The organism is Mesorhizobium sp. M1066, from assembly GCF_040318635.1.
Taxonomy (GTDB): Bacteria; Pseudomonadota; Alphaproteobacteria; order Rhizobiales; family Rhizobiaceae; genus Mesorhizobium.
The window spans coordinates 55,342-109,398 of the sequence record NZ_JAMYMR010000006.1 but is presented as its reverse complement, the minus strand read 5'-3'; the positions used below and the strand labels follow the sequence as shown (position 1 = coordinate 109,398).

The window sequence follows — 54,057 nt, the reverse complement described above, 5'->3', positions numbered from 1 at the left end:
CTCGACCTTCTACCGTGCCATCAAGGCGCTGAGCGGGGTGGCATAAGAAGCAGGAGAACAGCCATGCGCATGGTATCGGCGGCGGCATTCACCCTCATCGCGCTGTGCGCTGGACCGGCCGGGGGCGAGGATCTCAAAGCCTTCAAGCTGACCATCGACGGGGTAACGATCGATATCGATCCCGGCGAGAGCACTGATGTGACGCTACCCGGCGGTAAGCACAGCAAGGTGACGCTCGAGCGCAACGACTTCGCCACCTTTTCCGGCAGCGTTTTCTCCTTCGTTCACCCCAGCAGCATTTCGGTGACCAAGACCGATCTCGGCGATGATATCACGCAGTATCTGATGGCGTCGGCTCTCGGCACGATCGTCGTCGTGCAGGAATATGGCAAGATGAATCCGGTGTCGCTCAACCAGCTGATGCTGCAGGAGATGACCAAGGAATCGGTGCAGGCCGGCGCCAAGGTGACGCAGGAGCCGACGACGCGCAAACTCGCCGACGGCAAGGAATTGACCGGGATTCGCGCCGAGGTGAAGACACGCACCGACACCGCCGATTTCGAGATCGTCGGCTTCGGCCTGGCCGATCGGGGGCTGCTGTTCATCACCCGCGTTGCCGGCGAGGATGCAGCGACCGAAAAGCCGCTTATCGACAAGTTCTGGCAGAGCCTGAAAGTCAAGCTGCAGCGGGACTAGGCTCGTCTCTCAGTTTGGGTTTCGGGGGGGAATCCATACTTTTGCATAACGGCGGCTCAGTTTATTCTGACGATCCGGATGTTGGAGATCCTGCAGCATGGCGAAGCTCATTTTCAGAATGAACCAGTCCCTCGACGGCTATGTCGACCACCAGAAAATGCCGTCAGGCCCGACAATCTTTCGTCACTGGATAGAGCAAGTGCGCAATTTGAGCGGCAGTGTTTACGGTCGCGGCATGTACGAGGTCATGCGTTATTGGGACGAAGACAGTCCTGAATGGCGCGCGGAGGGGCACGAATTCGCGGCGGCGTGGCGGAGCCAACCGAAGTGGGTTGTGTCGCGCTCGCTGAAGTCGGTCGGCCCCAACGCCACACTTGTCGGGGACGACGTCGAGGCGGTGATAGGTGGGCTTAAGGCTGAGCTCGTCGGGGAGATTTCAGTTTCCGGACCAAACCTGGCACGAAGCCTGACCGACCTTGGTCTTATCGATGAATATCAACTCTACCTCCACCCGTTCGTGCTCGGTCATGGCAAGCCATTCTTCGCCGGCCCCCGGCCGCCGCTTCGCTTTGTGGCCAGCGATTTGATCGGCGATGACGTAATCAGGTTGACCTATGTGCCTGCCTGACCACGCGGTCGTCAAACGCCAGCAGGACTACAGCCCCTTCGGCACCAAGCCGGCCAGCCAGTTCACGGAGCGTTTCGCGGCATCGGCGGTCGCCGAGGCGGCGCGGCCGAGATCGGTCTTGACCACTGTGTAGCCGTTTTTGGTGCGATAGAGCACGCCGGTTCCGCCATCGACCACCTGTTCATAGGCGACGGGCCGGGCGGCGTCGGCTTCCATGGCCGTCGTCGGCGAACCGACCGAGACGCTCGGCCGGTGGCTCAGTTCCGGCGGCAATGGGCTTTCGGTTCTGACAACGCGGCTGGCGGGCTTCAATTCCGGGCGCGACGCGGTCGCGGCCAGCTGCGAGGAGGACGACGAACCCTTTGCGCGGCAGATGCCGGAGACGAGCGGATAGTTGAAATTGCGCTCGTGCATCATCTGGCTTTTCATCGCCGCTTCGCACTCGGCGATGGTCGACCACTTGGCCGGCGTCTCGCCGATATATTCGCAAAGCTTGGCGTCGCAGTCGCAGCCGACAATGGTCATAGCGACAAGGGCGGTCTTGATCACGGTCTTGTCCCTTCGAGATGCCCCCCGGCAACCCATCCATTTCTTCCCATTCCTTCGCGCGCGAACAAGGCGGGATTTGGCCGCGATTGTGGAATGGGCGTGGCGGAGCGCAGGAAATGCATAATCCTGGCCGGGCGTGGCCGAAAGGCCTCAGTAGTCGTAGACGTGTTCAAGCCTGGCGCCGGCCTTGATCAGCGCCGGCAGCACGAGATGTAGCCTGCGCACGGCGACGACCATGCCGGTGCGGCGCGTGGATTGATCGGCCGGGAGCGGATAGCTGAACAGGATGCGCATGCCTTCGGGAACGGCGATCGTATCGGTGGAGAGCACCGTGACCATGATCTCGTCATTGCCGCCGATCTCGACGAAGGAGACGCCCTTGTCGATCAGGCGCGGGATCATTTCGGTGAACACCTGATAGCGCCTGGTGACGAAGATGGTGCCGTCAGCGCCCATGTCGCGTTCGAGCAAGGTGTCGGGCTCGTTGCGGGTGGCTTCGCCGACCGGCCCCTTGGCCCAGACATGGATGTCGAGCAAGGCAGGGTCCATCGTGGCGGCGAGCGCCTTGGTGATCAGGTCGGCATAGCCCTGCTTGATGGTGTCGGCGAGACCGAACGCCAGCTTGCGTTCGCTGGTGCGGATCGAGCTGTCGCCCGGCGCCGGCTGCACGGCAAACAGGCCGTCTCGCTTTTCGGCATAGGGGAACTGATACCAGGGCACCTGGTCGAGAAACCCTGCATAGTCCGCCGCCACCTTGGCCTGATAGATGTCGGCGGCGGTGCGCTTGGCCGTCGTCGCCTCGGTGATGCGGCCGACCGTGTTCTCATAGGCCCACTGCAGGATATGCTCGATCGAGTGGCTGGTGCCGATGATGGCCAGCATCTGGTGGTTGGCGTAGTTGAACTTGTAGGGAGCGCTGGCGCGGATGACCATGGCGTAGTCCTGCCAGAAGCGGCCGACATAGGACCAGTAGGGGAAGCCGCTCGGCTGGTCCTTGTCGACGAAGCCGGCATATTCGCGCGCGGCGTAGACGATCGCCCATTCCGGATAGGTAAGGAAGGTCGATTCCTCCGGCCGCTGGTAGTCCGGAATCTCGGCGCGGACCTTGTCGGCCAGCGCCTTGGGCGGGGCGCCGTCGGCAATTCCGGGCAGCGGCGTCTTGTCGAGCGACGACGTCGTCAGAAAGCCGTAGCTCAGCCCGGCGATCGGGATGAGGATGACGAGGACGATCGCCCACAGGATCGTCTTGATGATGCGCTTCAGCCAGCGGAACAGGAACATGCCAGATCAGGCCGTGGCGAAGTGTTCGTGTATGCGCCTGGCCAGCCGGAAGCCGACATAGACGGCGAAGCCACCGATGACCAGGTGCGGCAGGTTGGCGAAGAAGCGGGCCGGGAATTCGATATCGTTGAGGGAGCGGAAGCCGTTGATGAAGATACCGGCATCGAGGCAGCCGGAACCGGTGACCAGACCGAGCACGCCGTCGAACAGGTAGACCGAACCGAACAGTTTGAAATAGAACACCGCCTGGCGGTGCGAGATGAAGGCGGCGGCCAGCGCCCAGACGCCGGAGAAGGCGTGCAGCAGGTCGTCATACCATTGCAGCGAAAACAGACCGAACAGATTGCCGCCAGCGTCATTGAACGCGGGTATGTAGCCAATGGCGACGACGCCGAAAAACAGGAAAGCATAGGCGACGGCAAGCTTCTGGATCAGCGTCATGAAGTATCCCCCCTCTACGAGTCCGCTTTGCAAACAGACTCTGACGACGCAGCGATACTAACCGATTTTAGCGCGCGGTGAAGCGGCGCCCGCGAGATCGCCGGCGAAGGATATCGAGGGGCAAAAAGACAGTCGGCGCCGGGATTTCTCCCAGCGCCTCCCTGTCAGATCAGGACACGGTCGCGGCAGCAACTTCCGTAAAGTCGTCGCGCCTTGCCGGCCTTGATTTTGACGGTCCTGCCAGTCCGCCGCCCGAGAGCAGCGTCCGTTCGGGACCACGCTGGTTTCCACCCTTGCGGGCTTTGCCCTGCGCACCATCGAAGGTTTTTGCCGTCCTTCATGGCAGCATCGGTCCGCCGTCGGCGTTGGCACGCTTTCCGCGGCCCCGTAGGTCTCGGCTCCATCCCTCGAAACAGGCAAGCCTGCTCTCGCTTCGGGCCGTACGGGCCTCAGGAAATCCGCCTTTCACTTCGCCTTTCGGCTTGATGATCGGTAGCCGCCTGAGATGGGTTTAACCTACGCCGGGTAAGGGTCCTGGGGAATGGCCGGAGGCCTGTGGATAACGGGATTATCGGGGATCAAGCTGGGGTAACGAAATTTTCCTGTCCGCCACGATGGGCGTCATCGGCGGACATTCGGCCTTGCTCTGCGGGCGGGTGCGGTCTTCAATGCCGGCCAAGGATTCGAGGCGCCGAGCGCCTCGATCTTTGCGGGAGGGTTGCTTGAAAGTCGGAGTGGTTCTCAACCCGATTGCCGGTGGGGGCCGGCTGAAACGGCATTGGCCTGATGTCGCCGTGTCGCTGAAAAAGCATTTTGGCGAATTCGAGCTGCGCGAAACGCAGGCGGAAGGTGACGCCGAAAGGCTGGCAATCGATCTCGCGATGATTGGCTTCGACCTGGTGATCGCGGCCGGCGGCGACGGCACTGCCAGCGAAGTGGCCGATGGACTGCTGCAGGCGTTCCAGGAAAGCGGCCGGACCACCGAGCTCGGCCTCTTGCCGTGCGGCACCGGCATCGATTTCGCGCGCGGGCTCGGCCTGCCGAAAGAGGTGGATGCCGTGCTGAAGCGGTTGGCCGAAGCCAAGGGTCGCAAGGTCGATGCCGGGCGCATCTGCTACATCGACGATCACGGCGCGCTGGCCAGCCGGCATTTCATCAACATCGCCAGCCTGGGGCTTTCCGGCGCCACTGACCGCGCCGTCAATGCCGACAAGCGCAAGGGCAGGATGTCGGCCAAGGCGCTGTTCCTGTGGCGCACCGTGGTCGAGTTGATCCGCTACCGCTTCCAGGAGGTCAGCATCACGGTCGACGACGGCGTTCCCGTCGAAGCGCGCATGGCGCTGGTGGCGGTCGCCAATGGAAAGTTCTTCGGCGGCGGTATGATGATCGCGCCGGATGCGGAACTGACCGACGGGCAGTTCGACATCGTCATCCTGCGCGCGGCCGGCAAGCTGAAGCTGATCTGGGATATCCGGCTGCTCTATGGCGGCCGGCACCGCAACCATCCGGCGATCACCATCCTGCGCGGCAGGAAAGTGGTGGTCGAACCGCTCGGTGATGTCGAAAAGAACGGTGCGCTGGTTGACATAGACGGCGAGTCGCCGGGGCGCATACCGGCGACCTTCGAGATCCTGCCGGGTGCGTTGACGCTCAGATACTGAATAAAGCAGTTGACGGATTGATTCAGATGAATCCGCCGATCCAGCCAACTCGCTGAAATCGCTTAATATCCAGCCGGCGTCAGAGTTCGAGCTTGGCCGGGAAACCAGGTGCGCGCAGGTCGGTGCCGACGGCATCTTCCAACAGTTTGACGATCTGGGTCGACCAGGCGCCGCCGCCATAGGCGGCCTTGCCTTGCTGAAAAATCGCGTTGACGCGCGATGCCAGCTCAAGCGGCACGCCTGACTGTTCGCCCATGGCGAGCGCGAAGCCGAGGTCCTTCAGCGCCAGGTCCATGGTGAAGCCGATATCGTAGGAGCCGTTGAGAATGAGCTGGCTTTCGGTCTCGTGGACGAAGCTGTTGCCGGAGGAGGCGACGACGGCGTGATAAGCTTGGGCGAGGTCCAGCCCGCCTCGCTTGGCCAGCATCAGCGCCTCGCCGGCGGCGACGAGGTGAACGAAGGCGAGCATGTTGGTGATCACCTTGATCACCGCCGCCGAGCCGACCGGACCCATCAGGAACGATTTCGCGCACATGGCTTCAATCGCCGGTCGATGACGCTCATAGAGTGCGGCGTCGCCACCGACCAGCGCGGTGATCTTTCCGGCCGCCGCCAGGTGCACGCCCCCGGTTACCGGGCATTCCAAGGTCTCGACGCCCTTGGCCGAGGCGAGTGCCGCAAGGCGAAGAATCTCGTCGCGGCCGTTAGTCGACATCTCGATCCAGGTGCCGCCTTGGGGCAGCCCCTCAAGCAATCCGTCGGGTCCGGCCAGCACCGCTTCGCTGACCTTGGGCGAGGGCAGGCACGTGATGGCATTGCCTGCCCGGGCGGCGGCCTCGGCCGCGCTGTCTGCAGCGGTGGCGCCGAGCGCCACCAGGCGCTCGACGGCGGCGGGATCACGGTCGAAGACGGTGACGGCAAAGCCGTTGCGGATCAGGCTGACGGCAAGGTTGCCGCCGAGATGGCCAAGACCGATGAAGGCGTAGCTTTCGCTCACGGCATCAACGGCGTCTGCATCATCTGCAGATGCAATTCCTTGCCCGTATAGGGATGTGCGTCGCAGACCGCTTCGTTGAGCTCGACGCCGAGGCCGGGCTCCTTCGACGGGATGATTTTGCCGTCCTGCCACTCGATCTTCTTCTTCAGCAGCGTGGCGTGGAAACCGTCCCACTGCTTCAGCGATTCGAGGATGAGGAAGTTGGGCAGCGTTACCGCCAGCTGGATGTTGGCGGCACCGACGATCGGTCCGCAATAGCAATGCGGCGCGATCTGGATGTGGTAGGCCTCGGCCATGGCGGCGATCTTCTTGGTTTCGAGAATGCCGCCGGAGCGGCCGAGGTCCGGCTGAAGGATGGTCGCGGCGCGGTTTTCGATGACACGGGCGAATTCGAACTTGGTCGTCAGCCGCTCGCCGGTGGCGATCGGGATCGAGGTCGCGCGGGCCACTTGGGCCATGACCTCAGGCATGTCCGGCGGCACCGGCTCCTCGAACCACAAGGGATCGTAGGGCTCGATGGCGCGCGCCATGCGCAGCGCGCCGGACGCCGTGAACTGGCCGTGCGTGCCGAACAGGATGTCGGCGCGGGTGCCGACCGCCTCGCGGATCGCCTTGATCATGCGGGTGGACAGGTCGATATCGACGAGGCGCGGCTGATGGCCGTCGAAGGCGGTGTAGGGGCCGGCCGGGTCGAGCTTGACGGCATTGAAACCCTGCTCGACATATTCGAGCGCACAGGCAGCGGCGAGATCTGGATCGTTGTAGACGTTCTTGCCGTGCGCGTCCTCGGAGTGGACGCTGCCGCTGTGCGGATAGAGATAGGTGTAGGAGCGCAGCGTCTCGTGCACCTGTCCGCCGAGCAGTTTGTAGACCGGCTTGTCGGCTTCCTTGCCGATAATGTCCCAGCAGGCTATTTCCAGCGCCGAGAAGCAGCCCATGCCGGACACATCGGGGCGCTGGGTGAAGCCGGAGGAATAGGCGCGGCGGAAGAAGTTCTCGATGTCGTGCGGATCGCGGCCGACGAGATAGCGCTCGGCCATGTCCTCGACCATCCGGGCGGTAACATGGGCCGAGAAGGTGGCGTTGTAGGCCTCGCCATAGCCGACCACGCCACCATCGGTGGTCAGCTTGACGAAGATGAAATACTTGCCGCCGATGCCGGGCGGCGGATTGCCGACAACCCAGGTCTTGACGTCGGTGATCTTCATTCTTGGTCCTCCAGAACCAGTTCGGCGCCTTTCCAACCGGTCATGATCGAGGCGGCGTTGGTGTTGCCGGTGATGTTGTCGGGAAAGATCGAGGCATCGATGACGCGCAAACCTTCCAGACCATGCACCTTGAGGCGGGGGTCGACGACGGCGCGCGCGGGATCCGGCCCCATGCGGCAGGTCGAGACCGGGTGATAGACGGTGCCCGAGCGCTTCCTGAAATCCTGGACCAGATCGGCGTCCGAGGTGATCGACGGGCCGGGCAACACCTCTTCCTCGATGATCTCGGCCATGGCGGGCATCGAGGCGATCTTGCGCACGAATTTCACCGCCGCCAGCATCTCCTCGACATCGGCATTGGTGGAGTAGGCATTGGCCGTTATCTTGGGGTAGTCGCGTGGGTTGGCCGAGCGGATCATGATCTCTCCACGGCTCGACGGGCGGCAGTTGGACAGGCCGATGGAAAAGCCCGGCCATGGGTCCGGCGTCAGGATCGGGCGCTCGCCGCTTTTGGGAATGACGGTCGAGAACGCCTGGAAATAGAGCTGCATGTTTGGCCGCGTCGCCGCCGGGTCGGTGCGAAAGAAGCCACCGGCATTGTTCATCGACAGCGACAGTGGGCCGGAGCGGGTGAGGATGTACTGCATGCCGACCAGCAGCTTGCCCCACCAGGGACGCAGCGTCTGGTTGAGCGTCGGCAGCCGGCCCTTGAAGGTGTAGTTGATGCCGACATGGTCCTGCAGATGCGCGCCGACATTTTCGTTGGCATGGACGACGGGAATGCCCAGGCCCTTCAGTAGCGCGGAAGGGCCGACGCCGGACAGTTGCAGCAATTGCGGCGAGTTGATCGAACCGCCCGACAGGATGATTTCGCGGCCGGCACGCGCCGTCTTCATCCCGCCGTTCTGCTGGTATTCGACGCCGACGGCACGCTTGCCCTCGAACAGGATTTTTGTCGCCAGCGCCTTCATCTCGACGCGGACATTCCCGCGCTTCATCGCCGGGCGCAGGAAAGCGCGCGCCGCCGACATGCGGCGGCCGTTGCGGGTCGAGATCTGGTAGATGCCGACGCCTTCCTGGGCGGCGCCGTTGAAATCCGGGTTGAGCGGCAGGCCAGCCTGCTGGCCGGCGGCGAGATAGCGTTTGGTCAGCGGATGGACTGCGTCCGAACAGTCGGTGACATGCAGCGGGCCGCCCGTGCCGCGCCATCGGTCGGCACCGGCCTGGTTGTCCTCGAGCGCCTTGAACGCGGGAAGCAGATCGTCATAGCCCCAGCCGGGATTGCCGGCGGCGGCCCAGGCATCGAAATCCTCGCGGGCGCCCCTGATCCAGACCATGGCGTTGATCGAGCTTGAACCGCCGAGCAGCATGCCGCGCGGCCAGTGGTCGGTATTGCCGGCGAGGCCCGGATCCGGCTCGGCCTTGTAGTTCCAGTTGACGGCAGGATCGAAGAAGGTCTTGCCGTAGCCGAGCGGCATCTGCACGTAGAAGCGGCGGTCGCTGCCGCCGGCCTCCAGCACCAGCACCGAGAAGCGTCCCGAGGCCGAGAGTTTTTCGGCCAGGACCGAGCCGGCCGAGCCGGAGCCGACGATGATGAAATCATAGGTCTGCATGATGATGCGGGCGGCTCCGGAAAATTGGCTGCAGCCTAGACGCGACGGCATTCCGAAGTCGCCGCGCCATCCGGCATCAGTTGTGAAAAAAGCGACCGTCGAACTGGCCGGGTTTGCGGGGATACCCGACAATCGCGCTTGATATCTACCTTCTCGACAGCCTATGCGATGGCATTATTTTGGCGCATGATTTTCTCCGAAAGTCTGCAACTTTTCGGAATCATGCTCTGGCCACTCTGCGGAAGGCAGGAAATCATATGCGAACCCTCCCTGACGCGTTCATCCCCGAACTGCCGGGCCACTACAGCGGCAAGGTCCGCGAGAACTACGACCTTGCGGATGCCCGGCGCATCATCATCGCCACCGACCGCCTCAGTGCCTTCGACACCATCCTGACTTCGATCCCGTACAAAGGAGAGATCCTGACGCAGACGGCGCGCTACTGGTTCGAGGAAACCGCCGACATCTGCCCGAACCATGTTCTCGAATACCCCGACCCGAACGTCGTCGTCGGCACGAGGCTCGACATCCTGCCGGTCGAGATCGTCGTGCGCGGCTATCTGGCGGGCACCACCAGCACCTCGATCCTGACGCGCTACAAGCGCGGTGACCGCGACATGTATGGCATCCACCTGCCGGACGGCCTGCGCGACAATGAAAAGCTGGCGGAGCCGATCATCACGCCGACCAGCAAGGCCGCGCATGGCGGCCATGACGAACCGCTGTCCAAAGCGGAGATCCTCGAGCAGGGTCTTCTCACGCAGGCGCAGTGGGATATCGTATCGGACTACGCCTTGCGGCTGTTCGCCCGCGGCCAGCAGCGCGCCGCGGAACGCGGCCTGATCCTGGCCGACACGAAGTACGAATTCGGCACCGACAAGGACGGGACCATCATTCTTGCCGATGAAATCCACACCCCGGACAGCAGCCGGTACTGGATCGCATCGAGCTACGGACAGGCGCTCGCCAGCGGCAGCCGGCCGGAGAGCTTCGACAAGGATTTCATCCGCTCGTGGGTCTCGGCGCGGTGCGATCCTTACAGCGACCCTATCCCTGAGATACCCGACGAGATCGTCGAACAGGCTTCGCGGGTCTATGCGCAGGCCTATGAGGCGATCACCGGCAAGGAATTTTCTCCAGACCTTTCCGGGGACAGCGTGCTCGATCGTATTCGCACGAACCTCAGGCGCTATTTCTGATCGACCTTCGCCGGGTGATGCGAACTGCCGTCTTCCACCCATCGCCATGCCAGAGCCCACCAACTCGGGTTAACGGAGCCTTGCCGGGTGTTGGCTGACGGTGCATCAAACGAAAAACCCGCCTGTGCGGCGGGTCACTGGCGCAAATCAGCACCATAGGCAAAAATGTACCATAGCTGCGGTCACTGAGTCAAGAAAAAATTCCTATCGTGAAAAGCTGCCGGCAAAAAAGCTGCCGACACCGCGACCCGGCAGTCGCAGGTCTTTTGTCAGTTCGGAGCCTGTGGCCATGTCGTGGCGCGTTGACCTTCGGGCGCCGTGACGATACGGGATCGAGGGCGGCCGGTCTCGAAGGAATTCTCCCATGGTGCACTACGCTGAAGGACGGCCGCTTGGCGATCTGACGCTGCGCACCCTGGCCATGCCTTCGGATGCCAATGCGGCCGGCGACATTTTCGGCGGCTGGGTGATGGCGCAGATGGACCTCGCCTGCGGCATCCGTGCCGCCGAGCGCGCCAAGGGCCGCGTGGTGACGGCTGCGGTGAAAGAGATGTCCTTCGCCAAGCCGATGAAGATCGGCGACACGCTGTGCATCTACACCCATGTCGAACGCGTCGGCCGCACCTCGATGACGCTCAAGGTCGAGGCCTGGGCGCAGCGCTACCTCTCCGACCTGATGGAAAAGGTCACCCATGCCGATTTCGTCATGGTGGCGCTGGATGGCGAGGGCAAGCCGAAAGCGGTTCCTGCCGAAGGCTGACGCAAGCCGTTTCTCCCACGCTTGGTCATTTGTAACAGTGCCCCTCCGGGAGACCCGTTTCGCGACATCCAACGGTTGCCTCCATGCCCGATCCTGCTGCAATCGGAGGAGAGACAATGCGTCAACATCTGCTGAACGGTTGGCTCGTGGCAGCCCTGGTCGCGACGACCTGCCTGCTCGGCGTGACCGCCTACGCGGAGGTGAAGGAAGATATCTCGCGCATTGCCTGCACGCATGAGGACAAGGCTCCCGGCGAGCGGGGCGCACGGTGTGATACCTGTGCCGCGGCGCGATGCGATGTCCGCATGTCAGGAGCCTGAGCGGCAGCCGTCAGCGGACGGCATGAGCGGCAATCCGCCAGCCAAAACGGCGCGTGCATTCGGGCAACCATCCGCGCAGCCGAGATAGAATTTCCGATCAGGCAAGCCGGATGTTGCGTGCGGGGCTGAATCCATTGCCGTGCAAGGGTTTCAGGCGTGCGTGCCGTCGAATTTTTCGCGCGCCGCCTTGACGCGCATGGTGTTCGCGCGCGCCCATTCGCTCAGTGCGCTGACGGGGATCAGCAGCTCGTGGCCGAGCTCGGTCAGCTCATAATCGACGCGCGGCGGAATGGTTGGAAACACGGTGCGGGTGACGAAGCCGTCACGCTCCAGGCCGCGCAAGGTGGTGGTCAGCATCTTCTGCGAGATGCCGCCGACGGCGGCGCGCAATTCATTGAAACGCATCGGTCCGTCGCCCAGCTTGCCGACGACCAGAACAGTCCATTTGTCGCCGACGCGCTGCAGGATTTCCGAGATGGCGCGGCAGTCCTCGGTGCGGTGTGGGTGCCTCGGTAACAAAAAAGTGCCTTCTTGTGCATCGCGTTTGCAGTATCTCATATAGCGCAGGTATCCAAATGATACCAGTACTTCGTGCAAGGAGAGCCCTTATGTCCAAACCCAAAATTGCCATCGTCGTCGGATCGACGCGCGCCGCTCGTTTCGCCGATGTGCCAACCCAGTGGATCGCCAAGATCGCCAAGTCGCACGCCGACATCGACGTCGAGATCGTCGACCTGCGCGACTTCCCGCTGCCGTTCTTCGACGAGGTCGCATCCTCCGCCTGGGCGCCGTCGCAGAACGAAGTGGCGCAGCGCTGGCAGAAGAAGGTCGCCGAATTCGACGGTTTCATCTTCACCGCCGCCGAATACAATCATGGCCCGACGGCCGTGCTGAAGAACGCCATCGACTACGCCGCCAATGAATGGAACAAGAAGCCGGCCGGCTTCGTCGGTTATGGCAGCGTCGGCGGCTCGCGTGCCGTCGAACAGCTTAGACTGTATGCCGTCGAATTGCAGATGGCGCCGGTCAAGTCGGCCGTCCATATCGCCTGGGGCGATTTCCTCGCCGTCCGCCAGGGCGAGAAGAAGCTGGAAGACCTCGAGCATCTGAACCAGGCCGCCACCGCGCTGGTCAACGATGTTGCGTGGTGGGCCAAGGTGCTCAAGGCGGCGCGTCAGGCCGACGCCATTGCCGAGGAAGTCAAGGCGGCCTGACCGCCAATTCGAATTATCCTCCCAAGGATCCGGGGGCGGCGTCTTGCGCCGCCCTTTTTCAATTATAGCGGCTCGAATTGAAAGCTGGCGCCGGATCGGACGACGCGGCCGACACCGGGCGAATCCAGATGCGCGCCGGCGACGAAACAATGATCGTCGGCTGCAAGCGCCAGCAACCGCAACCGGCTTTCGCGCGCCTGGTCCTGATCGGCGTCGAATTCCCATGTCAGCTCAGGTCGATCGAACTGAAGCGATGGGACGTGAACGGTGTCGCCCCAAATCAAAATGCGTTCGCCGCCGGCAGAAACACGAAAGCAGCTGTGTCCCGCTTCATGGCCATGAGCGCCGACAATGTCGACATGTGTCCCGATACGGTCTCCGGCTTCGAAGGGTTCCGCCATGCCGTGAAATCGTTCGAGCCGCGCTTCGGCGCGAAAAAAGCCGAGTTCTTCCCCGGGAACGAGCAAGCGCGCCAAGCGCGGGAAAGCGTCGCGGCCGTCGGCAAGCACAAGACCATGGATGTGGTCGAGATGCGTGTGGGTGAAGCAGACGGTACGGACTCGTCCTGCATCGATGCCAGCTTCGTCCAGCGCCTCGGGAAGTCGGCCCATGGAGGGATGCCAGGCGTTCGAGGCGCCGGTATCGATCAGGATGATCCCGTTTCCATCGTCAATCGCGAAGGCATTGACGGAAAGCCTGAGTTGACCACCAACCAACGCGACTTGTTGCGGCAATTCATCGCCAAATGGCTTGTCGCCGCGTTGCCGAAGCCGTCCGATCGGCATGTCGACATAGCCATCGCGCAGGGAGGTGATGCGCAAGTCACCAAGATCGTAGATCTGATAAAGGTCGCCTGAAGCTATGCGGCGCATTTTTCGATCCTTTCTGGGGACAATCGACAACCTGCGACGGGCAACCCGCGTCGCCCCGTCAATTCGATCTATGCCATTTGTGCAGGCGTCGCCTGCCTCGGCCGTATGATGCAGTCTGCGAGGCGGTTCGTCTCGTTCAACTCGTCGGCGTGGTGCTGGCCCCATTGGCAGAGCGCCAGCAGGATCGGCTCGAGGCTGAGGCCGAGGCGCGTCGCCGAATATTCGACGCGCGATGGCACTTCGGCGAAGATTTCACGGCTGACCAGGCCGTGCTCTTCCATTTCGCGCAGCTGCTGGATCAGCACTTTCTGGGTGATGCCCGGCATCAGCGTCTTGAGCGCCGACAGGCGCCGGGGACCATCGAAGAGATGGTAGAGGATAACCGCCTTCCAGCGACCGGCGATCACTTTCAGCGCCCGTTCCGCCGGCAGCATCGGCAGTCTTTTGATCGGCATTCTCTTGGGATCTGGCATGGTCACCTCCTGGTCAGCAGGGGACAAATGAGTGTGTAGTCGAGGCTCCGCAGATAGTGGCAAACCGCTGCTGATGCCAGTGCTATCGGAGTTTGCCATGAAAGCCATTCAACTCAGCCGCTTCGGCGGTCCCGAGGTGCTGGAGGTGGTCGATCTGCCGGCGCCGGTGCCGCAGGCCGGCGAGGTGCTGATCCGTGTCCATGCCGCCGGGATCAACTTCTTCGAAGTGCTGATGCGCGCGAACCGCTACGCGGCAACGCCGCAACTGCCGATGATCCCGGGCGCCGAGGCGGCGGGTGTCGTCGAGGCCGTCGGGCAAGGTGTGGATGCACAATTGCTGGGTCGCCGCGTGGCCGCGCCTTTGTTCATGTCGCAGCGTCCCCACAGGGGCTATGCGGAGCAGGTGACGATGTCAGCCGATCTCGTCGTGCCGCTGCCGGATGCGCTGCCGTTCGAGGCTGCCACGGCGCTGATGGTGCAGGGGCTGACGGCCCTTCATCTGCTTCGGCAAAGCCCGCCCGATGACAAGGCGGTGCTGGTGCCGGCCGCATCGGGCGGTGTGGGAACGCTGCTTGTCCAACTGGCCAGGCTGAAGGGCGCACGCCAGGTGATCGCAGCCGCCGGCGGCAAGGCAAAGCTGGATTTCGCCTTGTCGCTCGGCGCCGATGCCGCAGTCGACTATACCATGCCGGACTGGCCCGCTCGCGTCCGCGACCTCACCGGCGGGGAGGGCGCCAACATCATCTACGACACAGTCGGCGGTGCGCTGACCGCTGCCTTGCTTGAGGCCTTGGCGCCTGGCGGCGAACTGGTGTTTGCTGCGCTCGGGCGCTTTGGCCTCGCTGCCTCCGATCTGGAGCAGTTGATCGGCCGCAACCAGTCACTCAGGGGTTTCGCGCTGCTGCCGCTGCTGTCTGCCGATGTGCTGAAAGCCAGCCTGTCCGAACTGTTCCAAATGGCGGCAGGCGGCCAACTGCAGGTCACGATCGGCGGCAGATTCCGGCTCGACCAGGCCGGGGAAGCGCACCGGTTGCTGGATGAGCGCCGGTCGACCGGGAAGGTGGTACTGATACCCTGATATGGCGATAGCCGCGAACACGACGCCAATCGGGGTTGGACTGCTACATCGACGGGACTGCCATCTGGTCGCGCCCTGTGGCCTGATATATCCGGCTGCAATCCGTCACATGAGTGAAGCCGTGAAGACATCCAGCCTGACCGGCGCCGTTTCCCCGATGATCCCGGTGCTCGTTTGCGCGCTTGCGATCTTCCTGCTGTCCGGGATGGATGCGGCGATGAAGATCCTGGTCATCGCGGTCGGCGTCTACAACACCTTGCTGTGGCGCAGCATGGTCGCGACCGTGGTCGCGGGCGCGGCCTGGTTGGCGGGACCGCGCCTAACGCCAACCGTTCCGGTGCTGAGGCTGCATGCGCTGCGTGCCGCGATTGTCGGCATCGTCCTGATATCCTTCTTCTGGGGCTTGGCCAGGCTGCCGCTCGCGGAGGCGATCGGGCTCAGTTTCGTGGCGCCCTTGTTTGCCCTGTTTCTCGCCGCGCTGCTGCTGGGCGAACGGATCCGGCGCCAGGCTGTCTGGGCATCTTTGGCCGGCATTGCCGGTGTCGCCATCATCATGGCCGGCCAGTTCGGGAAGGCAGACTATTCGCAAGATGCCATGCTCGGCACGGCAGCGGTGCTCGTGTCGACGGTGTTCTACGGCTACAATCTGATCCTCGCCCGGCAACAGGCGCAGTTGGCCAAGCCCATCGAGATCATGCTGTTCCAGAACCTTTGCGTTGCCATCCTCCTCGGCCTCGCAGCACCCTGGCTTGCCGTCGCCCTACCGAGCAATCTTTGGCTTCCTTTGGCCGGGGTGACGGTGCTGTCGCTTGCCGGGCAGTTCCTGATGAGCTGGTCCTACGCCCGCGCCGAAGCGCAATATCTGATCCCGACGGAATACTCGGCCTTTATCTGGGCGGTCGCGCTCGGCTGGTTCTTCTTCGGCGAGGAGGCGACCTGGACCACCTTGACCGGAGCGTGCCTGATCGTCGCCGGCTGCCTGATCGCCGCGCGGGCCAATCCCAGGCTTGCCGAGCCCATCGAAGTGGCGGTTTGAGCGCCGACGTTCAGCGCCCGGCAGGTTCGCGAAATACCCCAGTCTCCACCTCGTGGATGAAGTGAGCGATGAGAGCCGCGCATTGGCGATGATGCGTTTCGAGAAGCATGTGTCCGCTCTCAAAGACATGGATTTCGACTGCGTCGAGTTCGCGGCTGTAGGCCATGATCTCGTCCAGCGCGAAGAAGGCGTCGTGCCGTCCCCACAGCACGAGGCATGCTGGCTGTTGGTCGCGGAGATAGGCCTGGATGGCCGGGAAGCGGGCGATGTGCGAGCCATAATCGGTGAAGAGTTCGAACTGAATGTCGGTGTTGCCGGGCCTCGCCAGACGCTCCGTATCGAGATACCAACCCTCGGGCGGAAACAACACCTTCAGACGCTCGGGGAGACCGCCGATATATTGGTTCCGGGTCCCCTCGAAATTCATCCAGTCCGGCAGTTTGGCGCGGTTTTCTTCAGTCGGTTCGGCGAAGAACGCCTTCGGCGCGTCCCATTCCGGTCCCAGCCCCTCGTCATGAGCGTTGCTGTCCTGCGCGATCAGGCCGAGGATGCGATCCGGCCGCCGTGTGGCGAGATGATAGCCGACGGGCGTGCCGAAGTCAGTGATGTAGAGGAAGAATCGCTGGAGGCCGAGGGCCTCGATGAAGGCTTCTATCGTGTTGGCCAGGTTCTCGAACGCGTAGTCATAAGCATCGATGGAAGGGGCGGACGAAAAGCCGAAACCGGGCAGATCCGGCGCCACCACATAGGCTGTCTCCGCCAGCGGTTCGATGACATTGCGATAGACGTGCGACGAAGTCGGATATCCGTGCAGCAGCAGGATTGCCGGTCTGCCGGGATCGCCGGCATGACGGTAGAAGATGTCGAGGCCGTCGACATTGATGGTTTCGTGGCGGGTCTTGTAACGATTGCTGCACATCCTCTCTCTCCCAGGGGTTCCGCGCCGATCTGGCGGTGTTATGGCTTTGAAACCACATATCCGTATGATAGTGGTTACATCATAACCGTATAATCCGGCTAATGAGGTTATGTTCCATGGGCGATGCACACACCGAATGGGTGCCGGATCACTTCATAGGCGGGCATCCCGCTTTGGACCTGTCGAACGCCGTGTTCGACAGGCAGGCGCCAGCAGCTGATAATGAACTGTTCAAGTCCGTCCGGGATGTAGCGAACTGGTTCAACGCCTCAGGGCTTGCCGACGATCGCCAGGCGCAGGCCGTTGCCGAGATAGCGGATGGGCGGTTCGTGGAACGGGTCCGCGAAGTGCGGGAGGCGTCATTTCAGGTTTTCGAGTCAATCGCCGCGGGCAAACCGTCCGCGGTCGAGCCGCTAGATCATTTCACCGTTTCACGGAAACGGCGAGCTGCTCTAACTCTTTGTTTTGACGCAATCCCGGACGGAAAACCGCTTCACACTTTTCCTGGAACTGCTCTAGGCGTGTTATTCTCGCGCACGGCAAGCTCGCTTGCCGCCGGCTCTATCGAGCTGGATCGCACCAGACCGAAGCTTGCCTTTGCCCGGTGGCGGGACCCGGACGCCGTCACCGCCTTGCTGGCCATGCTGTCGATCGAAGCGTTCTTCACCCTGCCGCGCGACAGGCTGCATTCCTGCCCTCGCTGTGGCTGGCTTTTCCTCGATACGTCGCGAGGCGGCAAGCGGCGCTGGTGCAGCATGCGCACCTGCGGTAACCGCGAGAAGGTCTCGCGCCACCGAGATCATGCCCATGCCTAGATCCGGGTTAGCGCACCACTTCGCCTTTGCTGTGGGCAGGCCGGATGCCGGCGCGTCACTCCGGAAGACCGGCCTTGCGAAAACCATCGACGAAATGCTCGAGCGTAGCGGCGTCGCGGAATGGCTCGGTCGTCGCCCAGTGATGGGTTGTGAAATGCGGGTTGCCGACGAGAAACAGCTCGGCCTCCGCGCGCGCCTCGTCCAGCCGGCCGAGTTGCGCCAGGCTTGCCGCCAGGAAACGGCGTGAGCTTGTGCGATAGGTCTCGTCACGGCGCAGGGTCTCGATAGCAGCTTGGTAGTCGCGCGCCGCATATTGCGCCTGGCCGAGCGTCAGATAGTACCAGCTCGCCGGAAACGGGTTCAGCCGGAACGCCTTGCGGATGTGCTCGAGGCCCTCTTCGACCCGGCCGGCCAGGACCGCGATATCGGACAATGCCGCCCAGGTGTCGGCCTCGTTCGGGTCGAGCTCGATCGCCTTGGCGAATTCCGCATCCGCTTCAGTGAAGCTGCGCTCATAGGCAAGCAGGTAGGCCAGGATCCAGCGACAGCCGGCATCGTTGGGATCGATCGCTACGGCCTTGCGCGCCAGCTCCAAGGCAACACTGCGGGCAGCTTCGGTTGGTCCGCCCCAATGCACCTGTCCCATCCAGTGGTTCATGGCAAGCCAGCGATAGGGCTCGGCGTATCCGGGATCGAGCGACACCGCGCGCGTCAGCATCAGATGCGCTTCCTGCGCCATCTGCGGCGAGTCGTCGATCAGCTTGCGCGCTCGCACGCAGAGATCGTAAGCCTCGAGATTGCTGGGCCGGTTGCGCGGCGGCAGCGTGCGCAGACGGCCAAGCAATGCCTCCACGATCTTGGCCGTCACCTCGTCCTGAACGGCAAAGATGTCGTCCAGGCCGCGATCGAAGCGTTCCGCCCACAGATGATCGCCGCTCACCGCGTCAACCAGCTGTGCGTTGATGCGCACGCGCCCCGCGGCGCGTCTTGCGCTGCCTTCCAGCAGGTAGCGCACGCCAAGGTCCCCGGCGATCTCGCGCACGTCCATCGCTTTTCCCTTGTAGGCAAAGGTCGAGTTGCGGGCGATGACGAACAGGCCGGAGATCCTGGACAGGTCGGTGATCAGGTCTTCAGTCAACCCGTCCACGAAGGAATCCTGCTCGGGATCGTTGCTGAAATTTACGAAGGGCAGCACGGCTATCGATGGTTTGTCGGGCAGCGGCAAGGGTTTTCGCTTGGCCTGGCCGAGCTGTTCGACGGCCCCCGTGAAACGGTAGCCGACGCGCGGAACGGTGGATATCCATTCGCCGTTCTCGCCGACAGGACCAAGCAGCTTGCGCAACTGCGCGATCTGGACGGTGAGGTTGCCTTCCTCCACGGCCGTGCCCGGCCATGCAGCGTCCATCAACTCGGCCTTTCCCAAGATTTCACCGGGCCGCCCGACGAGTGCTGCAAGCAGGCTCAGCCCGCGATAGCCAACGGCAACGGGGACGTCGTTCCGAAGCAGCGTTCCCGCACCCGGATCAAGCACGAACGGACCAAAGGCAAAACGCGATCCCATAGACGCATCTATAGAGCAATTCCAGGAAAAGTGTGAAGCGGTTTTCTGTTCGGAATTGCGTCAAAACAAAGGGTTAGAGTAGGTTACCGGTTCCGTGAACCGGTGAACTGCTCTAGCTCGTTTGGAAGTTTTGAGAACTATTTGGGAGGGCTTAATTACGGCGCCGTCCGTATCCTGCAGAATTCAACCTCATCGAGAGCCCTAGGCCCTCAAACCATATGGAGGTTGCCATGACCAATACACTTGCATCAGCCCAGCGTTGTGCAGCGCGACCGGGAACGCCCGTGCGGCCGGCATCGCGCCGGCTCCTGAAGACCCTGCGAAGCATCATAGCGAGCTGGCACGATCGGACCTGGCGCGAACGGATACGCTTTCGCTGGCAACTCAGGCAGATGTCGAAGGACAATCCGCATCTGATCGACGACATCGGCCTGACGATACAGCAGGTCGAGGGAGAGATCGCCAAGTCCTTCTGGGAACGATAGAGCGAGTGCCGCAATCGTGTCGGGCGTCAGCGCACCGCCTCGCGATGGGCGCCGGCCAGGCGGGTGGCGATCAGCTTGTCGATGCGGCGGCCGTCGAGATCGACCACCTCGAAGCGCCAGCCCTGCGCGTCGACGCATTCGCCGGTCGCCGGCAGATGGTGCATGTGCGACAGCACATAACCGGCGACGGTTTCGTAATCGCGATTTTCCGGCAGGTCGATGCCGAGAATGTCGGCCATCTCGTCGGCCTGCATGTAGCCGGCGAGCAGCCACGAGCCGTCCTCGCGCTTGACCGCGTTCTCCTCGTCGCCGGCGTCTGTGTCCGCGCGGAACACGCCGGTGATGGCTTCCAGAATGTCGGCCGGGGTGACGATGCCTTCGAAATGGCCGTATTCGTCATGCACCAGCGCCATCGGCACGTCGGATTCCTTCAGCTTCTGCAGCACATCCAGCGCGTCGGCCTGGTCGTAGACGATGGGGGCTGCGCGCACATGCCTGCGCGGGTCGAGCACGCGGCCGGCAAGCAACGCCGCCAGCACGTCACGCGTCTGGACGACGCCGATCATGACATCGACGCCGCCGTCACCTGCCGGCAGGCGCGAATGCTGGGTTTCCATGAGCAGCTTGCGGATGGCCGCCTCGTCGGATTGCAGATTGATCCAGTCGACCTCGGTGCGCGGCGTCATCACCGCGCGCACGGCGCGGTCGCCAAGCCGCATGACGCCGGCGATCATGCGCCGCTCGTCGGATTCGATGGTGCCGTGATGCTCGGCCTCGGCGACCAGCATCTTGATCTCCTCATCGGTGACCTTCTCCTCGCTTTCGCCGCGCTGGCCGAGCAGCCACAATATGGTGCGGCCGGAGAAGTCGAGCAGGAAGACCAGCGGCGCCGAGATGGTGGCGAGGATGGTCATTGCCGGAGCGACCCTGGCGGCGACCCGCTCTGGGTCGCGCAAGGCAATCTGCTTGGGCACCAGCTCGCCGACGATCAGCGAGAAATAGGTGATGATGGCGACGACGATGCCGACGCCGAGCGGATCGGCGACGGTCTCGCGGATGCCGGTCGAGGCCAGGAACTGCGCCAGCCGTTCGCCGAGCGTGGCGCCGGAAAAGGCGCCGGAGAGGACGCCGACCAGGGTGATGCCGATCTGCACCGAGGAGAGGAACTTGCCGGGATTCGAGCCAAGCTCGAGCGCGCGGCCGGCGCCATTGATGCCGCGGTCGATCATCGCTTTCAGCCGGGCCGGTCGCGACGAGACGATGGCAAGTTCGGACATCGACAGAAGGCCGTTCACACAGATGAGGACGACCACGATAGCGATTTCTACGTATAACATGAGCGGTCAATAGCATTGCGGCGCGGTCTTCGAAAATAGTCTGACGTGATTTTTGAGAAATGACCGGCATTTCGGTCACGCGGCATCCCAGGGCGGCGTCGAAAAATGTTCGACGAGGGCGTCGACGACAACCCGTACCTTTGGCGTGAGCGCGCGCGTTACCGGCCAGACGGCATGCACGACGATGTTCTCGACCAGGCAGTCCGACAGCACCATTTCGAGATCGCCGCTTTTGAGGCTGTCGGCGGCCAGCCATGTCGGCAGGAAGGCGATGCCGCAGCCGGCGAGCGCTGCATCCAGCATCGGTTCGCCATGGCCGAGAACGAGTCGCGCCTTGGGCATGAAGGTTGCGAGATGGCCGTCGGAATGCCTGATCACCCAGGGACGGACGATGCCCTCGCGACCGTAGCCAATGACGCTGTGATCGGCGAGATCCTCGACCGATTGCGGCCGGCCATGCCTGTCGAGATAGTCGGGAGCCGCGCATATGGCCGAGCGCTGGGCGTAGAGGCGCCTGGCCGCAAGCGACAGGCTGTCGTCGAGTTCGCCCATGCGGATCGCCAGGTCGATGCCCTCCTCGATCAGGTCGACGCGGCGGTCATTGAAGGAGACTTCCACCGTCAGGTCCGGAAATTCCCTCGAAATCTCGAACAGCACGGGGGCCACGCAGCGTCGGCCGAAGGCCAGCGGCACGTCGATCCGAAGCCGGCCAGACGGGACCTGCCGGCGCGAGGCAAGCAGCGACTGTGCGGCTTCGATCTCGGCAAGGGCCCGGACGCAAGCTTCATAATAGCTGACGCCTTCGCTGGTCGGACTGAGGCTGCGGGTGGTGCGGTTCAGCAAGCGAACGCCGAGTCTCTGCTCCAGCTGCGCGATCGATTTGCCGATCGCCGACTTCGTCACATGCAGCCGCTCGCCGGCGCTGGTGAAGCTGCCGGCCTCCACCGCCTGAACGAACGCGACGATGCCTTGCAGGTCGGCCGTTTCCATGGCGATTTCCTATTGTCGACTTTTAGTCCGCAACCAGTGTCAAATTATACCGCACGAAAGCACTATTTTCTATAGTCGAAAGGCATAAATGTCTCGCCTGGCATCAACGCACGGAGCGCGACGCGACATGAGCACCCCAATCAACAGATCCTGGCAGATGAGCGGTTTTGGCCTGTCGAGGCTAAGCCAGGTGGAAGGCAAGGTACCCGAGCCAGGGCCGCACGATTTGCTGGTGCGGACCAAGGCCGTGTCGCTCAACTACAAGGACAAGATGATCGTAGACGGCGTGCTGGTCCCCGATCTTGCCTTTCCCTTCGTGCCGACATCCGACGCGGTGGGTGAAGTGGTGGCCGTCGGCAGTGCGGTCAGCCGCTTTCAGGTCGGCCAGCGCGTGCTCGGCCAGGTGATCGCCGATTGGCCGGATGGCGACGCACCGCCAGTGCTGCATAAGCACACGCTGGGGTCGTCGCTGTCGGGCATGCTTTCCGATCATGTCATCTTCGGCGAGGACGCCGCGGTGCTGGCGCCGCCATCGCTCGGCGACATCGAGGCCGCGACATTGCCGATTGCGGCGCTGACGGCCTGGTTCGCCATGGCCGAAGCGACCAGACCGGTGCCGGGCCAGACCATTCTGATCCAGGGCACCGGCGGCGTGTCGCTGTTTGCGCTGCAGTTCGCCACCGCGTTCGGCCTGCGCGCCATCGTCACCTCAAGCAGCGACGAAAAGCTTGAGCGGGCAAGAAAGCTCGGCGCCTGGCAAGGGATCAACTACCGCACGCAACCGGCCTGGGACGAGGCCGCGCGTGAGCTGACGAATGGGCTGGGCGTCAACCACGTGCTGGAAATGGTCGGCGGCGACAATGCACGGCGATCGCTGAACGCGCTGGCCGCCGACGGCCGGCTGTCGATCATCGGCCTGCTGGGCGCGATGGAGCTCAGCTTCCCTATCGTGCCCTTCATGCGCAACCGCATCACCGTGCAGGGCCTGTCGGTCGGCCATCGCCGCGCCTTCGAACGTATGAATCAGGCGATCGAGGCGCTGGCGATCAAGCCGGTCATCGACAAGGTCTTTGGCTTCGACGAGGTGCCACAGGCCTTGCAGCATCTGGAGAAAGGGCCGTTCGGCAAGATCGTGATCACCACGAACTGACTTTTGCGGTGGGTCATGGCAGCTGCTTCAACATGCCGACAATCGCCTCGCCATCCGTGAAATAGGGATCGCCGCCGCCATTGCGGCCCGTACTGGTGGCGCCGACGCCCGATATGTCGCTGGTCGAGATCAGCGTGCCGGCGGTGGCCAGGTCGCGCATCAGGAAATCGCGCTCGGCGTCGATGTCGGGGCCGATATGGTGGGTGACGGCGCCGGTGTCGTGGCTGAGGCCGACGCCGCGATCGAAGCTGGCCGAGCCCAGCCACAGCGGCCGGCCATCGTCGCCGCTTGCCTCGGTCTGCCAGAAGCGCACATGATGCCGGCGGTCGGCGCTGAGGCCCTCCGGCTTTTCGAAGGCGAGATCCTGGGCGCGGCCATCGAACAGCAGCCTGCTGACCGGCGCATCGGGGTAGGGGTGGTCGAACAGCACGCTTTCACCGATCTCGATCGCGGTCTTCAGGGTCACGGCGTCGGCGGTGTCCCAGCCGGCGACGGCGAAGGCGTGGACTACTTCCTTTCGCGTACCGACAAGACCGACATTGATGGGATCGCCCGGAATGCCTTGCGGCGTGTGCGTCACCATCTCGAAGCTGTGCTTGCGAAAGCCGCGATCGTGAAACGTCCAGAATTCCGGTGCGGCGAAATAGGCGAGCGCCAGATAGGCGGCCAGCAAGGTCGCCACCCAGATTGCAACGCGTCGCCGAAAACTTCGCTGGCTCATGAACGCCGCCCGATCCGTGCGGTATCTGTTGCCCGACGGACCCTGGAAATCAATGGCCAGCAGCGCGCCGCCGCTCTATCGTGGGCCATCGTTTCTTCGCGGGGGCAGCAATGGAGCGGAAGCTGGCAGGCCGCAAGCCAATGGCGTTGACCGCCGAGCTTGTCGCGCAAGTTGAGCGTGTTGAGCCTGATCCCGGGCCAGAGCCCGGAACCAGCGAGCACACCGATGCGGAGTTCGATGGCCTGGTCGAAAAGCTGCTTTCGCAGCATCGTCCCGACACGCTTTGGGTCTTTGCCTACGGGTCGTTGATCTGGAACCCCGAATTCGCCCATGTCGAGCAGCGCCCGGCCACGGCGCCGGGATGGCACCGCTCGTTTTGCCTGAAGCTGACCCGCTCGCGCGGAACCCGTGATTTGCCGGCCCTCATGCTGGCGCTCGATCGAGGCGGCAGTTGCAACGGCATCGTCTATCGGCTGCCCGCGGAAGGCCATTTCGGACAACTCGGCCAGTTGATGCGCCGCGAGATCGATGCCAACCCGCCAACCAACGTGCCATGCTGGATCAAGGTCAAGACCAAGGACGGGCCGCTGCATGCCTTGGCCTTCGTCGCCGCGCCGGACGGCAGGGCCTATGCCGGCCGGTTGCCATTGGAGCAGGTTGCCGACACTCTGGCACGGGCTGCCGGTCATTGGGGCTCTTCGGCGCAGTATTTGTTCAGGACCGTGAGCAAGCTTGAAGAGAGCGGCATCCGCGACCGGAATCTCTGGCGCATCCAGGACTTGGTTGCACGGCAAATCGCCGCTTCAACCGGTGGCGCCGACTAGGCTGATCTCTTTCTAACGGCAGGCGCGATAACCGTTCTTGCGGTTCTTGATGTCGAAATGGAAATGGTTGCGGTGGTCGTAATTGTAGCCGGGGCCGAGCACGGTGGTGAAATACTGGCAGCCGTCGGCGCGTACATTGTTGAGGAAGCCCCGGGTGCGGAAGGCGAACAGGCCGGGCTTGCGCACGTCGATGTCGTCGCCATTGTTGAGTTCGATGCTCATGACGTCGAGCGCATTGCCCTTGCCGTGCTCGGACAGGACACCTTCGCCGGCAATCCTGCGGCAGGAATAGCTGGAGCCCTGGTGGATGGTCTTGACGCCGGAGAAATAACGCCAGCGGGCGGAGGGGACGAGCTCGTTCTTCGTCCAGCCGGCAAAGGTGGCGGCCATGTCGCAGGTCAGGGTCGCGGCGGGTTTCATCTGGATGTTGCCGATGGCCGAAACCTTGACCGGATAATCGATGCCGCACTGGCCTTCATGGATCGGCGCCAGGTCGGTGTAGGCGACATCGAGGCGCTTCAATTGCTGCCGGCAGTCGGTTTCGCTGGCCGGCATCTGCTCGACGGGCGACATCGGCTCGTCCATGCGCGGATAAGCGGCCTGCGTCATGTATGGATTGGAAGGAACAAGCTTCTGCATGCCGGCATATTGCGGCACGGCAGCCGTCTGCGCGCCGACGTCGACGGCCGGCTGCAGCGACAGCACACTGCCGGTGTTGCAGGCGGAAAGCGCCGCCAGCGCCAAGCCGGCGGTCAGCATTGCTGCATATTTTGACTGGCGCGCGGTGGCGAAAAACACGGCCCGAAATTTGCCGGCCATTGGCGGAATCCCGTTGATGGATATCCGGCATTTTAACGATCAAGGGTAAAGGAAAACTCAGCGCCGGCGTTCATGCCTGCGGCCGAATTGCGGCACGCGGCTGGATCAGCCATGTTCACTGGCAAAACGTGCCGCCATGCCGGCGCGGTTCGAGATCGAGATGGAAATGCAGGGAATGATCCGGATCGGCGCCCGGACCGAGCACCGTCTTGAAGGGTCCACAGGCCGCCTTGCGCACGGCATTGAGGAATTTAGCGTCTTTCTCCGGCGGCGCCGGGCCGACCTCGATCTTCTTGCCGTCCGACAGCGTGAAGCTGGCGATGTCGAGTGCGTTGCCGAACGCGTGTTCTGACAGTTTTCGTGTGCCGTTGCGTGGCCGGCAGACAAAGGCCGACGCCTGGCCGATCGATTTCAGGTCCGCACCGAATTCGGCTTTCGCAGCCGGCTGGATGACATCGGCGGCAAAACGCGCCGTTGCCTCGGCCATCTTGCAGTTGAGCTCGGCGCCGGGGCCGATGGCTACGGACTTTCCAAGGGTCTTCAGCACGATGGGGTAGGGGATCGAACAGCCGATTTCAGGCTGGCTTTCCGCCTTGTGTTCTTCGAATTCGACGCCGAGCGTCTTCAGCCGTTCGCGGCATGCGACTTCCCCGGCTGGCATTTTTTCATCGGGCAAGTCGGCCGAGCGCGGGTCTGGCAGCATCTTCTCGTCGTCTGCATCGGCCGGCTTGTGCGGCGGCTGCGGGCCAATGTTGGGCGGCTGAGCCTCGGGCTCCGCGATGTCGGGTTTTGGTGTCGGCGTTGGCGCGACCGCGGGCGGCTCCGGTTCGCTTTCCGTATCGGTTGAGGGTTCGGGAGCCGGCGGCTCGGGAAGTGCCTGCTTTTCCTGGCGGGATTTTTCTTCATTGGAACGGTCGGGCGCGCCGGCTGTGTTCGCAGCGTCCGCCGGGCGTGGTTCCGGCACCGGAATGGCGGGTCCGGATCCCGAAATGCCGGGTCTGGGCATCGGAACATTGGCAGGCAAGGGCAGCGGCGGCAGCGCTTTCTGCTGTGCCTGCTTCGGCGTCACCGACCGGTGTCTTCGTGGTTTCAGGCGCTTTCCGCCTCGCGGTTTAAGGGGCTGTTCGGCTCTTGGTGTCAACGGCTGCTCTATCCTCGGTGTCAACGGCTCGTGATGCCGATGGCGATGTCTCGCCTCGGCCGGCATCACCAGCAAGACCGTGACGGTCATGACGAACGCGATCCTGCATATTCGGGAAAAGACAATCGACCCCATCGCCGTCAACGGCGCCGACGCGAGGAAAGTTGCCTTGGCCCCATCACGAACGGTAACCGCGTCGTTACGCACCGATCGCTTCCAGCCCTTCCTCCAGCCAGTCGGCGAGCAGCGGCATGCCGAGCAGGTATTTCGCGGTGCGCTTGTTGGCGCGTTCGCGCGCTGCCGCCAGCGCGTCCGCCCATTCTGTGGCGTCGTAGTCGCCGCGACCGACCCAGGCCAGCGCGATCAGCTCGGCTGCTTCATCGACATTGAGGTCGTTTATCAGCTCGCGCAGCTCTTCCTCGGTCAGATTCTCCGAGCTTTCCTCGGCAAGGCCGTCATGGTGATGGTTGACATGGGACTCGCCGTCGAGCTCGACCTCGTGCTCGGCGCCATCGGCATAGTCTTCATTGACGGCCGCACTCAGCGCCTTGGCCTTGAGGATGAACAAGCGCACCGTGTCGGGGCCGATCGAAAGCTCCCAGTCCTTTTCAAGCCGCCGCTGCAAGGGCCGTCTCCCTCAGGTCGTTTGCCGGATGATAGCGGATTCGCAGCATCCGTCACCTGATGTTCTCCCGCACGTAATTTTCCGGGATGAAACGCAAGCCGACCGGCGTTAGTGTTGCATTCTCACCCCTCCAGGAGGTTTCGATGCATAAAAGAGTGCTGATCCAGGCGGCGACTGCCCTTGTCGCGCTGCAGTTCCTTGCCGTTCCGGTGTTCGCCGCCGGCGGCGACAGTGGCGGCAGCGATCAGACCGTCACCCAATGCAAGAAGGGCGAAGTCTGGGACAAGAAGAAGAAAAAGTGCGTCGCACCCCAGGAGGGCATGCTCGACGACGACAGCATCTATGATGCTGGCCATGCGTTGGCGATGGCCGGGCGCTATGACGAGGCGATCGCCGTGCTCAGCCTTGCCGCCAACAAGCAGGATCCGCGCATCCTCAACTATCTCGGCTATTCGCACCGCCATTCCGGCCGCGTCACCGTCGGCCTCGGCTATTACGAGGAAGCGCTGCGCATCGATCCGAACTATACGCTGGTGCGCGAATATCTCGGCGAAGCGCATCTGCAGATCGGCGATCTGGCCGGGGCCCAGCAACAGCTGATGGAAATCGAGAAGCGGACCGGCAAGGGTTCGCGCGAATACGGCATGCTGGCCGAGCAGATCGACCATTTTACGCGAAGCTGAAAGGTTCCAGGGCTCTTTTAAGCGGCCGCGAGCGATCGCGGCCGCTTTTTTGTTGCCCCAGTCTCATTCACCGCCCCCGGCTGATGAATGCGGGGATGATTTTTACAAAACCGATTTTTGGGCGTGAAAAACCCGCGAAGATTGCTATATTCAGGGAAATTGCGGTGAAACGGTTCCGTTAGCCCGAGGCTGCCGGACCCGTTTTCTTTTTGTACCATCGACAAGGCTTTCCCCGAAACGCGGGGGTGGCAGCAGGAAAGGTCAGGCATCATGAACAAGGTCCCGATGACAGGCGAGGGGTTCGCGTCATTGAAGGAAGAACTGCGCTGGCGCCAGCAGGAAGAGCGGCCGCGCATCATCGAGGCGATCTCCGAAGCGCGCTCGCATGGCGACCTGTCCGAAAATGCCGAATATCATGCCGCCAAAGAGGCGCAGAGCCTCAACGAGGGCCGCGTCAACGAGCTTGAAGATTATATCGCGCGGGCCGAGGTGATCGACGTCAGCAAGCTCAGCGGCGACAAGATCAAGTTCGGCGCCACCGTGGTGCTGGTCGACGAGGACACCGAGGAAAAGAAGACCTACCGGATCGTCGGCGACCAGGAGGCGGACGTGAAGTCCGGCCGCATCTCGATCTCCTCGCCGATCGCGCGTGCGCTCATCGGCAAGGAAGTCGGCGACGCCATCGAAGTCAATGCGCCTGGCGGAGCCAGGGGGTATGAGATCGTCCAGGTGCAGTTCATCTAGGGAATTCGAGGGGGGCGCGGCTGCGACTTTTAAGCTGAGGTTTGCGCCGCCCCTCATTGCCCTGCCGGGCATTTCTCCCCGTATAGTGACGGGGAGAAAGATGCTCTCATCGACGATTTCGCCAATTTTCAACGTAGCAGAATAGACGCTGGCCTTGCGTTCAGATCCCTTCTCCCCGTCGTTACGGGGAGAAGGTGCCGGCAGGCGGATGAGGGCAGCGCCAGCCTTTCCGATTGACTTCAGTTCTTGCCAGCGTTGGCCTTGCCAAGGACCTGGAGTCCCGCCAGCCTTTCTGCCTCCGCCACCACCTCCGCCGGCATCACACGCTTCCCGGGCGGGGCCAAAAGCGTCGACGCATATTGCCCGCGAGGCCCCGTCAACCCTGGCTCGGTCGCCAGGAACACCGCAACCGTTGGCAGGCCGAAGGCGCTGGCGAGATGGGTCAGCCCGGTGTCGGCGCCGATGACCAGTTCCGAGCGGCCGATGAACGCAGCGATGTCGGCCAGCGGTGACTTTGGCACCACAACTGTCGATGGCACTGCCTTGGCAATGGCTTCGGCCACGGCCTTCTCGCGCTCGTTCGACCATGTGGTGACCGGCGTCATCCCACGTTCAGCCAGCAGGCGGGCGGTTTCAATCCAGTCTTCGGCCGGCCATTTCTTGTCTTCGCGGCTGGTGCCGTGCAGCAGGAAGGCGGTTTTTCCAGAAGGGCCCGCCAGAGTGCCGGCGGGCGGCACGATGCCGGAGTCCAGGGTCGAAAGATCGGGCTGATAGCCGAGCGCCAGCCCGAACAGCCGCCGTGTCCGCTCGATGGCGTGCAGGTCGCGCGGCACGGGATAAGTGGCATCGTAGAACAGCGTCGCAGAAGGTTCGCGCGCGCTCGAACGGTCGAAGCCGGCAATGGGGGAGCCCACCTGTCTTGCCACCAGAGCCGATTTCAGGAGGCCTTGCGCATCGATGACGAGGTCGTACCGGCAATCGCGCAAGGTCCGCCGCAGGGCGGCCGCCTCGCGCCAGGTGCCGCCGTCGAGCAGCGCCCTGCGCCAGCGCCGGATCGCCACCGTATGAATCCGGTCGATCGCCGGGTGAAGCGCGACGATACCGGCAAATGCCTCTTCGACGCACCAGTCGAAGGTCAGGTCCGGGCGGTTGCGACGGGCATCCTCGACGGCCGGAAAGGTGTGAATGACATCGCCCATCGATGACGTCTTGACGATCAGCACCTTCATGCCGCTGCCGGGATGTCCAGCAGCCGCTCCGCCGCTGCCGCGACTTGGCCGACTTCCAGCGTCTTCAGGCAGTTGAGATGGCCGAGCGGGCAGACCTTCTGGTGGCAGGGCGAGCACGACAGGCTAAGCCAGACCAGTTCCCGGTGCTCGGCCAGCGGTGGCGTGTTCTCGGGCGAGGTCGAGCCGTAGACGGCGACGATCGGCGTACCGACGGCGGCCGCGACATGCATCAGCCCGCTGTCGTTGGACACGGCCAGCCTTGCGGCGGATATCAGGTCGATGGCGTCCTCCAGCCGCGTCTGTCCGGCGAGATCGACGACGCCGGGGGCCTGGGCCGCGATCTCCGCCGTCACGTCGCGGTCGTTCTTCGAGCCGAACAGAGCGACCTTCAAGCCTTTGCCCATGAAATCGCGGGCAAGCCCGGCATAACTTTCGCTGGGCCAGCGCTTGGCCGGGCCGAATTCGGCGCCGGGCATCAGGGCCACGAATTTCTGCGGCGCTAGGCCGAACCGGCCGAGCAGGTCGACCTGGTTTTTCGTGTCCACGCTAAGCCGTGGCGCCCGGAAACCACCGCCCTGGGCAAGGCCGAAATAGGCCTGCGCGGTGCGTCGTTTGATGCTGTCGGGCAATGGCACGATGTCGGTCAACAGGCCATAGCGCATCTCGCGCAGGTTGCCGACCCGGCGCGGAATGCTGGCAAAGAACGGGATCAGCGCCGACTTCCAGCTGCCCGGCAGGACATAGGCGATGTCGTAGCGGCCGCGCAGCAGGCGGCCGAAGCGGCGCCGATGGGTGAATTCGAGCGCACCGGGTTTGAGCGGAAAGTCGATCTGCTGGCGGATTTCGGGCATGCGCTTGACCAGGGGTGCTGCCCAGGCCGGCGCCAGCACATCGATGGCGGCGTTGGGATGCAACTCCTTCAGCGCCGAAAACAGGCACTGCGCCATCACCATGTCGCCCACCCAGCGTGGGCCGATCACGAGGATCGTTGGGCTTTCAGCCATTCGACATAGTCTCTGACACCGGTTTCCACTGTCCGGAATTGGCCATTGTAACCGGCCGCGCGCAAACGGGACATATCAGCTTGCGTAAAGCTCTGGTAGCTGCCCTTGAGATGGTCGGGGAAGGTGATGAACTCGATCTCGCCCTTGCCCAGCGTGTCGATCACTGTTTCGGCTATGGCGCGGAAGGGCTGGGCACGGCCGGTGCCGCAATTGAAGATGCCGCTTGAGCCCTGTTTCCACAGCCACAGATTGACGTCGGCGACGTCGCCGACATGGATGAAGTCGCGGCTTTGTTCGCCGGGCCCGAACCCGTCATAGGCGCCGAACAGTTTCGGGTTCTCGCCGCGTTCGACCTGGTTGAACAGATGGAAGGCGACGGAGGCCATGGCGCCCTTGTGCGCTTCGCGCGGGCCATAGACGTTGAAGTAACGCAAGCCCACGACCTGTGAATGGTCGGTATCGAAGACAGTGCGCCTGACGAAGTCGTCGAACAGCTTCTTGGAATAGGCGTAGACGTTGAGCGGCCGCTCGAGCGCCGGATCCTCGCGAAACTCCGAGCCGCCGCCATAGACGGAAGCCGAGGAGGCGTAGAGGAAGGGCACGCGCAGCGCCTGGCTTGCGTGCAGCAGCCGTTTCGAGAAGGCGTAGTTCACCTCCATCATGAACTTGCCGTTCCACTCGGTGGTGGTCGAGCAGGCGCCCTGGTGGAAGACGGCCTCGATGCGGCCGAGCGAGCCTGCCTCCATGCGGGGCAGAAAGTCGTCCTTGTCGAGATAGTCGGCGATCTTGAGATCGGCAAGATTGGCGATCTTGTGACCGTCGGTAAGGTCGTCGACGACGAGGATGTCGTCATGCCCTTCGGCATTCAGCGCGGCGACGATGTTGGAGCCGATCATGCCGGCGCCGCCCGTGACGATGATCATATTGTTGGCCCTGATACGCGTTTCACTTGTCGATTCCGGCCCTTATAAGGGAGGCAGGGTGGGCTGTCGATAAAGCAGGCAGCAGGCTGGATGTCACAGTGGCGCCGCAAAGCTGCCGCTTCAGTCGGTTCGTGCCGCTCAGCATGATCGTGAGGGACCAAAAATGCCATCGACCGAACTGCTCATCGCGTTTTTCGCCACCACGGCGATCTTCGCCTACATTCCAGGCCCGGCCATGCTCTATGCCGCCGCGCAGACGATGGCGCGCGGCCGCTGGTCCGGCCTGACGGCGGCACTTGGCATCCATCTGGGCGGCTACGTGCATGTTTTCGCCGCGGCTGCCGGGCTGTCGGTGCTGTTTCATGCCGTGCCGACGCTCTACCTGGCGGTCAAGCTGGTCGGCGCGCTCTATCTGATCTGGCTTGGCGTCGCGCTGTTTCGCAAGCGCGCGGACGGCGAGGCGGCGCTGCCTGCGATCGAGCGCAAATCGGCACGGCGCGCCTTTTTCGAGAGCATCACCGTCGAGGTGCTCAATCCGAAGACAGCGATCTTCTTCATGGCGTTCCTGCCGCAATTCATCGACGCCTCGGCGGCGTTTCCGGTCTGGCTGCAGTTCGTCGTGCTCGGCACGATCGTTAATCTGATGTTCTCCTCGGCCGATATCGTCTGTGTGTTCCTGGCGGGCGCCGTGATCGGCCGTTTGCGGCGTTCGAGCCGGGCACAGCGGCTGATGCAACGGGCGGGAGGGGCTGTGCTGGTCGGGCTGGGCGTCCATGTCGCCCTGCAGAAGAGCTGACCGCCCGAGCCTGCCGGGATCATGCCTGCCGTTGCGCTGTATGAATTTGCGGTATATCGGCTTTCGCCATGAGCGATCCGACCAGTCGATTGATGAGCACTTATGAGAATTGAAAATCGGCCTTTTCCCTGTGTTGCCAGTGACATGATCAAGCACAATCCGCCTTCTCCCGAACCGTTGCACCGCGCCATTGCGCGGTTCGGCCAGGCCACCGTGCTGGTGGTCGGCGACTTCATCCTCGATCGTTTCGTCAACGGCGTCATCGAGCGGATCTCGCCGGAGGCGCCGATCCCGGTGCTGCACGGGCGCGGCGAGACCTCGACCATGGGCGGTGCCGGCAATGTCGTGGCCAACATCGTTTCGCTTGGTGCTGCCGCTGTTCCCGTCTCGGTCATCGGCACCGATGTGGCAGGCGATAGCCTGGTGCGGATGCTCGGCGAGCTTGGCGCCGATACGGCGGGCCTCGCGCAGGAGCGTGGTCGCATGACCTCGTCCAAAAGCCGCTTCAGCGCGCTCAACCAGCAGGTGCTGCGCTTCGACGAGGAGGAAATCAAGCCGTTGGGTGCTGCGGAGCGAGCCGGCCTGATCCGGCATTTCCGCGCCGCACTGACGCGCGCCGACATCGTCATCCTGTCCGACTACGGCAAGGGCATCCTGCTCGACGGCGTCGCCGGCGACTTGATCGCCATCTGCCGCGAGGCTGGAAAGCCGGTGCTGGTCGACCCGAAGGGCCGCGATTACGCCAGCTATGCCGGGGCGACCGCCATCACCCCCAACCGCAAGGAACTCGGCGAGGCCGCGGGCCATGCGGTGTTCGCCGATGACGAGATCGTGGCTGCCGCACGCGAGCTGATTTCGGCACATGGTTTCGATTTCGTCGTTGCGACGCGCAGCGAAAAGGGCATGAGCGTGGTCGGCCCCGACGAGGCGCGCCACATTGCCACCCAGGCGCGCGAAGTGTTCGACGTTTCGGGCGCCGGCGACACGGTGATCGCGAGCTTCGCGCTGGCGCTGGCCGTGGGCGCCGATACGGTCATGGCCGCTTCGATCGCCAATGCCGCTGGTGGCGTCGTGGTGGGAAAACGCGGCACCGCGCGGCTGACGGTTGAAGAACTCACCGGCGCGCTGTTCCGTTCGCATGGGCCGACGGCCCACAAGGACGCCATCCTCGACGCCACGTCGGCCGCCCGCATGGTGGCGGCGTGGAAGGAAGAGGGCCTGAGCGTCGGCTTCACCAACGGCTGCTTCGACATCCTGCATGCCGGCCATGTCAGCTTGCTGCACGCGGCGCGCAGCCAGTGCGACCGGCTGGTGCTTGGCCTTAACAGCGATGCCTCGGTGCGGCGACTGAAGGGCGCCGGGCGCCCGGTCAACGACCAGCACGACCGCGCCTGCGTGCTGGCAGCACTTGCCTCGGTCGATGCGGTCGTGGTGTTCGAGGAAGATACGCCGCTGGCGCTGATCGAAGCGCTGCTGCCCGACATACTGGTCAAGGGGGCCGATTACACGGTCGACACCGTGGTCGGCGCCGATGTGGTGCAGAAGGCCGGCGGACGCGTCGTGCTGGTCGATCTGGTCGCCGGAAAAAGCACCACCAACACCATTGGCAAATTGCGCGCCGGCGGCACCACAAACTGAGGGTTTCATGTCCGAGTTGAACGATTATCTTGTCCGCTCCGCGGCTGCCATATCAGCCATGGTCGAACGGGACCTGACCGGTGAGATGGGGCGGGCAGCGAGCGCCGTGGTGACGGCGCTTTCGTCGGGGAAAGCCTTGCTCATCGCCGGCAATGGCGGCTCGGCCAGCGACGCCATCCACATTGCCGGCGAACTGGTCGGCCGCTTTCTCAAGGAGCGCAAGGCCTACAATGTCATCGCGCTGCCGGCCAATGCAGCGGTGCTGACCGCCTGGGGCAACGACTATGGATTCGACACGGTTTTTTCGCGCCAGGTCGAGGCGCATGGCGCCGCCGGCGGGGTGCTCCTGGCGATCTCGACCAGCGGCAATTCGCCGAGCATCCTTGCCGCCGCCGAACAGGCGCGGAGGATGGACATGACGGTGATCGGCATGACCGGCGACACTGGCGGCAAGCTGAAGCCTCTGTCCGATATCCTGCTCAACGTGCCGTCGACCTCGACGCCGATCATCCAGCAGGGGCATCTGTGCCTTTACCATCATTTGTGCGAGGTGGTCGAAGCGCGCCTCAGCAATGGCTGATCCCCCGACCTCTAGCCGCTATCCGCTGGCGGAGCCTGGCCTATGGGTCGAGCAGGTCGGCTCAAGGCTGTTCGCCGCCGGCTCGCCGGCGCTATTCCTCGATCGCGACGGCACCATCAATGTCGATACGGGCTATCCGGATGATCCTGCCGAAATGGTGCTGCGCGCGGACATAGCCGCGGTGATAGCTGCCGCCAACCGGGCCGGCATTCCGGTCATCATCGTCACTAACCAGTCGGGCATCGCGCGTGGCTATTTCGGCTGGGGCGATTTCGCTGCCGTCAACGGCCGCGTGCTCGAGCTGCTGCGCGCCGACAATGCGTTCGTCGATATGGTCGTCGCCTGCGCCTATCACGAAGCTGGCACCGGTGTGCTTGCGGTCGCTGATCATCCGATGCGCAAGCCCAATCCGGGCATGCTGCTGGAGGCGGCCGGGCGCCTCGGGCTCGATCTGCGGCGTTCGCTGATCGTCGGCGACAAGGAGGCCGACATGGAGGCGGGACAACGCGCCGGCCTCGCGCAGGGCTGGCTGGTAGACGGGCAAGCAGCTGTCCGATCGGGCTTCACAATTCGGCCTTGGTGCGACCGCGCGGATTTCGACGGCCTGCTCGCCGCAATAGCTGTGCTTGGCACCGCCTCGGGCGCGCCGTGACGGCTTACATCCGATCTTTGTCTCGCCAGGCTTCATAAAGCTTGGCCTCTGTCGCGAACGAATACAGCATCACCAGCATCGAATAGACGAACCCGTGCCGGCCGCACAGGAAGTAGCGCTTGGCCAGGTAGAACTTCAGGAAGTTGCCGAGAGGCGACAGCACCAGTCTTATCAGGCCCGGCTTCTTGGCTCGTTCGACCAGCGTGGCAACCTTGAGGCTGGAGTAGGTGTTGGCTCTTGCCAGATCCTCGGCAATGGTCATTTCGCGGCGATGCAGCAGCACGCCATTTTCTATCGTGCCGGTTTCGCCTGGCACCTCGAACGACTCATGGACCCGCAGATTAAGGTCCATCATGGCCTTGTCGCGGCGGAAAAGACGCAGCAGCCTGTTGTGAAGCACCCAGCGGTGCGCATAGCCATAGCCCTTCAGCTTGTCGCGGCGTCTGATGTACCATCCGTCGAAGGCGTCACTCCCAAGCTGGGTCACATTCATGATTGACTGCCTGAGCACGTCGTCGATGGCCTCGTCGGCTTCAATCGAAAGGCACCATGGTTGCGTGGCCTGATCGAGCGCGAATTGCCGCTGACGAGGAAAGCCCGGCCAATCGTTGTGAAACAGCCTTATCGGGTAGCCTTTGGCGATGTACCCATTGACGACGTCCAGAGTGCTGTCCGTCGAGCCCGAATCGACGACGATGATCTCGGCGCAGAAATCGACGCTTTCCAGGCACTCGCCGATCATATCGGCCTCGTTCATGCAGATGACCAGCGCCGAAACCGGGCTAGAAAATCGAGTCATCGTCCCACCCCACGGCACACAATTCTCGGAATTGGGCTGCCCTGCGCCACTTGTTTACGCAATCCCGAAAGCGCTATGCGCTTTCCCCAGGAAAACCGTTACACACTTTTTCTGGAATTGCTCTAGGAAACCAACAAGACGGCTACGGCAGAACATCCGGCTTCACGGAAGAGTCTATCGAACGCCAAAGCGGCGCTGATATGGCGGGGCGCTCAAGCCGCATCGGCGAAAGCCCGCTGCGGTTCAACCGGCTCAAGGCTGTGCGAACGAGACCAGCCCTTCGTCCTTGACCCGGCGGATGGTGAGCGCGGTTCGCACCGTGTCGACATTCGGGGTCGAGGTCAGTTCCTCGATGACGAAGGTCTGGAAGGCGCCAAGGTCGCTCGCCACGCAATGCAGCAGGAAATCGGATTCGCCCGACACCATCCAGGCGTCGCGTACGATCGGCCAGCCGCGGGTGCGCTCGGCAAAGATACGCAGCTCGGCATCGGCCTGATGATGCAGGCCGACCAGGCAGAAGGCAACGACATCGAGGCCGAGCGCTGGCGCATTGAGCAAGGCACGGTAGCCACGGATGATGCCGGCTTCCTCCAGGCGCTTGACGCGGCGCAGGCATGGCGGTGCCGAAATGCCGACGCGGTTCGACAGTTCGACATTGGTCATGCGGCCGTCGCCCTGCAATTCGCGCAGGATCTTCCAGTCGATGGCGTCGAGGTCGGCCTTGAGCGGCATGGGGGTTCTCAACCATGAGGGGCAATACGCAAGAATCTTGCGTGATTTTGTAATTAAACGACTTCGCTGTCCATTCCATCCTTCGCCCGGAATATTTCGCGGGATCAGCGGGCGACAGGTGTGACAAAGCTTTCCGGGGACGAACTCCAACTTGCCTTGCTGGCGTCGTGGGCAACACTTACATTACGCGCGACAACGATCGAGTTTTCCATGCCGCAATTGCCGGCAGCCCTCCGCAGAGGCTTTAGATGACCACCAAGCACGCGCCCGTTCTCATCATCGGTTCCGGCCCGGCCGGCTATACGGCGGCGGTCTATGCCGCCCGCGCCATGCTGAAGCCGATGCTGGTCGCCGGCCTGCAGCAGGGCGGGCAGTTGATGATCACCACCGATGTCGAGAACTATCCAGGCTTCGCCGACCCGATCCAGGGTCCGTGGCTGATGGAGCAGATGCTGAAACAGGCCGAGCATGTCGGCACCGACATCATCAACGACATCATCACCGAGGTCGATCTCAACGTGCGACCGTTCCGTGCCAAGGGCGATTCCGGCACCACCTACACCGCCGACGCGCTGATCATCGCCACCGGCGCGCAAGCGAAATGGCTGGGCATCCCGACCGAGCAGGACTTCATGGGTTTTGGAGTCTCGGCCTGCGCCACCTGCGACGGCTTCTTCTACCGGGGCAAGGATGTCGCGGTGATCGGCGGCGGCAATTCAGCGGTGGAAGAGGCGCTCTATCTGTCCAATCTCGCCAAGAGCGTGACGGTCATCCACAGGCGCAGCGACTTTCGCGCCGAACGTATCCTGCGCGAGCGGCTTCTGAAGAAGGACAATGTCCGCGTCATCTGGGACACGATCGTCGATGAGATCACCGGCCGGCCCGGCAAGACGCCGCTGCCGCCCTCGGTCGAGGGGCTGAAGCTCAAGCATGCGGTGACCGGCGAGGTGTCGCACCTCAAGGTCGACGGCGTGTTCGTGGCCATCGGCCATGCGCCGGCGGTTGAACTGTTCGCCGGCAAGCTCAAGCAGAAGCCGAACGGCTATCTGTGGACGGCGCCGGATTCGACCCGCACCGATGTGCCGGGCGTGTTCGCGGCCGGCGATGTGACCGACGATATCTACCGCCAGGCGGTGACGGCAGCGGGGCTCGGCTGCATGGCCGCGCTCGAGGCGGAAAAGTATCTGGCCGGCATCGAAGTGCATCGCGAAGCGGCCGAGTAGAGAGTTCAGAGAGCGGCTTAGAAACGCCGTGTAAAAGCCTGATTTTTCATTCAGACGCCAAAACAGAACGAGGGGAATCATGGCGTTGGACTGGGACAAGCTACGCGTGTTTCACGCTGCGGCGGAGGCGGGGTCGTTTACCCATGCGGCCGAGACATTGCATCTGTCGCAATCGGCGATCTCGCGGCAGGTCAGCGCACTCGAGCATGATGTCGGCGTGCCGCTGTTCAACCGCCACGCCCGCGGGCTGGTGCTGACCGAGCAGGGTGAGATGCTGTTTCGCACGGCGCATGACGTGCTGATGAAGCTGGAGACCATCAAGTCCCGACTGACCGAGACCAAGGATCGCCCGTCGGGCGTGCTGCGGGTGACGACGACGGTGGGGCTGGGCGCCGGCTGGCTGACCGAGCGGGTGCAGGAATTCATCGAACTCTATCCCGAAATCAGCCTGCAGCTGATCCTCGCCAACGAGGAACTCGATCTCACCATGCGCCAGGCCGATTGCGCCATCCGGCTGCGCCAGCCGCAGCAGCCGGACCTGATCCAGCGCCGCCTGTTCACCGTGCACTTCCACCTCTACGCGGCCCCATCCTATGTCGCCAAGCATGGCAAGCCGTCTTCCGTCGCCGAGCTGAAGGCCCATCGCATCGTCACCTTCGGCGTGCCGGTGCCGTCGCATCTGTCGGAGCTGAACTGGCTGGAAACGGTCGGTGATTTCGAAGGCGGACAAAGGGTGCCGACGCTGCAGATCAACGACATATTGTCGATCAAGCGTGCGGTGCAGGGTGGTGCCGGCATCGCCATGCTGCCCGACTATGTGATCAGCAAGGACTCCGACCTCGTGCAGCTGCTGCCGGAGACCGAGGTGCCGTCTTTCGACACCTATTTTGCCTATCCGGACGCGATGAAGAACCAGGCCAAGCTGCACGTGTTCCGCGATTTCATTATCGCGAAGGCCAGAAGCTGGTCATTCTAGAGACATGTCGATTGCCTAGCTCGACCTGAATCTCAACATGCCCTGAGACGGCGCTGCCGGTTTCACCTACTCCCGCCAGGGCGACAGTCGAGGCAGCCAGCCCGGGACGTTGCGGCGGTAGGTGTCGTATTCGGCGCCGTAGCGGTGAGCCAAGGTCGGCTCCTCGTAGAACCGCACGAAAGAGCCCATGACGATCGCGCCGATGACTGCATAGGCGACAAGCGCCCAGCTCGAGAACAGCAGCGCCTGGCCGAGGATGATCGACAGCACGGCGACATACATCGGGTTGCGGACATGGCGGTAGATGCCGCCGATCACCAGCCTCTCGGTCGGGGCGACCGGTGCGGGTGTGCCCAGGCCCTCAAGCGCAAAACGGCCGAAGGCATGCAGGAGTGCCGCGACCGCGGCGACGATCAGAAGCCCGCCGACAGGGACAAAGCCCGGCAGACCAGACCACGGCAAGCCCCAGCGATCGGTCAATAGCCAAGGCACCAGCCCGGCAACCACGCAGGGCGCCGCGATGAAGAAGGCCGCACTGCCCGCGATCGCCGAAAACGTCCGCATTGGCTGCTTCCTCCCCGATTGCCTTACAAATGCACGCCTACTGCCCGCTTCCACATCATTGCCTAGTTTTGGCATTTCGAGCCGAAAGCCAGCCGAGATTAGCGATTCTGTAGTTGCAATTGCCCGATTCAGCGCTCCATTTCGACGATTTTGCTGGTCCTATTGGCTTCTGGAATGGGTTAGACCACAGCCTGCGTCTTTTTGCATGTGTGTGTTGCAAAATAGATGCTTGTTTCTTGGGCATGATGAGCACATATATAGATCATCTCCTGGGCGCGTTCTCCTCCCATTAGCGCCCTCGAGTGTTCCCCTCTGGAGGTTAGCCTTAACAGGCACTCCAATCAAACTCAGCCGGATCTTCATTGATCCGGCTTTTTTGTTGCCTGTGCCCTGCTGGGCCGGCCAAAAATTCCATCACAATTGCCACGTAACGGTGACATGTAACCTCTGGTAACATATCCCGGACGCCCGCGACCTGCTATGTAGATCATAGGACGCGGTGTGGTTCGGACGGGAGATGGGGGCATCACTCGTACGGCCCGGGCTCAGGCGGCTACCGCGTCCGAACCGTTTTTCCGCCGAACTTGGCGGCACCAAATGCGGCGGACCTGCCGTTTTACCTCCCAAGGAAACGGTCCGCGAACAAAACGACGTCCGGTCCCCGCCGGACGTCGTTTTCTCTTGTTCCCCCGAATCAGGTTCGATAGGAACGCCACGCCATCAGGCAGCCTTGCCGTTGGTGTTCATCGCCTCGTCGGCCAGACGGCCGGTGAGTTCGGCCATGTGGTCGAAGACGGCACGATAGCTGGCAACGCCCGCGGTCGCGGAGCGCAACTCGATGATCAGGTCGCCGATCTCGGCTTGCGGCATGGTTGCCTCGACGACATCCCATCCCGGCCAGTCGGGCCGCGCGTCGTAGCCGAGGATCTGGCCGCGCCGCTGCGGGATGAGAGCGATGATCTTCGAGGTGGCGTCGGAGGGGGTGACGATCTCGACCTTCATCACGGGCTCCAGGAGCACCGGCAAGCACGCGGCCATGCCTTCCTTCATCGCCAGCTTGGCCGCCATCTGGAAGGCCATGTCGGAGGAATCGACCGCATGATAGGAGCCGTCCGACAGGTTGACTGCGACATCCACGACCGGAAAGCCCAGCGGCCCGGATTTCAGATAGTCGCGCACCCCGGTCTCGACCGACTGGATGTAGGTCTTGGGCACGACGCCGCCGGTAATTGTATCGGTGAACTGGAAGCCCGAACCGCGCGGCAGCGGCTTGATCTCGATCACCACGTCGCCGAACTGGCCATGGCCGCCGGACTGTTTCTTGTGACGGCCGCGCTGCTGCGCCGATTTGCGGATCGTCTCGCGATAGGGCACCGCCGGCGGATGGCCTTCGACCGGTATCTGGTTCTTGCCTTCCAGCCGCTCGCGCACCACGCGCAGATGCATCTCGCCATGGCCCGACAGCACGGTTTCGGCCGAGTCCTGATTGTGGCGCAGGCTGAGCGAGGGGTCCTCCTCGGCCAGCCGCTGGATGGCAGCCGACATCTTCACTTCGTCCTTGCGCTCCTTGGGGCGGAGCGCGAAGGCGAAGACCGGCTGCGGCGGCTCGAACTGGACGAGCGGCTTGATGCCGCCCTTGGCCGAGCTCAGCGTCTGGCCGGTCTTGACCTCGTCCAGCTTGCCCAGTGCCACCGTGTCGCCGGCCTTGGCGATGGAGAGCTTGGACTGGTCCTTGCCGAGCATCCGGTAGATGCCGGAAACCTTGGCGGTGTCGCCGCCGGGTAGCCAGAGTTCGGAACCGTCGACGACCTGACCGGAGAGGATGCGCGACACCGACAGCTTGCCGCCATGCGAGGTGTGGATGGTCTTCATCACCTGGACCAGGGTAGCCGCGCCGTCGGGTGCACCGAGCCGTTTGCGGGTCGCCTCGATGTCGGGCGCGTCGTGGCGGATCGCCTTCAGGAGGCGCAGCACGCCGTTGCCTTTCTCGGCGGTGCCGATCAGCACCGGGATCACCGCACCGTCGCGCAGGTCGGCGGCGAGGTCGTCGAAGATCGCATCCTTGGGCGGCTCGATCTCCTCGAGCAGTTGTTCCATCAACTGGTCATCATGGTCGGCCAGCGTCTCCAGCATCGAGAAACGCGCTTCGAGCTCGCGCGCCTTGTCGTCGCCGGGAATCTGCGCCACCTCGCTTTCGGCATATTCGCGATAGATGTAGGCGCGCTCCAGCGCCAGGTCGATCGAACCAATGACGACGCCGTCCTTGCGCAGCGGAATCTGTCGCAGCAGCAACGGCACGGCACTGGCCGGCTGCAGCATCTTCAGCGTATCGCGCACGCCGATGATTGCCTTGTCGACCTTGTTGAGGAACAGAATGCGCGGCACGCCGAGATCGTCGAGCTTGCGCATGATCAGTTGCAGGGCAGGGATCTTCTTTTCGTCGGCCTCGGCTACGACCACCGCGAGGTCGCAGGCGGCCAGCACCGGCTCGGCCTCGAAGGAGAATTCGATGGAACCGGGACAGTCGACGAAGGTGATCTGCTCGCCCATGAATTCGGTTGTGGCGACCGTCGCCTCGACGCTCATGGCGTGGGCGCGCGCCTCGGGCGAATGATCTGAAACGGTGTTACCTGATGAAACGGGATTTTGTCGGGGAATTGAGCCCGTACGGGCCAATATGGCTTCGAGAAGTGTCGTCTTACCGCTTGCGAAGGGACCGACTATGGCAATGCATTTCGGTCCCGTGCGTCGTCCTCCGGCGCGAGTACCCATGACTGACCTCCACTCAGGCGTTTCCCGTAGGACCGACTGGCATGTATGGTTCAGGCTTGGTCAATCGGTCCTGAGCGGCGGCCGGCCTGTTCGACCGTCGCGGGCGGTTCTTTTCGAGTGCCACCTGCCCAAAGCCATCGTCCCACTTGTTTGCCGGCAGGGCAAGAAAAATAGAAACCCTTTGCTCGGCCGTGGACGGTGCGGATCATATGCTGGGCTGGCAGCCGGAAGCTGTTGCACGTCGACCGATATCGGCCGAAACTGAAAACAGGCGATCCGTCGCCCGCTGTTTGGAGGACCATCGACCCATGAAGATCATTGCCTGCGGCAGCGTGCCGACCGTCATCGCGCCAGACAAGTACTTTACCGGCCGGGTGCTGCAGACGCCGATCATCGAGAAAGAGGCGCCGGCGCGGCTGCGGGCCACGCTGGTCAGCTTCGAGCCGGGCGCGCGCACCCACTGGCATACGCATCCGCTTGGCCAGACGCTTTACGTGACGGTGGGCGCCGGGCTTGCCCAGACGTGGGGCGGCCCGGTCCAGGAGATCAGGGCCGGCGACGTCATCTCGTTCGCGCCTGGCGAAAAACACTGGCATGGCGCGGCGCCGAAATCGGCGATGACGCATATCGCGATGCAGGAGGCGCTCGACGATGTCCATGCCGATTGGCTGGAGGGGGTGACATCGGAACAATATGGCGGCTGAATGCTCAGTCCGCAGAAAGCCGGCTTCTCTTCCAGCCGCGACATTTTTAGAAGAGGGCGTCTCGCGGCGAGTCCCGTATCGTGGCGCAGGCCATTCTCAATCGCCGGATCGACAGCGCCATGCCGCCCGTTCAACTGACCGTCGGTCAGTGATGATTGCGAAACTCACGTCCGGACGTAGCCATGTCAAAGCACCGTTTGCCCCTGGTCGCCGCTGTCTATCTTGGTTCGTTCGTGGCTCTGCTCGACGTCAGCATCGTCAATGTCGCGCTGCCGACCATCCAGCAGGCGTTGCAAACCGATTTCGGCGGCCTGCAATGGGTGGTCGACGCCTACACGCTGTGCCTGTCCGCCTTCATGCTGTCGTCGGGCCTGATCGGCGACCGCTATGGCCGCAAGCGCTCGTGGCTGGCCGGCGTCGGCATCTTCGTGGCCGGCTCGCTGATCTGCGCCGTCGCGCCCAATCTGCCGGTGCTGCTGGCCGGCCGGGTCGTACAGGGCATCGCCGGCTCGCTGCTCATTCCGGGCGCGCTGTCGATCCTGACGCAAGCCTTTCCCGATGCGCGCCAGCGCGCCGGCGTCATTGGCGGCTGGGCGTCGTTCGCCGCCATCTCTCTGCTCGTTGGTCCCGTCCTCGGTGGCATCCTGGTCGAGACCGTCGGCTGGCAAAGCATCTTCCTGATCAACCTGCCGCTGGGCTTGATCACGATCGCGCTCGGTGCTGCTTCGATCAACGAGACGGCGCATCCCGAACATGCCCATCTCGATCTCGTCGGTCTGGCTCTCAGCATCCTGTGGCTGGGGGCGCTGACCTTTGGCCTGATCTCGGCCGGCGAGAATGGCTGGGGCGAGCCAAGGACGGTCGCGGCGCTCATCGCCGGCCTCGTCGGCCTGGCTGCTTTCCTCGGCTTCGAGGCGCGCACGGCACGGCCGATGCTGCCGCTTGGCCTGTTCCGTGACGTTCGCTTCGCCGTCGCCAATGTCGCTTCGTTCGCGCTCGGCTTCACCTCCTATTCCAGCGTCTTCTTCTTCTCGATGTTCCTGCAGCAGGTGCAGGGCTGGTCGCCGACGCAGACCGGCCTGCGCATGGCGCCGGCGTTCATCGTTCAGATCGTGGTGTCGCCATGGATCGGCAGGCTTAGCGCGCGCTATGGTCACTCCGCGCTGATGACCATCGGCTATGCCGCCATCGGCCTGTCCATGCTCGGCATGTGCTGGGCCGGTCCTTCGACGCCCTATGCGACGCTGTGCCTTCTGTTCGCCATTGGCGGCCTCGGCAATGCGCTTGCAATCCCGACCGGCAGCGCTGCCGCCATGTCCTATGCGCCGCGCGAACGCTCGGGCATGGTGTCGGCGGTCATCAATGCCACCCGCCAGAGCGGTCTTGCCATCGGCATCGCCTTGCTCGGCGCCTTGATGAGCATGCGGGCGACCAACCTTTTGACCGAGTATCTCGGCGATGCCGGTGTCGCCAACGTGGAAGCGGTGGCCCGTGCTGCAATTTCGCGGCATGATTTCGCAACCGATGCGGCGATGGGCGAAAGCGGCGTGCATGAACTCTATGCTGCCGCCTATGCCGGCGGCTTCCACGCCGCGATGCTGACGGCAGCGATCGGCGCGTTCCTCACCGCCGCACTGCTGGTTGCCGTGTTGGCGCCGGCCGAGGCGCGCTCTGCCAAAGAGACCAAGCACGAGGCGTGAGGCTGACGACCCGTTAAAAACCCGGCGGTGATGAACTGACCCCCGAAAGTTGGACACAACCTTCGGGGTTTTTCGCGTTCATAGTGCGTCGGTCAGGTCAGCGAAGCCGTAAAACGCTGGATGCGTGCGCAGGCTGCTTCCAGAAGCGTCTCCGAGGTCGCGTAGGAGATGCGGAAGTTGGGCCCGAGGCCGAAGGCCGAGCCGAACACCACCGCGACGCCCTCGGCTTCGAGCAGTTCCGAGCAGAAGGTCTCGTCGGTGTCGATCAGCCTGCCAGCCTTGGTCTTCTTGCCGATCAGCTGGGCGCAGGAGGGATAGACATAGAAGGCGCCTTCCGGCGACGGACAGGTGATGCCGCGTGCCTGGTTGAGCATCGACACGACAAGGTCGCGCCTGCCTTGAAAGATCGCCTTGTTTTTGGCGATGAAATCCTGCGGGCCATTCAGCGCCTCGACGGATGCCCATTGCGCAATGGTGCAGGCGCCCGATGTTTGCTGACCCTGGATCATGTCCATCGCCTTGATCAGTTGAACCGGACCCGCCGCATAACCGATGCGCCAGCCGGTCATTGCATAGGCTTTCGACACGCCGTTCATGGTCAGCGTGCGCTCGTAGAGCTTAGGCTCGACCTCGGCGATGGTCTTGAAGACGAAATCGCCATAGGTCAGGTGCTCGTACATGTCGTCGGTCAGCGTCCAGACATGCGGATGCCTCAACAGCACGTCGGCCAGTGCGCGCAGTTCGGCCTCGGTATAGGCAGCGCCCGACGGGTTCGACGGCGAGTTCATCAGCAGCCATTTGGTCTTCGGCGTGATCGCCTTTTCCAGCACCGAAGCGGTCAGCTTGAAGCCATCGTCGATCGAGGTGTCAGCAAACACGGAGGTGCCGCCGCAGATCGCCACCATCTCGGGGTAGCTGACCCAGTAGGGGCGAGGAATGATGACCTCGTCGCCGGGGTTCAGCGTCGCCATGAAGGCGTTGAACAGGATCTGCTTGCCGCCGGTGCCGACTATGGTCTGCTCGGGCTTGTAGTCGAGATTGTTCTCGCGCTTGAACTTTTTTGCGATCGCCTCGCGCAGCGGCACGATGCCCGAAACCGGCGGATACTTGGTTTCGCCACGGTGGATTGCCTCAATCGCCGCATTCTTGATGTTGTCTGGCGTGTCGAAATCCGGTTCGCCGGCGCCAAGCCCGATAATGTCACGGCCGGCATTTTTCAGCTCGCGCGCTTTCTGCGTGACCGCGATGGTGGCGGAAGGCTTCACGCGGGAAAGGGTGTCGGCAAGAAAGGCCATGAGCTTGACGTCTCCATGGAAGATCGGCGCGGCCAGGAGTGGCCGCGGCGCTTCTCATGTCGCATGATTTCGCGCAACGCAAGCATTGTCGGCTGATCCAGGTCTCAAGGAGCTGTGATCGGAACCCGGGGCCGGCAACAATAAATTCATTAACGAGCGGTAGAGGCTTGAGTGGCAGGATCACAGACCAATTGCGGAGCGAGGAACCGTGTCGCGCAGCGTCGGGCTTGCCCACATCATCCGTCAGGACGACGGCACCTCCACCGGTGTCTGGGGCATCTACACGCTGCAAAGCGCCTTCCAGCCGATCTTCGCCTTCAAGGAAGGCAAGCTGTCGGTGGTCGCGTTCGAAGGGCTGATCCGACCGTTCCGCGACGGCGAGCCACAATCGCCGATGAATTTCTTCTCGACCTGCCCGGCCGCCGACCGGCTGCATATCGAGGCGCTGACCAGGACGTTGCATCTTCTGAACGCCGGTGCCTGCCTGCCGCGGGAGGCGTCGATCTTCGTCAATTTCGACCCGTCGGTGTTCACCGAACGCACCGTTGCGGACGCCGCCTTGCGCGAAATGCGGCTGGTGCTGCATGAGGCCGGCATCGATCCGCGTCGCGTCGTCTGCGAGGTGACCGAGCAGCGGTCGGCATCGCAGGAAGCCTTGCACGGCTTCGTCGCGGCACTGAGGGCCAACGGTTTTCGCATCGCCGTCGACGATTATGGCGCCGACGATTCCGACATCAATCGGGTCAAGGAGTTGAAGCCGGATATCGTCAAGTTCGATGCCTACTGGATCACGCAACTGATGGAGTCCGGCGCCGGCTTCGCGTTGCTGACCACCATGGTGAAGAACTTCGAGGAGCAAGGCATCCATACGGTGTTCGAAGGCATCGAGGAGGGATGGCAACTGGAGCTCGCCGAGAAATCGGGTGCATCGATGGTGCAGGGTTTCGTGCTGGCGCGGCCCGAATTGGCGCCGACCAGCTTTGGCGTCTTCGACAAGGCCAGGCAGGCGCCTGTCGCTGCTGCTGTCGACACGTCGGCTCCTGCCGTGGCAACGCCTTCGGCGCGGCCGGTCAAGGCCTTCGGGCGCCGTGTGGCGACATGAGAGATGATCGGCGGCGCAATGTCGGCGATGCGATCCAGGTCGACGAAGTCGGCATCGAATACGGCATGTATGGCGAGTTCCGGCTGCGCAGCGCCTACCAGCCGATTTTCGCGCCGCGCGGCCGGTTCCTTCACGCGGTGGCGGCCGAAGCCCTGATCGAGCCGCACCGTGCCGGCCGCCCCGGCGCGTCAAAGATGTTCTTTGAAAGCGTTGCCGTCTCGGACCGGCTGTTTGTGGAAAGCATGTGCCGGGCGCTGCATCTCAGGAATTTCCGCAACATCGGCGTCGACGGGCTCGACCTGTTCTTCAACTACAATCCGTTGATCAATGACCATGCCGGGCGGGCACTGGCCGAAATTCGCCTGATGAACAGGCATCTCGGCGAGTTCGGCCTCGCGCCGGCCATGCTGGTATGCGAAATCACCGAACAGGCGGCGGACGACGCGCTTCTCGCGCGGCTGGTGCGCGAAATGCGGCGCGACGGCATCCGCATCGCCATCGACGATTTCGGCACCGGGCACTCGACCGAGGAGCGGGTGAGCCTGCTCAAGCCCGACATCGTCAAGATCGACGGCACCTGGTTCGCGGAGTTCTGCCGCCACGCCGCCGCCGAACGGTTCTTCCGCCCGCTGGTTTCCAGCCTGCATGACCGCGGCGCCAAGGTGCTGGTCGAAGGCATCGAGCAGCCCATCCATCTGCGCGTCGCGCTCGAAGGCGGCGTCGATCTGCTGCAGGGTTTTCTCCTTGCCCGTCCGGCCTTGGCCGGCACGGTGTTCGAGGAGAAACCGCTGGTCATCGATGCGCTGCTGGGCCGGGACAGCAAGGTCGTGCCCCTCTTTGGCTAGGGCATGCCCACGATTGGTGCCGTGAGCGTCCTTGGACGCTTTGCATCAGCGGCGCTGATCGTCGTACCAAAACAAATCATTGGTTGAGACCGCCGCCGCTGCGATAATCGCGCGGAGACAGTGCTCCGGGGACAGCCATGATACTGTACGGCATGATTGACAGCGGCAATTGTTACAAGCCGCGCCTGCTGATGGCCAAGCTTGGCCTTGGCTTTACCAATGTCGAAGTGAGTTCGCACACCGGCGATACGCGCAAAGCCGACTTTGTCGCCAAGAATCCGAACGCTATGGTGCCGCTGCTCGAGTTCGACGATGGCCGGCGGCTGGCCGAATCCAACGCCATCCTGCTCTATCTCGCCGAAGGCACACGCTTCCTGCCGGCGGACAGGTATGAGCGTGGGCTTGCGTATCAATGGCTGTTCTTCGAACAATACAGCCACGAGCCCTACATTGCCGTGCGCAAGGCGCTGCTGACCTTCCCCGAACGTGCCGGGGATGCGACGCCGGAGCGGCTGGCGGTGACGCTGGAGCGCGGCAACAAGGCGCTCGGCGTGATGAACAGGCATCTGGAAAACAATGCTTTCTTTTCCGGCAGCACGCTCAGCGTCGCCGACATCGCGCTCTATGCCTATACGCATACGGCAGAGCAGGGCGGCTTCCAGCTCGACGCCTATCCGGTGGTGGCTGCCTGGTTGAAAAGGGTGGAAGCCGATCCCGGTCATGTGCCGATCGGGTGGATGGGATAGTTTTGTCCCGCACGCCGCCGTCGCCATTTCGCGGCTGCCCGCACAAGGCGCCGCCTATTTCAGGAGACGATCGTATTCGGCATGAGTGCCGATCCAGAACCAGTCAAAGCCGTCAGCGCTCTCCAGAGCCAGGGCGCGATAGTTGATGTCTATTCTTGCTGACCAAAACTCGCTCACCTTTTTGAAATGAAGAGATGGATGGCGGGGATTGCTTTTCATCAGCACGAAGCTTTTGTCGGCCAGACGGCGAACGGCTTTCGGCAGAGATTGATACTTCGTCCAAAAGCTCGCGGTCGCGCGGTGTTTCACAAGTCGCGCAATTTGCCAGCAGCTATCTCAGCCCGCGCCTCGGCCACCAATTTATCCAATCGGCCGGCCTTCGCATCGGCCTCGATCTGCCGATCCCACATGTCCTCCCGAAGCGCTTCGAACCAGGCGGCAAACGCCTTCAGTTCTTCAGGGCTCAGTTCGGCGACGGATTTTTCGATTTGCTCAAGCTTGGTCATGGCTGAATAGTACCACTATTGGGCCAAAAGTACCACAAGTGGGACTATAGGTCCTGGCGGCGGCATTTGAAGCCCAGACAGCAAAAAGGCGGGATAAATCCCGCCTTCCATGCTTGGTAGCCTGATCGGAGCGTCCGGTCCGGGCTGGCAGCTATCTGCTGATCCAGCTTGTCGGGTCTTTCCGCTCCAGCGCGCTTCTCGCGCGACTGTCAGTACATCCGTGACTTGCCGCGCGCCCCGCGCTCTCGCCCGGCGCGCGCACTTCGCAAAATCAGGCTGCCTTGCTCAGAGATCCAGCGGACGACTTGCCAGTGCGGCGGTCCTGCTCGATCTCGAAGTTGATCTTCTGGCCTTCGACCAGGGTCGACAGTCCAGCACGCTCGACAGCGGAGATATGGACGAAAACGTCCGCGCCGCCCGCGTCAGGCTGAATGAAGCCGAAGCCCTTGGTGGCGTTGAACCACTTGACCGTTCCTGTTGCCATTTTAGATAGTCCTTCAACATTTGCTTTAGATTGACCGAACCGAAGTCCAGCCGGTGTGCATCGAGATTTTGGAGATAGACGTCAGCAAACGCGAAGATCGCGAGGCCCGGATCGATCGGCCGAAATATCAATGGAAGGCATATAGGCTGGTTTCGCATAAAATACAAGACTGCGTGAGAAAGCCGTGATCGAGCGCTGCCCAACGGCTGCCCCAATCTGCTGAAAACGTTGCGGCAGATCACGCTGTTCTCGAGCGGCGGATCAGGGGAGACGACCATGAAAATCATTCTGCTTGCCGCCTGCCTCACGCTTGTCGCCGCTCAGGCGCAGGCGATCTCGCGCTACGACCCGACGCGTATGAGCTGCGGCAAGGTTCAGGGGGCGATCGCCCGGCAAGGGGCCGTCATCCTGCGCTACCAGTCGAAGCGGGTGCCTGGGCTGCCGCTCTACGACCGCTATGTGCAGAGCCAGCGATTCTGCAGCATGGGCGAGGTGAGGACACGGGCCTACGTGCCGAGCGCCGACACAAAGTCCTGCCCGGTCTACAACTGTAAGCGGCCGGACAATGACCGGCATTTCCGCCGGCGGTTCTTCCACAACAACTAGGTTCTCGGCCGCCGCCGTTCAAAACCCGAACGACACCTGCGCCGGTGGCAGCGGGCCGACGCGCACGCCTTCCATGGCCAGCATCTTCTCCTTGGTGATCGATCCGCCGGGCGCCGAGAAGCCGCCGATCTTGCCGCCGGCGGCAAGGATGCGATGGCAAGGGATGACCAGCGGCACCGGATTGGCGCCAAGGGCGGCCCCGGTTTCGCGGGCGAGCCCGGCATGGCCGGCGGTTTTGGCCAGCTCACCATAGGTGGTGGTTTCGCCGAAGGAGAGTTTTCGCGCCGCGTCGTAAATGGCGAGGCGGAAATCGTCGACGCCGTCGAGATCGACCGGCACGGCGGAGAAATCGATGTCCTCCCCCGCCGCATAGGCCTTGATCGCTGCGATCAGCTCGACCACCCATGGCGGCTGCGCCGTGGAGCTGGAAACGCCGCCATGGCGCAGCAGGCGCCGCTCCACCGCTTCGCGGCTGCGTTCGGGCAGGCAGAGCCGGATCAGGCCCTTTTCGCTCCAGGCAATGCCCATGAAACCGATCACTGTTTCTAACACTGCGTGGCCGGCCGTGATCGAAGCTGTCGTGACCATGATGCGTTCCTTCCCGCAAAGTGGCGAAATCCGGGATTCGTCCCAGTACATATCCGGAACAATATGGCACCACCGCCTGCGTCTCGCCACCCGAAAACCACCTGATCGCCCGATTGCCCGGCCTGAATCGCTGGTGTAAGGGATTTCTTAACAACCCGACAAACCGGACCCGAGCGCGGCTTGCCAGCAAAACTCAACCTTATCGCGATCGGCGTGATCCTGGCCGCCGCCGGCATCAGCGGCTGCACGTCGACCTCGCAGATGAAGTCCGCGCCTGCTCTCACCGAAACAGCGACCGTCGCCGGCACTGACGCCGGCTTCACCGTGCCTCTGCCGGAGACGGTTTCGGTGCTGCCGGAATCATCGGGAATCGCCCCCGCTCAGACGGCCGAACTGCCGCTCGATCCCGCCGCACAGCCGGCTGCCGCGACCGCCGCCTTTGCTGGATCGACACCCGCGGCACCAGCCGTGCCCGCCGTGATGACCGCCAATGCCTGGCAGGCGCCTGCGCCGGCCAATGCGAGCGAGCCGGTCAAGGCGGCCGAGACCTATGCGACCGCGGGGCTGGTCATCCCGGCAACCGCCAAGGGCGATCGCATGCCGGGCGTCCAGCAGGTCGTCTATGTCGTGCCGCAGAACCCGGCGGCCCTGGTCCAGTTCCCGGCAGGGCCCGTGCAAGAAGAACACACGACGGGCGTGCGTGGCGATGTCGAGCGGCTGATCGAAAAATACGCGGCGATCTATCAGGTGCCGGTGGATCTGGTGCGCCATGTCGTCAACCGCGAGAGCACCTTCAACCCGAAAGCCTACAACAACGGCCATTGGGGACTGATGCAGATCAAGCACGCGACGGCGCGCGGCATGGGCTATGACGGGCCGGCCAAGGGCCTGTTCGACGCCGATACCAATCTGAAATACGCGGTGAAATATCTGCGCGGCGCCTGGCTGGTGGCCGGCGGCAACGCCAAGAAGGCCGACTGGCTCTACCAGACCGGCTATTACTACGACGCCAAGCGCAAGGGCCTGCTCGAGGCGACGGGCCTTGGCCGCGACCGCCAGCGCCGCCGCCTGCAGCCCGACGCCTGAGCGCGATGCCTGAACCGCGCCCGCCGGCTCTGAACGACATCCGGCTGCGCAAAATCCTCGACGAGACGCTGGTTCCGCCGCACTGGCCGGAGGGTTTTGTCATGCGCAGCTTCGAGCCCGGTGACGCGCCCGCCCTGCATGCGCTTTTGACTGAAGTGTTCGATGACGACGCCGATGGTCCGTTCGACGAGTGGTGGCCGCGTATCGCGGACGATCCCGAATTCGACCCGGCGCTGTGCTTCCTCGTCATCGACGTCAAGGGCCGGCTGGCGGCGGCGGCGTTGTGCTGGACCGGCGGCTTCGTCAAGGACCTCGCCGTTCATCCCGAGGCGCGCGGCAAGGGTGTTGCCGAAGCGCTGATGTGGCACGCCTTCGCCGTTTTTCGCGAACGTGGCGCCGATCATGTCGACCTCAAGACCAACACGGTCGAGAATCCCGCCGCCGTCCGGCTCTATGAGCGGCTGGGCATGATGCCTGTCGCCTGGGAAGGCTAGGGTGTGCGGATATTCAGGTGATGCCGGCCTGCAAGCGACGGTTCCCTGCGCTTCCGGCCTTCGCCGGCCGAAGCACCCATAGTTGCCTGACCTGAATCTCAACACACCCTGATGCATGTCGCCCACGCAGGAACGGCATGATTTGGGAACCCAAAAGCGCCGCTTCGCATTTGATGGGAGGTGAGGGCCTGACAAGCTGTCGGCGCGTGGGAGGATTTTCCGTCACCGGCTGCGGAGGGACATCCACCACCATGAAGTTTTCTCACGCATTCCTTGCGGTCGGCGTCGCTGCCATGCTCGCTGGCACGCCAGCATGGGCCGTCGATCTGTCGATCGTGTCGGGCGATACCGGCGATGGCATCAAGGTGCTGCGCGAGATCCTCGACCGTTACGAGAAAGACAGCGGCAACAAGGTCGGCATCGTCGTCATGCCGGCGTCCGGGACCGACCAGTTCGGCCAGTACCGGCTTTGGCTTGCCGCCGGAAACAGCGACATCGACGTCTACCAGACGGATGTGATCTGGGCGCCGCAACTCGCCAGCCAGCTCGTGGATTTGACCGCAGCGACCAAGGATATCGTGGCTGAGCATTTCCCGTCGATCATCCAGTCGCAGACCGTCAACGGCAAGCTCGTCGCCTTGCCGATCTTTACCGATGCGCCTGCGCTCTACTACCGCAAGGATCTCCTCGACAAATATGGCGTCAAGGTGCCGGCCACCTGGAAGGAACTGGCCGACACCGCCAGGCTGGTCATGGACAAGGAGCGTGCGGCTGGCAATCGGGATATCTGGGGCTTCGTCTTCCAGGGCAACGCCTATGAGGGGCTGACCTGCGACGCGCTCGAATGGGTGATGTCGAATGGCGGCGGCCAGATCATTGAGCCGGACGGCACCATCTCCGTCAACAACAGCCAAGCGGCGGCGGTGCTCGACATGGTCAAGGGCTGGGTCGGGACCATCGCGCCGCCCGGCGTGCTCGCCTACCAGGAAGAGGAATCGCGCGGTGTCTGGCAGACCGGCAATGCGGTGTTCATGCGCAACTGGCCCTATGCCTACGCGCTCGGCAACGGCGAGGGCTCGCCGATCAAGGGCAAGTTCGACGTGGCGCCGCTGCCGGCCGGCACGGGCGAAGGCGCCCGACCGGTCGCGACTCTGGGCGGCTGGAACCTCGCCG

At 63.2% G+C, this 54,057-nt stretch carries 60 protein-coding genes (2 of these 60 cut by a window edge); 31 read left to right on the top strand and 29 right to left on the bottom strand.

What is annotated here, in order from left to right; all coding sequences use genetic code 11:
* From NKH52_RS11560 to NKH52_RS11550, 3 genes are all read left to right on the top strand, one after another.
* Positions 1-46: the 3' end of an FAD-binding oxidoreductase gene (locus NKH52_RS11560; RefSeq protein ID WP_352729967.1), read on the top strand. It extends 1,577 nt beyond the left edge of the window; 46 of the gene's 1,623 nt are visible here — the last part of the coding sequence; its start codon lies beyond the left edge, outside the window; the stop codon is at positions 44-46.
* 17 nt (positions 47-63) lie between these two features.
* Positions 64-696, top strand: coding sequence for a hypothetical protein (locus NKH52_RS11555; protein ID WP_352729966.1), 633 nt, complete (start codon positions 64-66; stop codon positions 694-696).
* A gap of 97 nt (positions 697-793) precedes the next feature.
* A complete protein-coding gene (locus tag NKH52_RS11550) occupies positions 794-1,324 on the top strand; it encodes a dihydrofolate reductase family protein (protein WP_352729964.1) in 531 nt (176 codons plus the stop codon).
* 27 nt (positions 1,325-1,351) lie between these two features.
* Here NKH52_RS11550 and NKH52_RS11545 read toward each other — a convergent pair whose 3' ends face one another.
* The 3 genes from NKH52_RS11545 to NKH52_RS11535 all read right to left on the bottom strand — a co-directional run bounded on the left by NKH52_RS11545 (position 1,352) and on the right by NKH52_RS11535 (position 3,595).
* Complete coding sequence (locus NKH52_RS11545; RefSeq protein ID WP_352729963.1) at positions 1,352-1,873, bottom strand: hypothetical protein; 522 nt, start codon at positions 1,871-1,873, stop codon at positions 1,352-1,354.
* 150 nt (positions 1,874-2,023) lie between these two features.
* Positions 2,024-3,154, bottom strand: a complete 1,131-nt coding sequence (locus tag NKH52_RS11540; RefSeq protein ID WP_352729961.1) for a hypothetical protein — start codon at positions 3,152-3,154, stop codon at positions 2,024-2,026.
* 6 nt (positions 3,155-3,160) lie between these two features.
* Positions 3,161-3,595, bottom strand: coding sequence for a hypothetical protein (locus NKH52_RS11535; RefSeq protein WP_127294990.1), 435 nt, complete (start codon positions 3,593-3,595; stop codon positions 3,161-3,163).
* 722 nt (positions 3,596-4,317) lie between these two features.
* Between NKH52_RS11535 and NKH52_RS11530 the strand changes: the two genes are divergently transcribed.
* Positions 4,318-5,256, top strand: coding sequence for a diacylglycerol/lipid kinase family protein (locus tag NKH52_RS11530; RefSeq protein ID WP_352729959.1), 939 nt, complete (start codon positions 4,318-4,320; stop codon positions 5,254-5,256).
* A 79-nt stretch (positions 5,257-5,335) separates the two neighbouring features.
* On the opposite strand, the gene NKH52_RS11525 is transcribed toward NKH52_RS11530, so the two are convergent.
* From NKH52_RS11525 to NKH52_RS11515, 3 genes are read right to left on the bottom strand one after another with little or no spacing between them, the layout of a single operon-like run.
* Complete coding sequence (locus NKH52_RS11525; RefSeq protein WP_352729957.1) at positions 5,336-6,253, bottom strand: NAD(P)-dependent oxidoreductase; 918 nt, start codon at positions 6,251-6,253, stop codon at positions 5,336-5,338.
* Positions 6,250-7,461 (bottom strand): mandelate racemase/muconate lactonizing enzyme family protein, encoded by a 1,212-nt coding sequence (locus NKH52_RS11520; protein WP_352729955.1) that lies wholly within the window; start codon positions 7,459-7,461, stop codon positions 6,250-6,252. The genes NKH52_RS11525 and NKH52_RS11520 overlap by 4 nt, the downstream gene beginning before the upstream one ends.
* On the bottom strand, positions 7,458-9,074 hold the full coding sequence (locus NKH52_RS11515; protein WP_352730157.1) for a GMC family oxidoreductase: 1,617 nt from the start codon (positions 9,072-9,074) through the stop codon (positions 7,458-7,460). The genes NKH52_RS11520 and NKH52_RS11515 overlap by 4 nt, the downstream gene beginning before the upstream one ends.
* 257 nt (positions 9,075-9,331) lie before the next feature.
* Here NKH52_RS11515 and NKH52_RS11510 point away from each other — a divergent pair, with 257 nt between their 5' ends.
* The 3 genes from NKH52_RS11510 (at position 9,332) to NKH52_RS11500 (ending at position 11,353) form a co-directional block, all read left to right on the top strand.
* Positions 9,332-10,273, top strand: a complete 942-nt coding sequence (locus tag NKH52_RS11510; RefSeq protein ID WP_352729953.1) for a phosphoribosylaminoimidazolesuccinocarboxamide synthase — start codon at positions 9,332-9,334, stop codon at positions 10,271-10,273.
* 364 nt (positions 10,274-10,637) lie between these two features.
* Positions 10,638-11,033: an acyl-CoA thioesterase gene (locus tag NKH52_RS11505; protein ID WP_013530049.1), complete on the top strand. Its 396-nt coding sequence runs from the start codon at positions 10,638-10,640 to the stop codon at positions 11,031-11,033.
* 116 nt (positions 11,034-11,149) lie between these two features.
* Positions 11,150-11,353, top strand: a complete 204-nt coding sequence (locus tag NKH52_RS11500; protein ID WP_352555037.1) for a hypothetical protein — start codon at positions 11,150-11,152, stop codon at positions 11,351-11,353.
* 150 nt (positions 11,354-11,503) lie between these two features.
* Here the strand turns inward: NKH52_RS11500 and NKH52_RS11495 are convergent, their stop codons facing one another.
* Complete coding sequence (locus tag NKH52_RS11495; protein ID WP_164780174.1) at positions 11,504-11,872, bottom strand: winged helix-turn-helix transcriptional regulator; 369 nt, start codon at positions 11,870-11,872, stop codon at positions 11,504-11,506.
* Between the two features lie 89 nt (positions 11,873-11,961).
* Between NKH52_RS11495 and NKH52_RS11490 the strand changes: the two genes are divergently transcribed.
* Positions 11,962-12,567 (top strand): NADPH-dependent FMN reductase, encoded by a 606-nt coding sequence (locus NKH52_RS11490; RefSeq protein WP_352729951.1) that lies wholly within the window; start codon positions 11,962-11,964, stop codon positions 12,565-12,567.
* Positions 12,568-12,629: 62 nt separating this feature from the next.
* Here the strand turns inward: NKH52_RS11490 and NKH52_RS11485 are convergent, their stop codons facing one another.
* Positions 12,630-13,352 (bottom strand): MBL fold metallo-hydrolase, encoded by a 723-nt coding sequence (locus tag NKH52_RS11485; protein ID WP_352730155.1) that lies wholly within the window; start codon positions 13,350-13,352, stop codon positions 12,630-12,632.
* A 155-nt stretch (positions 13,353-13,507) separates the two neighbouring features.
* Positions 13,508-13,912 carry a winged helix-turn-helix transcriptional regulator gene (locus NKH52_RS11480; protein ID WP_352729949.1) on the bottom strand — a complete coding sequence of 135 codons (405 nt, stop codon included), beginning with the start codon at positions 13,910-13,912 and terminating at the stop codon, positions 13,508-13,510.
* Between the two features lie 97 nt (positions 13,913-14,009).
* Between NKH52_RS11480 and NKH52_RS11475 the strand changes: the two genes are divergently transcribed.
* Positions 14,010-14,990: a quinone oxidoreductase family protein gene (locus tag NKH52_RS11475; protein ID WP_352729947.1), complete on the top strand. Its 981-nt coding sequence runs from the start codon at positions 14,010-14,012 to the stop codon at positions 14,988-14,990.
* 109 nt (positions 14,991-15,099) lie between these two features.
* Positions 15,100-16,026, top strand: coding sequence for a DMT family transporter (locus NKH52_RS11470; protein ID WP_023809759.1), 927 nt, complete (start codon positions 15,100-15,102; stop codon positions 16,024-16,026).
* 10 nt (positions 16,027-16,036) lie between these two features.
* On the opposite strand, the gene NKH52_RS11465 is transcribed toward NKH52_RS11470, so the two are convergent.
* A complete protein-coding gene (locus NKH52_RS11465; RefSeq protein ID WP_352729945.1) occupies positions 16,037-16,945 on the bottom strand; it encodes an alpha/beta fold hydrolase in 909 nt (302 codons plus the stop codon).
* A gap of 116 nt (positions 16,946-17,061) precedes the next feature.
* Between NKH52_RS11465 and NKH52_RS11460 the strand changes: the two genes are divergently transcribed.
* Positions 17,062-17,760, top strand: a complete 699-nt coding sequence (locus NKH52_RS11460; protein ID WP_352729944.1) for a CGNR zinc finger domain-containing protein — start codon at positions 17,062-17,064, stop codon at positions 17,758-17,760.
* Positions 17,761-17,815: 55 nt separating this feature from the next.
* Here NKH52_RS11460 and NKH52_RS11455 read toward each other — a convergent pair whose 3' ends face one another.
* Positions 17,816-19,321 (bottom strand): winged helix-turn-helix domain-containing tetratricopeptide repeat protein, encoded by a 1,506-nt coding sequence (locus NKH52_RS11455; RefSeq protein ID WP_352629990.1) that lies wholly within the window; start codon positions 19,319-19,321, stop codon positions 17,816-17,818.
* Positions 19,322-19,551: 230 nt separating this feature from the next.
* Here NKH52_RS11455 and NKH52_RS11450 point away from each other — a divergent pair, with 230 nt between their 5' ends.
* A complete protein-coding gene (locus tag NKH52_RS11450) occupies positions 19,552-19,806 on the top strand; it encodes a DUF1127 domain-containing protein (RefSeq protein WP_352729942.1) in 255 nt (84 codons plus the stop codon).
* A gap of 26 nt (positions 19,807-19,832) precedes the next feature.
* On the opposite strand, the gene NKH52_RS11445 is transcribed toward NKH52_RS11450, so the two are convergent.
* Positions 19,833-21,143, bottom strand: a complete 1,311-nt coding sequence (locus NKH52_RS11445) for a hemolysin family protein (RefSeq protein WP_352729940.1) — start codon at positions 21,141-21,143, stop codon at positions 19,833-19,835.
* Between the two features lie 75 nt (positions 21,144-21,218).
* On the bottom strand, positions 21,219-22,133 hold the full coding sequence (locus NKH52_RS11440; RefSeq protein WP_023809750.1) for a LysR family transcriptional regulator: 915 nt from the start codon (positions 22,131-22,133) through the stop codon (positions 21,219-21,221).
* A gap of 127 nt (positions 22,134-22,260) precedes the next feature.
* On the opposite strand from NKH52_RS11440, the gene NKH52_RS11435 reads away from it, so the two are divergent.
* Entirely contained in the window at positions 22,261-23,283 is a 1,023-nt protein-coding gene (locus NKH52_RS11435) for a zinc-dependent alcohol dehydrogenase family protein (RefSeq protein WP_023809749.1), read from the top strand.
* A gap of 13 nt (positions 23,284-23,296) precedes the next feature.
* Here NKH52_RS11435 and NKH52_RS11430 read toward each other — a convergent pair whose 3' ends face one another.
* On the bottom strand, positions 23,297-24,004 hold the full coding sequence (locus tag NKH52_RS11430; protein WP_352729938.1) for an LssY C-terminal domain-containing protein: 708 nt from the start codon (positions 24,002-24,004) through the stop codon (positions 23,297-23,299).
* Between the two features lie 110 nt (positions 24,005-24,114).
* Here NKH52_RS11430 and NKH52_RS11425 point away from each other — a divergent pair, with 110 nt between their 5' ends.
* Positions 24,115-24,828 (top strand): gamma-glutamylcyclotransferase, encoded by a 714-nt coding sequence (locus tag NKH52_RS11425; protein WP_352729936.1) that lies wholly within the window; start codon positions 24,115-24,117, stop codon positions 24,826-24,828.
* Between the two features lie 12 nt (positions 24,829-24,840).
* Here the strand turns inward: NKH52_RS11425 and NKH52_RS11420 are convergent, their stop codons facing one another.
* From NKH52_RS11420 to NKH52_RS11410, 3 genes are all read right to left on the bottom strand, one after another.
* A complete protein-coding gene (locus NKH52_RS11420; protein ID WP_013530062.1) occupies positions 24,841-25,647 on the bottom strand; it encodes an extensin-like domain-containing protein in 807 nt (268 codons plus the stop codon).
* A 115-nt stretch (positions 25,648-25,762) separates the two neighbouring features.
* Complete coding sequence (locus tag NKH52_RS11415) at positions 25,763-26,800, bottom strand: extensin-like domain-containing protein (RefSeq protein WP_352730154.1); 1,038 nt, start codon at positions 26,798-26,800, stop codon at positions 25,763-25,765.
* Positions 26,801-26,987: 187 nt separating this feature from the next.
* Positions 26,988-27,413 carry a DUF3775 domain-containing protein gene (locus NKH52_RS11410; protein ID WP_013530064.1) on the bottom strand — a complete coding sequence of 142 codons (426 nt, stop codon included), beginning with the start codon at positions 27,411-27,413 and terminating at the stop codon, positions 26,988-26,990.
* Between the two features lie 143 nt (positions 27,414-27,556).
* On the opposite strand from NKH52_RS11410, the gene NKH52_RS11405 reads away from it, so the two are divergent.
* Together NKH52_RS11405 and greA are read left to right on the top strand one after the other, a co-directional pair.
* On the top strand, positions 27,557-28,096 hold the full coding sequence (locus tag NKH52_RS11405; protein ID WP_352729933.1) for a tetratricopeptide repeat protein: 540 nt from the start codon (positions 27,557-27,559) through the stop codon (positions 28,094-28,096).
* Positions 28,097-28,366: 270 nt separating this feature from the next.
* On the top strand, positions 28,367-28,840 hold the full coding sequence (gene greA / locus NKH52_RS11400; protein ID WP_013530066.1) for a transcription elongation factor GreA: 474 nt from the start codon (positions 28,367-28,369) through the stop codon (positions 28,838-28,840).
* A 239-nt stretch (positions 28,841-29,079) separates the two neighbouring features.
* On the opposite strand, the gene waaC is transcribed toward greA, so the two are convergent.
* The 3 genes from waaC to rfaD are packed head-to-tail and all read right to left on the bottom strand — an operon-like array spanning position 29,080 to position 31,996.
* On the bottom strand, positions 29,080-30,069 hold the full coding sequence (gene waaC / locus NKH52_RS11395) for a lipopolysaccharide heptosyltransferase I (protein WP_352729931.1): 990 nt from the start codon (positions 30,067-30,069) through the stop codon (positions 29,080-29,082).
* Positions 30,066-31,073 carry a lipopolysaccharide heptosyltransferase II gene (gene waaF, locus NKH52_RS11390; RefSeq protein WP_352729929.1) on the bottom strand — a complete coding sequence of 336 codons (1,008 nt, stop codon included), beginning with the start codon at positions 31,071-31,073 and terminating at the stop codon, positions 30,066-30,068. The genes waaC and waaF overlap by 4 nt, the downstream gene beginning before the upstream one ends.
* Positions 31,046-31,996, bottom strand: a complete 951-nt coding sequence (gene rfaD, locus NKH52_RS11385; protein WP_352677317.1) for an ADP-glyceromanno-heptose 6-epimerase — start codon at positions 31,994-31,996, stop codon at positions 31,046-31,048. Before rfaD ends, waaF begins: the two co-directional genes overlap by 28 nt.
* Before the next feature lie 163 nt (positions 31,997-32,159).
* On the opposite strand from rfaD, the gene NKH52_RS11380 reads away from it, so the two are divergent.
* The 4 genes from NKH52_RS11380 (at position 32,160) to NKH52_RS11365 (ending at position 35,662) form a co-directional block, all read left to right on the top strand.
* Positions 32,160-32,792, top strand: a complete 633-nt coding sequence (locus NKH52_RS11380; protein WP_352729927.1) for a LysE family translocator — start codon at positions 32,160-32,162, stop codon at positions 32,790-32,792.
* A 144-nt stretch (positions 32,793-32,936) separates the two neighbouring features.
* Entirely contained in the window at positions 32,937-34,430 is a 1,494-nt protein-coding gene (rfaE1, locus tag NKH52_RS11375) for a D-glycero-beta-D-manno-heptose-7-phosphate kinase (protein ID WP_352729925.1), read from the top strand.
* Positions 34,431-34,437: 7 nt separating this feature from the next.
* Positions 34,438-35,010, top strand: coding sequence for a D-sedoheptulose-7-phosphate isomerase (locus NKH52_RS11370; protein WP_023809738.1), 573 nt, complete (start codon positions 34,438-34,440; stop codon positions 35,008-35,010).
* On the top strand, positions 35,003-35,662 hold the full coding sequence (locus NKH52_RS11365; RefSeq protein WP_352729923.1) for an HAD family hydrolase: 660 nt from the start codon (positions 35,003-35,005) through the stop codon (positions 35,660-35,662). The genes NKH52_RS11370 and NKH52_RS11365 overlap by 8 nt, the downstream gene beginning before the upstream one ends.
* A gap of 4 nt (positions 35,663-35,666) precedes the next feature.
* Here the strand turns inward: NKH52_RS11365 and NKH52_RS11360 are convergent, their stop codons facing one another.
* Both NKH52_RS11360 and NKH52_RS11355 read right to left on the bottom strand, forming a co-directional pair.
* Positions 35,667-36,461 (bottom strand): glycosyltransferase family 2 protein, encoded by a 795-nt coding sequence (locus tag NKH52_RS11360; RefSeq protein ID WP_352729921.1) that lies wholly within the window; start codon positions 36,459-36,461, stop codon positions 35,667-35,669.
* 252 nt (positions 36,462-36,713) lie between these two features.
* Positions 36,714-37,193, bottom strand: a complete 480-nt coding sequence (locus NKH52_RS11355) for an Lrp/AsnC family transcriptional regulator (protein ID WP_023809735.1) — start codon at positions 37,191-37,193, stop codon at positions 36,714-36,716.
* A gap of 248 nt (positions 37,194-37,441) precedes the next feature.
* Here NKH52_RS11355 and trxB point away from each other — a divergent pair, with 248 nt between their 5' ends.
* Together trxB and NKH52_RS11345 are read left to right on the top strand one after the other, a co-directional pair.
* Complete coding sequence (gene trxB / locus NKH52_RS11350) at positions 37,442-38,416, top strand: thioredoxin-disulfide reductase (protein WP_023809734.1); 975 nt, start codon at positions 37,442-37,444, stop codon at positions 38,414-38,416.
* A gap of 79 nt (positions 38,417-38,495) precedes the next feature.
* A complete protein-coding gene (locus NKH52_RS11345) occupies positions 38,496-39,392 on the top strand; it encodes a LysR family transcriptional regulator (protein ID WP_023809733.1) in 897 nt (298 codons plus the stop codon).
* Between the two features lie 66 nt (positions 39,393-39,458).
* Here the strand turns inward: NKH52_RS11345 and NKH52_RS11340 are convergent, their stop codons facing one another.
* On the bottom strand, positions 39,459-39,956 hold the full coding sequence (locus NKH52_RS11340; protein ID WP_352729919.1) for a methyltransferase family protein: 498 nt from the start codon (positions 39,954-39,956) through the stop codon (positions 39,459-39,461).
* A gap of 720 nt (positions 39,957-40,676) precedes the next feature.
* Positions 40,677-42,728 carry an elongation factor G gene (locus NKH52_RS11335; RefSeq protein WP_352729917.1) on the bottom strand — a complete coding sequence of 684 codons (2,052 nt, stop codon included), beginning with the start codon at positions 42,726-42,728 and terminating at the stop codon, positions 40,677-40,679.
* Between the two features lie 308 nt (positions 42,729-43,036).
* Between NKH52_RS11335 and NKH52_RS11330 the strand changes: the two genes are divergently transcribed.
* Both NKH52_RS11330 and NKH52_RS11325 read left to right on the top strand, forming a co-directional pair.
* Positions 43,037-43,432, top strand: a complete 396-nt coding sequence (locus NKH52_RS11330) for a (R)-mandelonitrile lyase (protein ID WP_352729915.1) — start codon at positions 43,037-43,039, stop codon at positions 43,430-43,432.
* A 182-nt stretch (positions 43,433-43,614) separates the two neighbouring features.
* Positions 43,615-45,132, top strand: coding sequence for an MFS transporter (locus tag NKH52_RS11325; protein ID WP_352729914.1), 1,518 nt, complete (start codon positions 43,615-43,617; stop codon positions 45,130-45,132).
* 92 nt (positions 45,133-45,224) lie between these two features.
* Here the strand turns inward: NKH52_RS11325 and NKH52_RS11320 are convergent, their stop codons facing one another.
* Positions 45,225-46,427 (bottom strand): pyridoxal phosphate-dependent aminotransferase, encoded by a 1,203-nt coding sequence (locus NKH52_RS11320; RefSeq protein ID WP_352729912.1) that lies wholly within the window; start codon positions 46,425-46,427, stop codon positions 45,225-45,227.
* A 208-nt stretch (positions 46,428-46,635) separates the two neighbouring features.
* On the opposite strand from NKH52_RS11320, the gene NKH52_RS11315 reads away from it, so the two are divergent.
* The 3 genes from NKH52_RS11315 (at position 46,636) to NKH52_RS11305 (ending at position 49,120) form a co-directional block, all read left to right on the top strand.
* On the top strand, positions 46,636-47,529 hold the full coding sequence (locus tag NKH52_RS11315; RefSeq protein ID WP_352729910.1) for an EAL domain-containing protein: 894 nt from the start codon (positions 46,636-46,638) through the stop codon (positions 47,527-47,529).
* Positions 47,526-48,374, top strand: coding sequence for an EAL domain-containing protein (locus tag NKH52_RS11310; RefSeq protein ID WP_352729908.1), 849 nt, complete (start codon positions 47,526-47,528; stop codon positions 48,372-48,374). Before NKH52_RS11315 ends, NKH52_RS11310 begins: the two co-directional genes overlap by 4 nt.
* Positions 48,375-48,511: 137 nt before the next feature.
* On the top strand, positions 48,512-49,120 hold the full coding sequence (locus tag NKH52_RS11305; protein WP_352729906.1) for a glutathione S-transferase family protein: 609 nt from the start codon (positions 48,512-48,514) through the stop codon (positions 49,118-49,120).
* A 54-nt stretch (positions 49,121-49,174) separates the two neighbouring features.
* On the opposite strand, the gene NKH52_RS11300 is transcribed toward NKH52_RS11305, so the two are convergent.
* The 3 genes from NKH52_RS11300 to NKH52_RS11290 all read right to left on the bottom strand — a co-directional run bounded on the left by NKH52_RS11300 (position 49,175) and on the right by NKH52_RS11290 (position 50,110).
* A complete protein-coding gene (locus NKH52_RS11300) occupies positions 49,175-49,429 on the bottom strand; it encodes a hypothetical protein (RefSeq protein ID WP_127295059.1) in 255 nt (84 codons plus the stop codon).
* The gene (locus NKH52_RS11295) at positions 49,426-49,626 is read right to left on the bottom strand and encodes a hypothetical protein (protein ID WP_352729905.1); all 201 of its coding nucleotides are present in this window, start codon (positions 49,624-49,626) and stop codon (positions 49,426-49,428) included. Before NKH52_RS11295 ends, NKH52_RS11300 begins: the two co-directional genes overlap by 4 nt.
* Positions 49,627-49,897: 271 nt before the next feature.
* The gene (locus tag NKH52_RS11290) at positions 49,898-50,110 is read right to left on the bottom strand and encodes a cold-shock protein (RefSeq protein ID WP_010910991.1); all 213 of its coding nucleotides are present in this window, start codon (positions 50,108-50,110) and stop codon (positions 49,898-49,900) included.
* A gap of 276 nt (positions 50,111-50,386) precedes the next feature.
* Between NKH52_RS11290 and NKH52_RS11285 the strand changes: the two genes are divergently transcribed.
* Complete coding sequence (locus NKH52_RS11285; protein WP_352729903.1) at positions 50,387-50,716, top strand: hypothetical protein; 330 nt, start codon at positions 50,387-50,389, stop codon at positions 50,714-50,716.
* An 18-nt stretch (positions 50,717-50,734) separates the two neighbouring features.
* Here NKH52_RS11285 and NKH52_RS11280 read toward each other — a convergent pair whose 3' ends face one another.
* Positions 50,735-51,304 (bottom strand): methylated-DNA--[protein]-cysteine S-methyltransferase, encoded by a 570-nt coding sequence (locus NKH52_RS11280; RefSeq protein WP_352729901.1) that lies wholly within the window; start codon positions 51,302-51,304, stop codon positions 50,735-50,737.
* A 180-nt stretch (positions 51,305-51,484) separates the two neighbouring features.
* Here NKH52_RS11280 and NKH52_RS11275 point away from each other — a divergent pair, with 180 nt between their 5' ends.
* The 3 genes from NKH52_RS11275 to NKH52_RS11265 all read left to right on the top strand — a co-directional run.
* A complete protein-coding gene (locus NKH52_RS11275) occupies positions 51,485-52,390 on the top strand; it encodes a transglycosylase SLT domain-containing protein (protein WP_352729899.1) in 906 nt (301 codons plus the stop codon).
* A 5-nt stretch (positions 52,391-52,395) separates the two neighbouring features.
* Positions 52,396-52,884 carry a GNAT family N-acetyltransferase gene (locus tag NKH52_RS11270; protein ID WP_352729897.1) on the top strand — a complete coding sequence of 163 codons (489 nt, stop codon included), beginning with the start codon at positions 52,396-52,398 and terminating at the stop codon, positions 52,882-52,884.
* A 251-nt stretch (positions 52,885-53,135) separates the two neighbouring features.
* Positions 53,136-54,057: the 5' portion of an ABC transporter substrate-binding protein gene (locus NKH52_RS11265; protein ID WP_352729895.1), read on the top strand. The gene runs 347 nt beyond the window's last position; 922 of the gene's 1,269 nt are visible here — the first part of the coding sequence; it begins with the start codon at positions 53,136-53,138; its stop codon lies beyond the right edge, outside the window.

Bases quoted from the DNA above. Each gene is read 5' to 3' on its own strand.
- NKH52_RS11470 (WP_023809759.1), top strand. From the start codon at position 15,100: ATGAGTGAAGCCGTGAAGACATCCAGCCTGACCGGCGCCGTTTCCCCG.
- NKH52_RS11490 (WP_352729951.1), top strand. From the start codon at position 11,962: ATGTCCAAACCCAAAATTGCCATCGTCGTCGGATCGACGCGCGCCGCT.
- NKH52_RS11285 (WP_352729903.1), top strand. From the start codon at position 50,387: ATGAAAATCATTCTGCTTGCCGCCTGCCTCACGCTTGTCGCCGCTCAG.
- NKH52_RS11515 (WP_352730157.1), bottom strand. From the start codon at position 9,074: ATGCAGACCTATGATTTCATCATCGTCGGCTCCGGCTCGGCCGGCTCG.
- NKH52_RS11320 (WP_352729912.1), bottom strand. From the start codon at position 46,427: ATGGCCTTTCTTGCCGACACCCTTTCCCGCGTGAAGCCTTCCGCCACC.
- NKH52_RS11360 (WP_352729921.1), bottom strand. From the start codon at position 36,461: ATGACTCGATTTTCTAGCCCGGTTTCGGCGCTGGTCATCTGCATGAAC.
- NKH52_RS11535 (WP_127294990.1), bottom strand. From the start codon at position 3,595: ATGACGCTGATCCAGAAGCTTGCCGTCGCCTATGCTTTCCTGTTTTTC.
- NKH52_RS11330 (WP_352729915.1), top strand. From the start codon at position 43,037: ATGAAGATCATTGCCTGCGGCAGCGTGCCGACCGTCATCGCGCCAGAC.
- NKH52_RS11485 (WP_352730155.1), bottom strand. From the start codon at position 13,352: ATGCCGATCGGACGGCTTCGGCAACGCGGCGACAAGCCATTTGGCGAT.
- NKH52_RS11445 (WP_352729940.1), bottom strand. From the start codon at position 21,143: ATGTTATACGTAGAAATCGCTATCGTGGTCGTCCTCATCTGTGTGAAC.
- NKH52_RS11550 (WP_352729964.1), top strand. From the start codon at position 794: ATGGCGAAGCTCATTTTCAGAATGAACCAGTCCCTCGACGGCTATGTC.
- NKH52_RS11280 (WP_352729901.1), bottom strand. From the start codon at position 51,304: ATGGTCACGACAGCTTCGATCACGGCCGGCCACGCAGTGTTAGAAACA.
- trxB (WP_023809734.1), top strand. From the start codon at position 37,442: ATGACCACCAAGCACGCGCCCGTTCTCATCATCGGTTCCGGCCCGGCC.
- NKH52_RS11450 (WP_352729942.1), top strand. From the start codon at position 19,552: ATGACCAATACACTTGCATCAGCCCAGCGTTGTGCAGCGCGACCGGGA.
- greA (WP_013530066.1), top strand. From the start codon at position 28,367: ATGAACAAGGTCCCGATGACAGGCGAGGGGTTCGCGTCATTGAAGGAA.
- NKH52_RS11420 (WP_013530062.1), bottom strand. From the start codon at position 25,647: ATGGCCGGCAAATTTCGGGCCGTGTTTTTCGCCACCGCGCGCCAGTCA.
- NKH52_RS11295 (WP_352729905.1), bottom strand. From the start codon at position 49,626: ATGACCAAGCTTGAGCAAATCGAAAAATCCGTCGCCGAACTGAGCCCT.
- NKH52_RS11405 (WP_352729933.1), top strand. From the start codon at position 27,557: ATGCATAAAAGAGTGCTGATCCAGGCGGCGACTGCCCTTGTCGCGCTG.
- NKH52_RS11555 (WP_352729966.1), top strand. From the start codon at position 64: ATGCGCATGGTATCGGCGGCGGCATTCACCCTCATCGCGCTGTGCGCT.
- NKH52_RS11355 (WP_023809735.1), bottom strand. From the start codon at position 37,193: ATGCCGCTCAAGGCCGACCTCGACGCCATCGACTGGAAGATCCTGCGC.
- NKH52_RS11480 (WP_352729949.1), bottom strand. From the start codon at position 13,912: ATGCCAGATCCCAAGAGAATGCCGATCAAAAGACTGCCGATGCTGCCG.
- NKH52_RS11540 (WP_352729961.1), bottom strand. From the start codon at position 3,154: ATGTTCCTGTTCCGCTGGCTGAAGCGCATCATCAAGACGATCCTGTGG.
- NKH52_RS11425 (WP_352729936.1), top strand. From the start codon at position 24,115: ATGGAGCGGAAGCTGGCAGGCCGCAAGCCAATGGCGTTGACCGCCGAG.
- NKH52_RS11510 (WP_352729953.1), top strand. From the start codon at position 9,332: ATGCGAACCCTCCCTGACGCGTTCATCCCCGAACTGCCGGGCCACTAC.
- NKH52_RS11290 (WP_010910991.1), bottom strand. From the start codon at position 50,110: ATGGCAACAGGAACGGTCAAGTGGTTCAACGCCACCAAGGGCTTCGGC.
- NKH52_RS11440 (WP_023809750.1), bottom strand. From the start codon at position 22,133: ATGGAAACGGCCGACCTGCAAGGCATCGTCGCGTTCGTTCAGGCGGTG.
- NKH52_RS11430 (WP_352729938.1), bottom strand. From the start codon at position 24,004: ATGAGCCAGCGAAGTTTTCGGCGACGCGTTGCAATCTGGGTGGCGACC.
- NKH52_RS11520 (WP_352729955.1), bottom strand. From the start codon at position 7,461: ATGAAGATCACCGACGTCAAGACCTGGGTTGTCGGCAATCCGCCGCCC.
- NKH52_RS11460 (WP_352729944.1), top strand. From the start codon at position 17,062: ATGGGCGATGCACACACCGAATGGGTGCCGGATCACTTCATAGGCGGG.
- NKH52_RS11500 (WP_352555037.1), top strand. From the start codon at position 11,150: ATGCGTCAACATCTGCTGAACGGTTGGCTCGTGGCAGCCCTGGTCGCG.
- NKH52_RS11435 (WP_023809749.1), top strand. From the start codon at position 22,261: ATGAGCACCCCAATCAACAGATCCTGGCAGATGAGCGGTTTTGGCCTG.
- NKH52_RS11505 (WP_013530049.1), top strand. From the start codon at position 10,638: ATGGTGCACTACGCTGAAGGACGGCCGCTTGGCGATCTGACGCTGCGC.
- NKH52_RS11455 (WP_352629990.1), bottom strand. From the start codon at position 19,321: ATGGGATCGCGTTTTGCCTTTGGTCCGTTCGTGCTTGATCCGGGTGCG.
- NKH52_RS11465 (WP_352729945.1), bottom strand. From the start codon at position 16,945: ATGTGCAGCAATCGTTACAAGACCCGCCACGAAACCATCAATGTCGAC.
- NKH52_RS11305 (WP_352729906.1), top strand. From the start codon at position 48,512: ATGATACTGTACGGCATGATTGACAGCGGCAATTGTTACAAGCCGCGC.
- NKH52_RS11335 (WP_352729917.1), bottom strand. From the start codon at position 42,728: ATGGGTACTCGCGCCGGAGGACGACGCACGGGACCGAAATGCATTGCC.
- NKH52_RS11310 (WP_352729908.1), top strand. From the start codon at position 47,526: ATGAGAGATGATCGGCGGCGCAATGTCGGCGATGCGATCCAGGTCGAC.
- rfaE1 (WP_352729925.1), top strand. From the start codon at position 32,937: ATGATCAAGCACAATCCGCCTTCTCCCGAACCGTTGCACCGCGCCATT.
- NKH52_RS11365 (WP_352729923.1), top strand. From the start codon at position 35,003: ATGGCTGATCCCCCGACCTCTAGCCGCTATCCGCTGGCGGAGCCTGGC.
- NKH52_RS11345 (WP_023809733.1), top strand. From the start codon at position 38,496: ATGGCGTTGGACTGGGACAAGCTACGCGTGTTTCACGCTGCGGCGGAG.
- NKH52_RS11370 (WP_023809738.1), top strand. From the start codon at position 34,438: ATGTCCGAGTTGAACGATTATCTTGTCCGCTCCGCGGCTGCCATATCA.
- waaF (WP_352729929.1), bottom strand. From the start codon at position 31,073: ATGGCTGAAAGCCCAACGATCCTCGTGATCGGCCCACGCTGGGTGGGC.
- NKH52_RS11270 (WP_352729897.1), top strand. From the start codon at position 52,396: ATGCCTGAACCGCGCCCGCCGGCTCTGAACGACATCCGGCTGCGCAAA.
- NKH52_RS11340 (WP_352729919.1), bottom strand. From the start codon at position 39,956: ATGCGGACGTTTTCGGCGATCGCGGGCAGTGCGGCCTTCTTCATCGCG.
- NKH52_RS11380 (WP_352729927.1), top strand. From the start codon at position 32,160: ATGCCATCGACCGAACTGCTCATCGCGTTTTTCGCCACCACGGCGATC.
- waaC (WP_352729931.1), bottom strand. From the start codon at position 30,069: ATGAAGGTGCTGATCGTCAAGACGTCATCGATGGGCGATGTCATTCAC.
- rfaD (WP_352677317.1), bottom strand. From the start codon at position 31,996: ATGATCATCGTCACGGGCGGCGCCGGCATGATCGGCTCCAACATCGTC.
- NKH52_RS11475 (WP_352729947.1), top strand. From the start codon at position 14,010: ATGAAAGCCATTCAACTCAGCCGCTTCGGCGGTCCCGAGGTGCTGGAG.
- NKH52_RS11325 (WP_352729914.1), top strand. From the start codon at position 43,615: ATGTCAAAGCACCGTTTGCCCCTGGTCGCCGCTGTCTATCTTGGTTCG.